Origin of the sequence: Algoriphagus aquaeductus (assembly GCF_003253485.1) — a bacterium.
Taxonomy (GTDB): Bacteria; Bacteroidota; Bacteroidia; order Cytophagales; family Cyclobacteriaceae; genus Algoriphagus; species Algoriphagus aquaeductus.
Window position 1 is genome coordinate 115,344 of the sequence record NZ_QKTX01000011.1, and the last position, 57,436, is coordinate 172,779.

54 protein-coding genes (2 of these 54 only partly in view) are annotated in these 57,436 nt (G+C 44.6%); 24 read left to right on the plus strand and 30 right to left on the minus strand.

Annotated elements, in window-relative coordinates; genetic code table 11:
• The 4 genes from CLV31_RS15055 to CLV31_RS15070 all read left to right on the plus strand — a co-directional run.
• Positions 1-605: the final stretch of a TonB-dependent receptor gene (locus tag CLV31_RS15055; RefSeq protein WP_111393730.1), read on the plus strand. 2,146 nt of this gene lie to the left of the window's left edge; 605 of the gene's 2,751 nt are visible here — the last part of the coding sequence; its start codon lies off the left edge, out of view; it ends in the stop codon at positions 603-605.
• Positions 606-638: 33 nt separating this feature from the next.
• Positions 639-1,289 (plus strand): outer membrane beta-barrel protein, encoded by a 651-nt coding sequence (locus tag CLV31_RS15060; RefSeq protein WP_111393731.1) that lies wholly within the window; start codon positions 639-641, stop codon positions 1,287-1,289.
• Between the two features lie 66 nt (positions 1,290-1,355).
• Positions 1,356-1,784, plus strand: a complete 429-nt coding sequence (gene aroQ, locus CLV31_RS15065) for a type II 3-dehydroquinate dehydratase (RefSeq protein ID WP_111393732.1) — start codon at positions 1,356-1,358, stop codon at positions 1,782-1,784.
• The gene (locus CLV31_RS15070) at positions 1,781-2,836 is read left to right on the plus strand and encodes an aminotransferase class V-fold PLP-dependent enzyme (protein WP_111393733.1); all 1,056 of its coding nucleotides are present in this window, start codon (positions 1,781-1,783) and stop codon (positions 2,834-2,836) included. The genes aroQ and CLV31_RS15070 overlap by 4 nt, the downstream gene beginning before the upstream one ends.
• 34 nt (positions 2,837-2,870) lie before the next feature.
• Here the strand turns inward: CLV31_RS15070 and CLV31_RS15075 are convergent, their stop codons facing one another.
• The 3 genes from CLV31_RS15075 to CLV31_RS15085 are packed head-to-tail and all read right to left on the minus strand — an operon-like array spanning position 2,871 to position 6,757.
• Positions 2,871-4,217 (minus strand): dicarboxylate/amino acid:cation symporter, encoded by a 1,347-nt coding sequence (locus CLV31_RS15075; RefSeq protein WP_111393734.1) that lies wholly within the window; start codon positions 4,215-4,217, stop codon positions 2,871-2,873.
• Between the two features lie 9 nt (positions 4,218-4,226).
• Positions 4,227-5,312 (minus strand): chorismate synthase, encoded by a 1,086-nt coding sequence (aroC, locus tag CLV31_RS15080; protein WP_111393735.1) that lies wholly within the window; start codon positions 5,310-5,312, stop codon positions 4,227-4,229.
• The gene (locus tag CLV31_RS15085) at positions 5,312-6,757 is read right to left on the minus strand and encodes a BatD family protein (protein ID WP_111393736.1); all 1,446 of its coding nucleotides are present in this window, start codon (positions 6,755-6,757) and stop codon (positions 5,312-5,314) included. The genes aroC and CLV31_RS15085 overlap by 1 nt, the downstream gene beginning before the upstream one ends.
• A gap of 114 nt (positions 6,758-6,871) precedes the next feature.
• On the opposite strand from CLV31_RS15085, the gene CLV31_RS22070 reads away from it, so the two are divergent.
• A complete protein-coding gene (locus CLV31_RS22070) occupies positions 6,872-7,060 on the plus strand; it encodes a hypothetical protein (RefSeq protein ID WP_111393737.1) in 189 nt (62 codons plus the stop codon).
• A 73-nt stretch (positions 7,061-7,133) separates the two neighbouring features.
• Here CLV31_RS22070 and CLV31_RS15095 read toward each other — a convergent pair whose 3' ends face one another.
• Complete coding sequence (locus CLV31_RS15095) at positions 7,134-8,375, minus strand: ammonium transporter (RefSeq protein ID WP_111393738.1); 1,242 nt, start codon at positions 8,373-8,375, stop codon at positions 7,134-7,136.
• 38 nt (positions 8,376-8,413) lie between these two features.
• Entirely contained in the window at positions 8,414-8,752 is a 339-nt protein-coding gene (locus tag CLV31_RS15100; protein WP_111393739.1) for a P-II family nitrogen regulator, read from the minus strand.
• Between the two features lie 273 nt (positions 8,753-9,025).
• Between CLV31_RS15100 and CLV31_RS15110 the strand changes: the two genes are divergently transcribed.
• The 3 genes from CLV31_RS15110 (at position 9,026) to CLV31_RS15120 (ending at position 10,661) form a co-directional block, all read left to right on the plus strand.
• A complete protein-coding gene (locus CLV31_RS15110; RefSeq protein WP_111393741.1) occupies positions 9,026-9,931 on the plus strand; it encodes a nucleotidyltransferase family protein in 906 nt (301 codons plus the stop codon).
• A gap of 75 nt (positions 9,932-10,006) precedes the next feature.
• Entirely contained in the window at positions 10,007-10,324 is a 318-nt protein-coding gene (locus tag CLV31_RS15115) for a type II toxin-antitoxin system HigB family toxin (RefSeq protein WP_111393742.1), read from the plus strand.
• Positions 10,302-10,661 carry a helix-turn-helix domain-containing protein gene (locus CLV31_RS15120; RefSeq protein ID WP_111393743.1) on the plus strand — a complete coding sequence of 120 codons (360 nt, stop codon included), beginning with the start codon at positions 10,302-10,304 and terminating at the stop codon, positions 10,659-10,661. The genes CLV31_RS15115 and CLV31_RS15120 overlap by 23 nt, the downstream gene beginning before the upstream one ends.
• Positions 10,662-10,689: 28 nt before the next feature.
• On the opposite strand, the gene recF is transcribed toward CLV31_RS15120, so the two are convergent.
• Complete coding sequence (recF, locus tag CLV31_RS15125) at positions 10,690-11,790, minus strand: DNA replication/repair protein RecF (RefSeq protein WP_111393744.1); 1,101 nt, start codon at positions 11,788-11,790, stop codon at positions 10,690-10,692.
• Positions 11,791-11,880: 90 nt separating this feature from the next.
• Here recF and pdhA point away from each other — a divergent pair, with 90 nt between their 5' ends.
• The 5 genes from pdhA to CLV31_RS15150 all read left to right on the plus strand — a co-directional run bounded on the left by pdhA (position 11,881) and on the right by CLV31_RS15150 (position 16,034).
• Positions 11,881-12,900, plus strand: a complete 1,020-nt coding sequence (gene pdhA, locus CLV31_RS15130) for a pyruvate dehydrogenase (acetyl-transferring) E1 component subunit alpha (RefSeq protein WP_111393745.1) — start codon at positions 11,881-11,883, stop codon at positions 12,898-12,900.
• A gap of 113 nt (positions 12,901-13,013) precedes the next feature.
• Positions 13,014-13,718 (plus strand): tetratricopeptide repeat protein, encoded by a 705-nt coding sequence (locus CLV31_RS15135; RefSeq protein WP_111393802.1) that lies wholly within the window; start codon positions 13,014-13,016, stop codon positions 13,716-13,718.
• A gap of 84 nt (positions 13,719-13,802) precedes the next feature.
• The gene (gene ribH, locus CLV31_RS15140) at positions 13,803-14,279 is read left to right on the plus strand and encodes a 6,7-dimethyl-8-ribityllumazine synthase (protein ID WP_111393746.1); all 477 of its coding nucleotides are present in this window, start codon (positions 13,803-13,805) and stop codon (positions 14,277-14,279) included.
• Between the two features lie 31 nt (positions 14,280-14,310).
• Positions 14,311-15,630 (plus strand): aspartate kinase, encoded by a 1,320-nt coding sequence (locus CLV31_RS15145; RefSeq protein WP_111393747.1) that lies wholly within the window; start codon positions 14,311-14,313, stop codon positions 15,628-15,630.
• 74 nt (positions 15,631-15,704) lie between these two features.
• Positions 15,705-16,034 carry a DUF6787 family protein gene (locus CLV31_RS15150; protein WP_111393748.1) on the plus strand — a complete coding sequence of 110 codons (330 nt, stop codon included), beginning with the start codon at positions 15,705-15,707 and terminating at the stop codon, positions 16,032-16,034.
• 29 nt (positions 16,035-16,063) lie between these two features.
• Here the strand turns inward: CLV31_RS15150 and recG are convergent, their stop codons facing one another.
• Together recG and CLV31_RS15160 are read right to left on the minus strand one after the other, a co-directional pair.
• Positions 16,064-18,157 carry an ATP-dependent DNA helicase RecG gene (recG, locus tag CLV31_RS15155; protein WP_111393749.1) on the minus strand — a complete coding sequence of 698 codons (2,094 nt, stop codon included), beginning with the start codon at positions 18,155-18,157 and terminating at the stop codon, positions 16,064-16,066.
• Between the two features lie 78 nt (positions 18,158-18,235).
• Positions 18,236-19,294, minus strand: a complete 1,059-nt coding sequence (locus CLV31_RS15160; RefSeq protein ID WP_111393750.1) for a phosphotransferase enzyme family protein — start codon at positions 19,292-19,294, stop codon at positions 18,236-18,238.
• A 165-nt stretch (positions 19,295-19,459) separates the two neighbouring features.
• On the opposite strand from CLV31_RS15160, the gene CLV31_RS15165 reads away from it, so the two are divergent.
• A complete protein-coding gene (locus CLV31_RS15165; protein WP_111393803.1) occupies positions 19,460-21,235 on the plus strand; it encodes a sodium:solute symporter family protein in 1,776 nt (591 codons plus the stop codon).
• Between the two features lie 72 nt (positions 21,236-21,307).
• Here CLV31_RS15165 and gldD read toward each other — a convergent pair whose 3' ends face one another.
• The 6 genes from gldD to CLV31_RS15195 form a co-directional block, all read right to left on the minus strand.
• Positions 21,308-21,880 carry a gliding motility lipoprotein GldD gene (gldD, locus tag CLV31_RS15170; protein WP_111393751.1) on the minus strand — a complete coding sequence of 191 codons (573 nt, stop codon included), beginning with the start codon at positions 21,878-21,880 and terminating at the stop codon, positions 21,308-21,310.
• A gap of 196 nt (positions 21,881-22,076) precedes the next feature.
• The gene (locus CLV31_RS15175; RefSeq protein WP_111393752.1) at positions 22,077-23,324 is read right to left on the minus strand and encodes an NAD(P)/FAD-dependent oxidoreductase; all 1,248 of its coding nucleotides are present in this window, start codon (positions 23,322-23,324) and stop codon (positions 22,077-22,079) included.
• 193 nt (positions 23,325-23,517) lie between these two features.
• Positions 23,518-24,567, minus strand: coding sequence for a hypothetical protein (locus CLV31_RS15180; protein ID WP_111393753.1), 1,050 nt, complete (start codon positions 24,565-24,567; stop codon positions 23,518-23,520).
• Between the two features lie 135 nt (positions 24,568-24,702).
• Complete coding sequence (locus tag CLV31_RS15185) at positions 24,703-25,707, minus strand: 4-hydroxyproline epimerase (protein ID WP_111393754.1); 1,005 nt, start codon at positions 25,705-25,707, stop codon at positions 24,703-24,705.
• A 159-nt stretch (positions 25,708-25,866) separates the two neighbouring features.
• On the minus strand, positions 25,867-27,339 hold the full coding sequence (locus CLV31_RS15190) for an aldehyde dehydrogenase (NADP(+)) (protein ID WP_262510283.1): 1,473 nt from the start codon (positions 27,337-27,339) through the stop codon (positions 25,867-25,869).
• 115 nt (positions 27,340-27,454) lie between these two features.
• Entirely contained in the window at positions 27,455-28,348 is an 894-nt protein-coding gene (locus tag CLV31_RS15195; protein ID WP_111393755.1) for a dihydrodipicolinate synthase family protein, read from the minus strand.
• 175 nt (positions 28,349-28,523) lie between these two features.
• On the opposite strand from CLV31_RS15195, the gene CLV31_RS15200 reads away from it, so the two are divergent.
• Positions 28,524-29,390, plus strand: a complete 867-nt coding sequence (locus CLV31_RS15200) for an AraC family transcriptional regulator (protein WP_111393756.1) — start codon at positions 28,524-28,526, stop codon at positions 29,388-29,390.
• Here CLV31_RS15200 and CLV31_RS15205 read toward each other — a convergent pair.
• The 4 genes from CLV31_RS15205 to CLV31_RS15220 form a co-directional block, all read right to left on the minus strand.
• Positions 29,382-30,008, minus strand: coding sequence for a nucleotidyl transferase AbiEii/AbiGii toxin family protein (locus CLV31_RS15205; RefSeq protein WP_111393757.1), 627 nt, complete (start codon positions 30,006-30,008; stop codon positions 29,382-29,384). The two genes, CLV31_RS15200 and CLV31_RS15205, sit on opposite strands and share 9 nt — an antisense overlap.
• Positions 29,963-30,265: a DUF6922 domain-containing protein gene (locus tag CLV31_RS15210; protein ID WP_111393758.1), complete on the minus strand. Its 303-nt coding sequence runs from the start codon at positions 30,263-30,265 to the stop codon at positions 29,963-29,965. The genes CLV31_RS15205 and CLV31_RS15210 overlap by 46 nt, the downstream gene beginning before the upstream one ends.
• Before the next feature lie 68 nt (positions 30,266-30,333).
• Positions 30,334-33,978: an ABC transporter permease/M1 family aminopeptidase gene (locus tag CLV31_RS15215; protein WP_111393759.1), complete on the minus strand. Its 3,645-nt coding sequence runs from the start codon at positions 33,976-33,978 to the stop codon at positions 30,334-30,336.
• A gap of 10 nt (positions 33,979-33,988) precedes the next feature.
• Positions 33,989-34,876, minus strand: coding sequence for an ABC transporter ATP-binding protein (locus tag CLV31_RS15220; protein ID WP_111393760.1), 888 nt, complete (start codon positions 34,874-34,876; stop codon positions 33,989-33,991).
• 229 nt (positions 34,877-35,105) lie between these two features.
• On the opposite strand from CLV31_RS15220, the gene CLV31_RS15225 reads away from it, so the two are divergent.
• The 3 genes from CLV31_RS15225 (at position 35,106) to CLV31_RS15235 (ending at position 39,004) form a co-directional block, all read left to right on the plus strand.
• Entirely contained in the window at positions 35,106-36,332 is a 1,227-nt protein-coding gene (locus tag CLV31_RS15225; RefSeq protein WP_181452642.1) for a VOC family protein, read from the plus strand.
• A gap of 380 nt (positions 36,333-36,712) precedes the next feature.
• The gene (locus tag CLV31_RS15230; RefSeq protein ID WP_111393762.1) at positions 36,713-37,123 is read left to right on the plus strand and encodes a GxxExxY protein; all 411 of its coding nucleotides are present in this window, start codon (positions 36,713-36,715) and stop codon (positions 37,121-37,123) included.
• Positions 37,124-37,321: 198 nt separating this feature from the next.
• Positions 37,322-39,004 carry a DUF885 family protein gene (locus tag CLV31_RS15235; protein WP_111393763.1) on the plus strand — a complete coding sequence of 561 codons (1,683 nt, stop codon included), beginning with the start codon at positions 37,322-37,324 and terminating at the stop codon, positions 39,002-39,004.
• Positions 39,005-39,006: 2 nt separating this feature from the next.
• On the opposite strand, the gene CLV31_RS15240 is transcribed toward CLV31_RS15235, so the two are convergent.
• From CLV31_RS15240 to CLV31_RS15260, 4 genes are all read right to left on the minus strand, one after another.
• Complete coding sequence (locus CLV31_RS15240) at positions 39,007-40,200, minus strand: 6-bladed beta-propeller (RefSeq protein WP_111393764.1); 1,194 nt, start codon at positions 40,198-40,200, stop codon at positions 39,007-39,009.
• A gap of 710 nt (positions 40,201-40,910) precedes the next feature.
• Complete coding sequence (locus CLV31_RS15250; RefSeq protein WP_111393766.1) at positions 40,911-41,684, minus strand: periplasmic heavy metal sensor; 774 nt, start codon at positions 41,682-41,684, stop codon at positions 40,911-40,913.
• 48 nt (positions 41,685-41,732) lie between these two features.
• Positions 41,733-42,053, minus strand: a complete 321-nt coding sequence (locus CLV31_RS15255) for a hypothetical protein (RefSeq protein WP_111393805.1) — start codon at positions 42,051-42,053, stop codon at positions 41,733-41,735.
• Positions 42,054-42,182: 129 nt separating this feature from the next.
• Positions 42,183-42,668, minus strand: a complete 486-nt coding sequence (locus CLV31_RS15260; protein WP_111393767.1) for an RNA polymerase sigma factor — start codon at positions 42,666-42,668, stop codon at positions 42,183-42,185.
• Between the two features lie 484 nt (positions 42,669-43,152).
• On the opposite strand from CLV31_RS15260, the gene xerD reads away from it, so the two are divergent.
• On the plus strand, positions 43,153-44,049 hold the full coding sequence (xerD, locus tag CLV31_RS15265; protein WP_111393768.1) for a site-specific tyrosine recombinase XerD: 897 nt from the start codon (positions 43,153-43,155) through the stop codon (positions 44,047-44,049).
• A 14-nt stretch (positions 44,050-44,063) separates the two neighbouring features.
• On the opposite strand, the gene CLV31_RS15270 is transcribed toward xerD, so the two are convergent.
• Positions 44,064-44,741 (minus strand): peptidoglycan DD-metalloendopeptidase family protein, encoded by a 678-nt coding sequence (locus CLV31_RS15270; protein ID WP_111393769.1) that lies wholly within the window; start codon positions 44,739-44,741, stop codon positions 44,064-44,066.
• Between the two features lie 269 nt (positions 44,742-45,010).
• Here CLV31_RS15270 and carB point away from each other — a divergent pair, with 269 nt between their 5' ends.
• Complete coding sequence (gene carB, locus CLV31_RS15275) at positions 45,011-47,830, plus strand: carbamoyl-phosphate synthase large subunit (protein ID WP_111393770.1); 2,820 nt, start codon at positions 45,011-45,013, stop codon at positions 47,828-47,830.
• A 23-nt stretch (positions 47,831-47,853) separates the two neighbouring features.
• Complete coding sequence (locus tag CLV31_RS15280; protein ID WP_111393771.1) at positions 47,854-48,111, plus strand: DUF4834 family protein; 258 nt, start codon at positions 47,854-47,856, stop codon at positions 48,109-48,111.
• Between the two features lie 127 nt (positions 48,112-48,238).
• On the opposite strand, the gene CLV31_RS15285 is transcribed toward CLV31_RS15280, so the two are convergent.
• From CLV31_RS15285 to CLV31_RS15300, 4 genes are all read right to left on the minus strand, one after another.
• On the minus strand, positions 48,239-48,430 hold the full coding sequence (locus CLV31_RS15285) for a hypothetical protein (RefSeq protein WP_111393772.1): 192 nt from the start codon (positions 48,428-48,430) through the stop codon (positions 48,239-48,241).
• A complete protein-coding gene (locus CLV31_RS15290; RefSeq protein WP_111393773.1) occupies positions 48,427-48,999 on the minus strand; it encodes a zeta toxin family protein in 573 nt (190 codons plus the stop codon). Before CLV31_RS15290 ends, CLV31_RS15285 begins: the two co-directional genes overlap by 4 nt.
• A gap of 112 nt (positions 49,000-49,111) precedes the next feature.
• Entirely contained in the window at positions 49,112-50,332 is a 1,221-nt protein-coding gene (locus CLV31_RS15295; RefSeq protein ID WP_111393774.1) for a class I SAM-dependent methyltransferase, read from the minus strand.
• Positions 50,332-51,324: an aspartate-semialdehyde dehydrogenase gene (locus tag CLV31_RS15300; RefSeq protein ID WP_111393775.1), complete on the minus strand. Its 993-nt coding sequence runs from the start codon at positions 51,322-51,324 to the stop codon at positions 50,332-50,334. The genes CLV31_RS15295 and CLV31_RS15300 overlap by 1 nt, the downstream gene beginning before the upstream one ends.
• A 95-nt stretch (positions 51,325-51,419) precedes the next feature.
• Here CLV31_RS15300 and CLV31_RS15305 point away from each other — a divergent pair, with 95 nt between their 5' ends.
• The 3 genes from CLV31_RS15305 to scpB all read left to right on the plus strand — a co-directional run bounded on the left by CLV31_RS15305 (position 51,420) and on the right by scpB (position 55,513).
• Positions 51,420-54,005, plus strand: a complete 2,586-nt coding sequence (locus CLV31_RS15305; RefSeq protein ID WP_111393776.1) for a lamin tail domain-containing protein — start codon at positions 51,420-51,422, stop codon at positions 54,003-54,005.
• Positions 54,006-54,566: 561 nt separating this feature from the next.
• The gene (locus CLV31_RS15310; protein ID WP_111393777.1) at positions 54,567-54,950 is read left to right on the plus strand and encodes a TraR/DksA family transcriptional regulator; all 384 of its coding nucleotides are present in this window, start codon (positions 54,567-54,569) and stop codon (positions 54,948-54,950) included.
• Between the two features lie 2 nt (positions 54,951-54,952).
• Positions 54,953-55,513, plus strand: a complete 561-nt coding sequence (gene scpB / locus CLV31_RS15315; RefSeq protein WP_111393778.1) for an SMC-Scp complex subunit ScpB — start codon at positions 54,953-54,955, stop codon at positions 55,511-55,513.
• Here scpB and CLV31_RS15320 read toward each other — a convergent pair.
• The 3 genes from CLV31_RS15320 to der form a co-directional block, all read right to left on the minus strand.
• Positions 55,510-56,133, minus strand: coding sequence for a SprT-like domain-containing protein (locus CLV31_RS15320; protein ID WP_111393779.1), 624 nt, complete (start codon positions 56,131-56,133; stop codon positions 55,510-55,512). The two genes, scpB and CLV31_RS15320, sit on opposite strands and share 4 nt — an antisense overlap.
• Before the next feature lie 66 nt (positions 56,134-56,199).
• The gene (locus tag CLV31_RS15325) at positions 56,200-56,382 is read right to left on the minus strand and encodes a hypothetical protein (protein WP_111393780.1); all 183 of its coding nucleotides are present in this window, start codon (positions 56,380-56,382) and stop codon (positions 56,200-56,202) included.
• A gap of 76 nt (positions 56,383-56,458) precedes the next feature.
• Positions 56,459-57,436 carry the 3' portion of a ribosome biogenesis GTPase Der gene (gene der / locus CLV31_RS15330; RefSeq protein ID WP_111393781.1) on the minus strand. The gene runs 336 nt beyond the window's last position, so 978 of the gene's 1,314 nt are visible here — the last part of the coding sequence; its start codon lies beyond the right edge, outside the window — the gene reads right to left on this strand; the stop codon is at positions 56,459-56,461.

Below are 57,436 nucleotides of genomic sequence, written 5' to 3' on the forward strand. Positions count from 1 at the left end.
AAACAGGCAGTTCGATTGATTTGGTCAATAGCTTGGTGGGAAATATTCCAGGAGCTCAGGTTACTTTGGTCCCCGGTACCGGCAGGCAAATGATCCGCCTGCGGGGAGGGGCCATGTCGGGAAGCATTTCCATGGAGCCTGTGGTGATGCTGGACGGGGTGGTCCTGGTGACGGGAGGAGGCACTTCAGTGTCAGATAATATCCGGTCCATCAATCCTTTTGACATAGATCGGGTTGAAGTAGTCTCACGGATGGTACCCATGCTGGGTGACCAGGGAAGAAATGGAGTAATTGCTATTTATTTGAAGGATAAATTGAATCCAAATAATGAGCTCTCCGGTCTGGGCATGGTAGAGTTTATGATCGAAGGGTATCAGCCACCTGGAAATTTTATACCTGTAGACTATGAAAATTCATCCCCTCAAATAGAAAAAGACGATCGACAGACGTTGTATTGGAATCCTTATTTGGTCACCGATGAAAAGGGAGAATTGATCTTTACGTTTTATTCCAATGATACCACCGGGCCTGTGGTGGTGGAAGTGCGGGGGCTTACCGTGGCGGGGGAAATCATTCAAGGAACCTTTGTCCTGAATAAGAAGTAAAACTAAAGGCAGGGAATTCCCTTAATTTTGGTCATGAATAAAATAACATTGCTGATCGCTTTTTGTCTTTTCCCGTGTTTGGCTTGGGCTCAACTCAGTGTAGGAATCCGTGGAGGATATTCAACCTCCTCTTACAGTTACCAGGCTTCCGCCGGGACACGAAGTCGGTCTGTGGAAGGAGTTTCTGCTCCTACATTTGCTTTTGTTTTTGAATATTTCGATTCAAAAAATGCAGGGATAGAGCTCAACGTGCAGCAATTGACCATTGGGTTTAGACAGCTGAATGAAGAAGGCGAGTTAAACCAAACGGAATTCACTTACTTTAAAGTCCCACTCTTGGCTAGCGTGTTTGCTGGTCGATCGGGAAGATTTCAAATCAAAGCTGGTCCCCATTTGGGCATGCTTCGCTCCGTAAAAGATATCAGTAGAACGTATTCCGGAACCACGCCAAGGGAACTGCCCACCTTTGGTCAGCCGGGGGATAATCCCAATAAATTGATGTATGGAATCACGGCTGGGGCGGGGATTTCCAAGCTTTTTGGCAAAAGTACCCTCTCTGCAGAAGCCAGATTTGCCTACGATTTTACCAATCCAGAATCACAGGATCGCGTTTTTGACATGAGTTCAACCAATCTTGAATTTACCTTGGCCTATCTTTTCAGAATCAAGGAGCGAAAGGATTAATTGCTAACCCGTTGGAAGCTTGAAAGGAGTCTTTAACTTTGAGCATACAGATCAACCTATTTTACCTTGAATATTCAAATCATCAACGGGCCCAATCTCAACCTCTTGGGAAAAAGAGAGCCCGAAATCTACGGCAGTGAATCTTTTGAGGATTACTTTGAGCAACTCAAAAAACGATTCCCGCAAGTCCATCTTCACTATTTCCAGAGCAATGTAGAAGGTGAACTGATCAATAAAATCCATGAGGTGGGATTCACCTTTGATGCGATTCTACTCAATGCCGGAGGATACACGCACACCTCCGTGGCAATCTCTGATGCCATTGCAGGCGTGACCACTCCGACCTTGGAGGTTCACATTTCCAATATTTACAAAAGGGAAGAATTTCGCCACAAAAGCATCATTTCCAAATCCTGTGTGGGCATGATCTCCGGCCTAGGCCTCAAAGGATACGAACTTGGAGTGCTCTATTTTCTCAATTCTCCTGAACTATGATCACATTTGCTCCCGGGCCTTCCAAGGTATATGATGCCTTGCCCCGATACATGCAGGACGCATACATGCAAGGCATTCTGAGTGCCAATCATCGCAGCGGTGTATTTATGAATCTCTACCAAGAGACCGAGCAGCTGATGCGCGAAAAGCTGCACATGCCTGCTGACTACAAATTGCTTTTCACGTCTTCTGCCACCGAAAACTGGGAGATCATCTCGCAGTCTGTCGTGGAAAAGGCCAGCTTCCATATTTATTCTGGATCCTTTGGAAAAAAATGGCTTGAATTTGCCAAGCATATCATTCCTGCTACTGAAGCCTTAAAAATCGAGGCCAATCAGTCCATTGATGTTCCCAATTTGGCTATAGGAGAAGCATTTGACTTGATCGCGGTTACCCAGAATGAGACAGCCAATGCTAGTCAGGTACCTATGTCTGTTCTGAAGGAATTAGAAGAAAAGTATCCCGAAAAAATGATTGCCGTGGATACCACTTCGTCGATGGGTGGAATCGAATTGGATTTTTCCTTGGCAGATATCTGGTATGCTTCTGTGCAGAAATGCTTTGGACTTCCAGCGGGCTTGGGGATTCTGATTGTTTCGCCTAAAGCAATAGAAAAAGCAAAGCGCAAAGGCGAAAAAGGTCGCTACAACAGCCTGAATTTTATACTTGAAAATGCAGCAGGCTACCAGACGCATTACACGCCAAATGTATTTGGGATTTACTTATTGAATCGTGTGCTCAAAGATCTGGAGGAAATCCAGAAAGTTGATACCCGACTCAGAAAGCGTATGTTAAAGCTGGAAACTGCAATCGCAAAATCGCCAAAGTTTCGTCTTTTGGTAGACAATGAGGCTACCCGAAGCACCACAGTTTTGGCTGTATCAGGTTCAGAAGAATTGATTTCATCTGTAAAAAAAGCTGCTGAAAAAGAAGGGATGCAGTTGGGGAGTGGTTATGGGCCATTGAAGCCCACCAGTTTCCGAATCGCCAATTTCCCGGCAATTACCGATGAGGAATTTGACCGCTTGATATCGTTTCTTATAGCCTACTGACAAAAAAGCCCGGAATCAACCGGGCTTTTGATAGTTAAGAATTTTCTTGAACCGATTCGTTCGGAGTCAAAGGGTTGCTCTTTCGGATTAATCCATCCGGCAGTTCACCTTCGGTGCTGGCGACTACGGTAGTGACCACCACGTCTCCGGTAACATTGACCACAGTCCGGAACATATCCAGAATCCGATCTGGGGCCATGATCAGGGCAATCCCTGCTGCAGGTACCCCAATGGATTCCAACACTACGATCAGCATAATCAAACCTGCTCCAGGAACTCCCGCGGAACCAATTGCTGCCAAGGTAGAGGTCAGGACGATCATCACCTGCTGGGAGAAGGTCAAGTCCATTCCCAAAGCCTGAGCGATAAATACCGCAGCGACGCTTTGGTATAAGCTGGTTCCGTTCATGTTGATAGTAGCGCCTAAAGGCAGAACAAAGCTGGAAATGTTTTCAGATACGCCCAATTCTTCTTCTGAAAGCTTCATGGTGACCGGTAAAGTAGCCGAGCTTGAACTGGTGGAAAAAGCCAAAAGCTGTGCGGGTCGAATTGCCCTGAAAAAGTCCGCATATTTTACCCGGGTGAAGGATTTTAGAAGAAGTGGATAGATCACCAGCATCATAAAGAACAATCCTCCCAATACAATAAGGCTGTATTTAAGTAAAGCCAAAAGCAAAGTGACTGCCGATTCGGGATTGTCGCCTGCAATCTCCACGATCAAAGAAGCCATCAAGGCAAATACGCCATAGGGGGCTATGATCATGATGTAATTGACAATCTGGATAATCACATCATTCAGGCCGTCAAAAAATGCCACAACGGGTTCCGCTTTTGACTTTGGGATCTGGAGGAGAGCAATCCCCGCAAGGATGGCAAAGAATACCACCTGCAACATAGCCGCATTATCAGTGGTTGCCTGAAATAGGTTTTGAGGCACCATATCGACCAACGGTTGTAAGGGACTTTGATCCTGAAGTTCTGCAGCAGCTTCGGCTCTTTTTCCGGCATCTCCTTCATACATGGCCATTAAGCTTTCGCGGGTAGAGTCAGGCAAGCCTTCACCCGGCTCGAAAAGATTGACTAAACCCAAACCGGTACAGATGGCAATAATGGTGGTAATCAAGAAGGCCATCAGTGTTTTTCCCCCGATCCTACTCAATTTGGAAATGTCACCAAGGTTGGAAACCCCGATAATCAGAGATGCCAAAACGAGTGGCATGGCGATCATTTTGAGACCGTTGATAAATACTGTACCGACGGGCTTGATGTAGTCAAGTGTAACCCATTTTGGGATTCCAAACTGGATAGCAACCAGCCCAAAGGCCAATCCCAGCACCAGTCCGATAATGATTTGAGTATGTAGAGGTAATTTTTTCAAAATGAATGGGGTTTATATTTCTGCAAGTTTATTCGTTTTGGAAATAAGCAAGAAGTCTGCAATTACCAAGGCCGCCATAGCCTCCACGATCGGTACTGCTCTGGGGACCACACAAGGGTCATGGCGTCCTTTTCCGCTTACAGTGACTGATTCTCCTGCCTCATTGATCGAAGTTTGGTCTTGCATGATCGTGGCTACCGGCTTGAATGCAACCCGGAAATAAATGTCTTCTCCGTTGCTGATTCCGCCTTGGATTCCACCGGAGTGGTTGGTGGTGGTATGGATTTTTCCGGACTCATTGACAATACTGTCATTATGTTGGGATCCTTTCATTTTGACCCCTTCAAATCCACTTCCATATTCAAATCCTTTGACCGCATTGATGCTCAGCATTGCTTTGCCGAGTTCGGCATGAAGCCGGTCAAAAACAGGTTCTCCCAATCCGGGAGGACAGTTTTTGATCACACAAGACACAACTCCTCCGATGGTGTCTCTTTCCAGTCGGACCGTATCAATCAATGCGATCATCTGATCGGCCAATTCCGGATCCGGGCATCGGACGATATTCTCCTCGGCGAGGTCGAGGTTGAGTTCTTGATAGGTTTTTTCAAGTGCCAATTCGCCTACCTGAGATACATACGCTTGAATCTGAATGCCCTTGGAGGCTAAAAATTGCTTGGCAATCGCTCCTCCGGCGACCCGAGCTGCTGTTTCTCTGGCGCTGGATCGGCCGCCGCCACGATAGTCCCGAATACCGTATTTTTCAAAATAGGTGTAATCCGCATGGCTTGGTCGAAATTTGTCTGAGATATGGGAGTAGTCTTTGCTTTTTTGATCCGAATTCTGAATGACAATCCCGATGGGTGTGCCTGTGGTTTTTCCCTCAAATACACCGGAAAGTAACTCGAATTCGTCTTCCTCTTTTCGCTGGGTGGTGATTTTGGATTGGCCGGGTTTGCGGCGTTGCATTTCGAGCCGGATTTTTTCCTCATCCAATTCCAATCCTGCCGGACATCCCTCAATGATTGCCCCCAAAGCTTTTCCGTGTGATTCACCAAACGTGGTGATTCTGAAAAGCCTTCCAAATGAATTACCCATTATTTTTTTCTGATTATCAGGACCGCTAGTAAGACTACTGCTCCAAGTAAGAGCAGGTTAATTGCGGCCGTAAAATAGTATTTATATTGCTCGTTTGAAAACTGGTTACTTTCTGTGCCGATACGATCGTAGATTCCTCCCAGTCTTTGTCCGGATAGGGCCTGATTGATTTTTGACTCTCCGGATACTATGATTTTTGCCTCCGGACGGAGGGTGTCATATACGGCACGGATGGGGTCAAAGTAGATCCAATAGAAATAGTCCCTGAGCTGATAGTCTCCAGCCTCATTGAGTGTAATGAAATAATTGAATTCTTTGATCCCGGACACCCGCCCATATCCCCGGTTGATTTGCTGACGGACATTGGGGTCAAAGGTGTTGAGATTCGCACCGGGAAGGCGCTTTGGAGCGGCAATTGAGTTAATATTTCCCACTCCGGAAATCCCGAAGTTATAGTTGACTCCCTCCCCGGTTTCGGCTTCCAGCGTACTGATATTTTCCCGTAGTTGATAGATTCCCACCGCTACTTCATTTTTGAGTGGATGCGGGGGGAGTGGTTTTACTTTGATCGTTTTTGAGGTAGAGAAAAAGGTTTTAAAATCCTCCTGCCTGTTTGCGCCGAAAAAGGACGGGTTTTTGGCCACCCGGTATTTGATCATTTCCCAGGGAACTCTCGGAATTTCTATATTTCCTTCCGAAAAAGGGAAAAAGGTGGCCTCGTAAACCTTGTACTTATTCCATTTTTTGCCGTTGATATCGACTACACTGGGTTCAATATTGGTGATATTGAAATTTTCCTCCCAAGCATTCGTGGGTTTAATTTTTTTCAAAATAGTGTCCAGTTGTTTGCCGGGCTCATGCCAGGTGAAAGGAGCCTGATTTTGTTCAGACATATAAAAAGCAATATTTACGGTAAAGCCCTCACCTGCAAAAACCTCCTCTTTATCCACCGACACGGAGAAAAAAGCATCATCATCCAATTCTATAAATTCCGGCTCTTCGGCAGGTCTTCCAAAAAATTCCGCGAATGGGTCAAACACATTTCCTCCGGGATTTTGGGAGGAGGTGGCATCGGTGACGGTGATCCTTTTTCCGGGAGACGAGTAGGATTCTCCATTGATCTGAATCGAAAAATTCCCCAAAGTAAACTGTCCTTTTCTGGAGGGTTTATAGTATTGGATGATACTGTTGGAGCTGCTCATCTGCCCATTGATGATATTCATCGAGGAGGATTGGGAGATGCCTTGCTTTTGGAATCCCTGGATCTCCGGAAACTGATCGTAGGACTTGATCTTGTCATTGGACAGGGTGACTTTGATCGTGAACGTTTCGTTTAGCCCGATTTCATCAGGGCCAAGCTCGATTTGTACTTCCTGTCCAAAAGAAAAACTTACAAGAAGCATGGCCATGCATACGAAAGCCAGTCGAAGTGTCGTTTTGATCATGATTGCGAAATTAGGGTAATTCCGGATTAAGAGCCTCCAAAATAACGTAACATCTTCGGAATTGACCCCGTTGGAACACTTAAAATCAGTTAATAAACCCAAATCAGTACTGCTATGCTAGAATATGTGAAGACCATTTTGCAAAAAGTAAGCTTCAACAGATACTTGTTTGAGCGCGAATTGAAGAAAGGCCTTCGGTATTTAATGCCGACTGAAATTGATGAATTCCGGGATTGGTGTTACGATAGGTTTGGACTTACCTATCAACCGATTCTAAATCGATATTTTAAACCAACTTATTAACGATTCCACTTTGCAGTAAACCAAAAAGCCCTGGAAAATCAATTCTCAGGGCTTTTTTATAAAAGTTGGTTGTTTAATCTTTGGGAGCAAAATCGGGATAGGCCCTCATACTGTGCTCGTTGATATCGAGACCTTCGATTTCCTCTTTTTCATCTACTCGGATTCCCACCGTGCGTTTCAGAGAGAAGAATATTAACCAGGAAGTGGCAAAGCAAAACAAACCCACGGAAGCAATCCCCAAAAGCTGGGCGTAGAGCTGTCCCCATCCTGCAAGATCTCCAAAAATCCCTACTGCCAGCGTGCCCCAGATGCCTCCCACCAAGTGCACAGAGATGGCGCCTACCGGATCATCGATTTTGATTTTGTCAAATAGGACTACGGCAAATACCACCAGTGCGCCTCCGATAAATCCAATGATGATCGAATCTGTAACGCCCATTTGATCCGCTCCGGCGGTGATACCTACCAAGCCTGCCAATATCCCGTTGAGTACCATCGTAATATCATAGGTTTTGAACTTGAAATAGGAGGCGATCAGTGCCCCGATTGCACCGGCAGCAGCTGCCAGAGAGGTAGTTACAAATACTTTGGAAACTGCTCCGGGATCGGCACTTAGTACTGAGCCCCCATTGAATCCAAACCAGCCAAACCAGAGAAGAAAGACGCCCATCGTGGCCATTGGCAGATTATGCCCGGGAATAGCCTTCATGCCTGTTGGGGTGTATTTCCCGATTCTGGGTCCGAGTAAAAATGCTCCGACCAATGCACCCCAACCCCCGACTGAATGGACGATAGTCGATCCCGCAAAGTCATAAAAAGGTGTAGAAAGTTCATGGAGAAATCCTCCTCCCCATTTCCACATGCCCACGATCGGGTAGCAAATTCCCACATAAAGAAGAGAGAAAGTGATGAAGGGCCCTAATTTGACCCGCTCTGCGACAGCACCGGATACAATAGTGGCAGCAGTGGCCGCAAACATAGCCTGGAAGATGAAATCAGTAAAGAAGGTATACCCTTCATTGTATGCGCTGGTATCCCATCCTTCAGGAAGAGAAAGTCCAAATCCCGCGAAACCGAAAATGGATCCGGCAAAATCTGCGCCGGGATACATCAGGTTGAATCCAACCAAGGCATAGGTCAATAATCCTATGGCCGGGATGATGGTGTTTTTAAATAAGATGTTGACCGTGTTTTTGGCACGGGTAAGCCCGGCCTCGAGGGTAGCAAAGCCAAGGTGCATGATGAAGACCAAAATGGTCGAGATCATCATCCAAAGATTATTGACCGTGAATAGGTCTTGAACAGGTTCTTGCATAGGTCTAAATAGGTTCGGTAATTTTTAAAGAACAGGAATTAAAGGGCCGCCTCGCCGGTGTCAGTGTTTCGGATTCGATAGGCCTCCAATACATCATACACAAAGATTTTTCCGTCTCCGACTTCTCCGGTCTTGCCTTCTTTAAGAATGCAGTTGATCACCCCTTCAGCCAAATCATCCGGAACGACAATCTCCAGTTTGGTGCGGGGAATGTAGGCAGGTTCATAAGCTACTCCTCGATACATTTCTTGCCTGGCATGCTCAAATCCCATCCCTTTGACTTCGTAAAAGGATAGGAATTTGACCCCCATTTTGGACACACAGGTGTGGATCTGATCAAAGCGCGATGTGCGGATAATCGCCTCGATTTTTTTCATTTTATCAACAGGTTTAATGGTTTTTTGTGAATCTGGCAGGAAAGTAAGAGAAAAATTATGTGAAAATCAAAATACAGGTTTAAAAATTAACCAGTTTATCAGAATAAACAGTACTTATTCTTGTTTTAGGGTAGATAATTATCCGGTAATTCTATTCAGATGTCAATATTTGTATTTAAGAGGGTTAAATTTTAAGCTGCATACAGAGAATATTGAATTTGTTGGGCTGGGAATAAGGACTAATTTTGCCAGCGTTTTTTTAAAGGACTGAAAATGACTAACAAACCAACACTCCTCGTATTGGCTGCCGGAATGGGCAGTCGCTATGGAGGGAATAAGCAGATTGACGGTTTCGGACCCAACGGCGAAACCATCCTCGAATACTCCATTTTTGACGCCATTCGTGCCGGATTTGGCAAGGTGGTCTTTATTGTCCGTCAGGAAATTCTGGAAGTGGCTAAGGAAAAATTCCTTCCCAAGCTGGAAGGCAAAATCGAAGTGGATTGGGTGATACAGTCGCTGGATAGCTTTGTACCCGCCGAACTGAAGCAAGCCGATCGAGTGAAGCCTTTTGGCACTGCCCATGCGGTACTCTGCGCCAAAGATGCAGTGAAGGAGCCCTTCGCCGTGATCAATGCGGATGATTTTTATGGAAAAGAGGCCTTTGAGGTATTGGGCAAGTTTCTCTCCACGGAAGTTCGCCCAGACCTGCATGCCATGGTGGGCTATGCGATTCAGAATGTACTTTCTGAAAACGGAACCGTCAGCCGAGGTGTCTGCGAAACCAATGAAAAAGGACAGCTGATCGGGATGACCGAGCGCACTTCTATCGCAAGGGAAGGGGACAAAATCCTTAGCCGAGGAGAAGGTGAAGTTTTGGAGATTGCTGAGAATACACCCGTGAGTATGAATTTTTGGGGATTTCATCCGGATGTATTCGGAGATATCGAGGCGATGTGGAATGAATTTCTTCCTGCCAATCGGGAAAACCTGAAGTCAGAGTTCTACATCCCAACCGTAGCCAATAACCTTATCAAAGCAGGAAAGGCAGCATTTGAGATTCTGCCGGGAGGGAAAACCTGGTTTGGAGTTACCTACACAGAGGACAGACCCGTGGTCATCGAGGCACTTCAGAAGCTGCATCAAGAAGGAGAATATCCGGCAGATTTGTGGAAATAAGGAAAGAGGCTTCGGCCTCTTTTTTTATTTTTAACCCACTGTAACCAAAACGGTAACAATTTTGTATATTTGAACATGCGGGTTATAGCTGTCAAGACACTAAAGGAATGGTGTGTTAACTATCCAAAGGCAAAACAAAGTCTTTTGGCATGGCATGAAGAGGTTGTTGCCGCAGAGTGGAATAATCCGAATCAATTGAAATCTCAATTTCAAAATGCTTCAATTATCTCCTCCAAAAGAGTGATTTTCAATATTCACGGTAATTCCTTTCGTTTGATAGTAGATATTGAATACCGCCTAAAAATAGTTTTCATTATATGGTTTGGAACTCATCAGCAATACGACCAAACAGACTCAAAAATCATCAGCTATGATAAAGCCAATAAAAAATAACAACGAGTATGAAATTGCTTTGGAGCGTGCTTACGAATTGATGCAACTGGATTTGGCCCCAGAGTCAGAAGATTCCGATGAGTTGGAGGTCCTTTCTATTCTGATCAAAGAATATGAAAACGAGCATTTCCCAATACCAAAACCTCACCCTATTGAAGCGATAAAATTCCGATTGGATCAGATGGGCATTTCGGAGTCGGGGCTCTCTGAAATTTTAGGTGCAAGATCCAGAAAATCGGAAATTCTATCCGGGAAGCGTAAACTGAGTCTTGCTATGATCCGAAAACTCAACGAGAAGCTGAAAATTCCTGCGGAGGTGTTGATCAGGGAGTATTAATTCCGAAAGAGGTCAAAGGCTCTTTCCTTTATTTTTTCACCTCACCTTTTTCCACTTCAAAAAAGAACACCTCCACATCCAAAGCTCCCAAAATCCCTCTAGAGCGCTCCGGTCGGGCATCGGTGAGGAAGATCTGTCCGAATGTTCCTTTGGATACCAATTCCATCAACTTGGCAATCCGGTCGTCGTCGAGCTTGTCAAAGATATCGTCCAACAGAAGTAAAGGCTTTTCTCCTTTGGCTTGTTCGAAGATCTGAAACTGCGCCAGCTTTAAGGCGATGATAAAGGACTTTTGCTGACCCTGACTCCCGATCTTGCGAAGCGGATGGGTTCCGATGCGGAACTCAAAGTCGTCCTTGTGAATGCCGGCATTACTGTTTTTGGTAGCAAGGTCTTTTTGACGTAGGCTTAGATAGTAGGCCTCAAAATCCGCTCTAAGGGCTTCCGTTTCATAGATTACCTCTACTTTTTCCCTGCCAAGCGAAATCTCCTCGTAATATTCCTGAAGGACCGGTCCCATTACCTGCATCAAGTCTGCCCGTCGCCGGGCTAGTAGCAAGCTGAGTCGGATAAGCTCCTGATCATAGCTTCCGAGCAGGGTGAGATCTCGCCTGCCTGTCTCAGCAAATTGCTTAAGCAGGGCATTACGCTGTTTAAGGTAATGGTGGTAGCGGATCAATTGATCGAGGTAGCTTCGGTCTAGTTGGGAGATCAGTCCATCAAAAAATTTCCTTCGACCCTCGCTGCCTCCTTTGATGAGTTCGGTATCGTCAGGAGCAATCAGGACGAGTGGAATGAGCCCCACATGCTCGCTGGTTTTGTCCAGCGCTTTGCCGTTTTGGAAGATCTGTTTCTTTTTCCCTGCTTCAAAAGAGCAGCGAACTTCCAGTGGTTTTCCTTCGATTTGAAGCTTCCCTTTGATGGTAAAAAAGTCCAGCCCATGCGAAATATTCAAGCTATCACTGCTTTGTACCGCGCTTTTGGTCAAGGAGAGGTAGTGAATGCCATCGAGAATATTGGTTTTCCCGCTGCCATTCAATCCCAAAAGACAGTTGATCTGCGGGCTAAAGACCAAGCTGGTTTTAAGGTGATTTTTAAACTGGATGAGGTCAAGGGACTCCAAAAGCATGGAAGCGGGAATTATTTGAATGGCAGCCTGATTTTTAGGTCGGGATTGCTATATTTGGGGCCTAAAATAGCATATTTTGATTAGTACGATATGGCGAAGAAAACTGCAGCGGCTAAGTCCAAAGTGAAATATTCCAAAGAAACCTATGCTTACTGGTATGAAAGCATGCTCTTAATGAGAAGGTTTGAGGAGAAAGCGGGCCAGCTTTATGGCCAGCAAAAAATCAGAGGTTTCTGTCACTTGTATATCGGACAGGAGGCTTGTGCTTCAGGTGCGATTACCGCCTTGACCAAAGATGACAAGTGGATCACTGCTTACCGTTGCCATGCGCATCCGCTAGGGTTGGGGACAGATCCGGGAGCTGTGATGGCTGAGCTGTTTGGCAAGGCTACCGGTACTACCAAAGGCAAAGGTGGTTCCATGCACATTTTTGACAAAGAAAGAAATTTCTTGGGAGGTCATGGGATTGTAGGTGCTCAGGTACCGATGGGCTTGGGTATCGGCTTTGCCGAAAAATATGCCGGGACCAAAAATCTTTGCATCACCAAAATGGGAGATGGGGCAGTTCGTCAGGGAGCAGTGCATGAAGCATTCAACCTTGCTATGCTCTACAAATCTCCGGTGATTTTTGTGATCGAAAACAACGGATATGCGATGGGTACTTCTGTAGCCCGTACCTCCAATGTGACCGAACTGTACAAAATTGGAGAGGCATACGACATGCCTTCCTTCCCTGTGGACGGAATGGACGTGGAAGCAGTGCATGAGGCAGTAGCTGAAGCTGCGGATCGTGCCAGACGAGGAGATGGACCTACATTGCTGGAATTTAGGACCTATAGATACAAGGGGCATTCCATGTCAGATCCTCAAAAATACAGAACCAAGGAAGAAGTCGAGGAATACAAACAACGCGATCCGATCGAGCAAGTGCTCAAGACGATCCGGGACAATAAGATCATGACCGAGGAAGAAATCGAGGCTGTGGTGAAAAAAGTAAAAAAGCAAGTGGACGAGGCTGTGAAATTTGCCGAAGAGTCCCCTTGGCCTGATGGAATGGATGCTTTCAAGGACGTATACGTTCAGGAAGATTATCCATTTGTGATGGAATAATGACCTCACCTAAGTCACAGAAAGCCATGAAGTCTTTCGCACTTCATGGCTTTTTTGTTGGCCTTTGTGAATTTGATAAAAACCGTATATTTGCGACCGAAATTTTGAGTAACATGGCAACTAAGCAATCTAAAAAAGCAGACCAAAACGAACTTCTTGAAAACCCAGAAGTGATCGCAGAGCGAATCGGTAGAGGCGAGGCTTTTTTGAAACAGAATAGCAAAGTATTGGCAGGGGTAATCGCCGCTGCGGTGATTTTGATCGGGGGAATTCTTTTCTTTCAAATCAATAATCAGAACCAAAATGAAAAAGCACAGGCTGAAATGTTTCAGGCGGTGTATTTCTTTGAGCAAGACAGTGTGGAATTTGCCCTAAATGGTGACGGAATCAACAAAGGACTTCTTTCCATTGTGGAGGATTATCCCCGTACTGATGCAGCCAACCTGGCAAACTTCTACATCGGTTCTATTTATCTTTCTCAGAAAAAATTCCAAGAAGCGTTGACGCATTTGGAAGAATTCTCTGCAGACGACTATTTGGTACAGGCCAAAGCCTACTCCTTAATCGGTGATGCCAACCTCGAGTTGGGTAATGTTGATATTGCTATCTCCAACTATACAAAAGCTGCTCGCACCAACGAGAACAAATACATGACTCCGAAGTATTTGGCGAAGCTTGCGGTGGCTCAGGAAGAAGCAGGAAAGGTACAGGACGCAATCAAAACCTACGCCGAGATTGAAGAGAAATACTATGAATCATTTGAGTACGCTGCTGCTCGAAAACATAAAGCTCGCTTAGAAGGCCTTGCCGCTAAGTAATGCTTCTCATGTATGCATACTAGAAGAGTAAGGCCTTGGGGTCTTACTCTTTTTTGTTTTACCCACTTTCAAAATCAACTATTTATGGCAACCTCACTTAAAAGCCTTAGCGAGTACAGTTCAAAAAATATCCTGGACATCAGTGCAAAGAAGTTTGCCATCGTGGTGTCCGAGTGGAATGAAGAAGTAACTGAGGCGCTCTACTCCGGAGCCTATCAAACATTGCTTCAGCATGGGGCAAAGAAAGAAAATATCATCCGTAAAAATGTTCCCGGCTCATTTGAGTTATCCCTAGGCGCACAGTGGTGTGCTCAGGATGAAGACATTGACGCGGTGATTTGCTTGGGTTGTGTGATACAGGGTGAAACCCGTCACTTTGACTTTATCTGTGATGCTGTTGCCCACGGCATTACCAATGTCAGCTTGAAATACAACAAGCCGGTGATTTTTGGGGTTTTGACTCCAAATACGCAGCAGCAGGCTCTCGATCGCGCCGGAGGAAAGCATGGAAACAAAGGGGATGAAGCGGCTATCACCGCCATCAAAATGCTCGGATTTTAATCTCAAACCTATATTGACGCTAGTTTAAATTATGAAAATCATGAAGTTTGGCGGCACCTCTGTGGGCCGTCCGGAGCGCATGCACCAAGTCAAAGACTTGATTACCCGTGGGGATGAACCCACCATCGTGGTGCTTTCTGCCTTGTCTGGTACAACCAATGCCTTGGTAGGAATAGGAGAGGCATTAGCTGCAGCGGATAAATCCCTGGCTAAAGACCGGATTGATGCCTTGCATGCTCACTATCTGACCTTTTATCCGGCTCTACTTGAGACAGCCGAGGCAAGAGCCAAAGCAGAAGAAATCATTAAGGAGCACTTTGAGTTTTTGAATATCCTCTTGAAGATCTCTTTCAATGAGGCGATCAACCGGGATATCTTGGCTCAGGGCGAGATGCTTTCTACTAAATTGTTTTACACCCTTTTGGGAGAATTGCAGATTCCGGCAGTTTTTCTTCCTGCCTTGGATTTCATGAGTATTGATGAGAATTCTGAACCGGAACTTCCTAAAATCTCCGAAAAGCTGAAGGCGATTTTATCCCAGTATCCTAATGAAAGACTTTTTATCACCCAAGGCTATATCTGCAAAAATCACCGAAACGAAGTCGATAACCTCAAGCGTGGAGGAAGTGACTACACCGCATCATTGGTAGCTGCTGCGATCAACGCTTCAGTCTGTGAAATTTGGACCGACATCGATGGCATGCACAATAATGATCCAAGAATCGTGGACCGTACCCGTCCGATTGCTGAAATGTCTTTCGACGAGGCCGCTGAGTTAGCCTACTTTGGTGCCAAAATTCTTCATCCGGCATCCATTTGGCCAGCTCAATTGCACAATATTCCTGTCAGATTGCTAAATACCATGCAACCGGATGCGGGTGGAACGCTGATCAAAGCTGCAGTAGAAACTACGGGAGTAAAAGCTATCGCAGCTAAGGATGGCATCACCGCCATCAAGATCAAATCCAGCCGCATGCTTTTGGCCTATGGTTTCTTGAGAAGGATTTTCGAAGTGTTTGAAAAGTACAAAACACCGATCGATATGATCACCACGTCTGAAGTAGCGGTTTCGGTGACCATTGATGATCTGAGTCATTTGGAGCAGATTCAAGCGGAATTGGAGAGCTTTGGCACCGTAGAGATCGACCGTAATCAGGCGATTATCTGTGTGGTAGGCAACAAAGTAGCAGAGACCAAAGGAGCTGTCCAGTCCGTACTGGATTCCTTGATTGATATTCCTGTTCGCATGGTTTCTTTTGGTGGAAGTAAGCACAATGTGTCCATCCTAGTAGATGCTCAGTATAAGACACAAGCCTTGAAAAGCTTGAATGAGGGCGTGTTTACCTGGTAAAATATACAAAGCCACAGATGCTCAGATTTTACCTGTGGTATCTGTGGCTAACCTTTTATTCCTAATTTCATCTCATGCAAAAAGAAAAACCCGGATTTCTCCACCGCCTTCAAACTAAATGGAAACTTGAAAGTCTATTCCAAGTAGTGATGGTATTGGTGGTATTTGCCTGCACGGGCTTCACTATTTTGTTTATTAAAAATCCGATTCTGGATTTTTTTGGCATCGAGCGGGGTGGAGGTCAAGGGTTTCTCAATACAGTATTGTATCTGCTATTAGTCCTACCTCTTTACCAAATCATCCTGCTGATCTATGGGTTTATCTTTGGGCAGTTTAAGTTCTTCTGGGAAAAGGAAAAGCAGATTTTCCGACGAATAGGAAGCCTTTTCACCAGGAAAAAGTAAATCCGAAGTCCGAAATTTGAACTCCGAAATCAACTGATTCGGCTCCAATTCATTGCCGTTTTTTTCTGCTGCCTGACCTGTCTTAAAATGGCAGCATTCTCCGGTTGACCAAGTTCTGGATCATTGGCCAACAACTGCTGGGCGGCATCTCTGGCCAAAGTCAACAAGGCGGCATCTTTGCTCAAGTCTGCGATCATTAAATCGGTAATCCCGCTCTGCTGCGTCCCCATCAGGTCTCCCGGTCCTCTCAGCCTTAGATCTACATCGGCGATCTCAAATCCGTCGTTCGTTCTGACCATCGTTTCCAGTCGGATTCTGGAGTCCTTGCTCAATTCGTACTTGCTCATCAGGATACAATAGCTTTGGTCAGCACCTCGACCGACCCGGCCGCGTAGCTGATGCAGTTGTGAAAGTCCAAATCGCTCCGCGTTCTCGATGATCATTACTGAAGCATTGGGCACATTGACACCCACCTCGATCACGGTGGTCGCTACCATGATTTGGGTTTCGCCTTTGACAAAACGCTGCATTTCGTAGTCTTTGTCCTCGGCTTTCATATTGCCGTTGACGATGCTGAGGTGGTATTGGGGAAAAGCCCGAGCGATACTTTCATACCCATCCATCAGATTTTTCAGATCCATCTTTTCGGATTCCTCAATCAGGGGATAGACGATGTACACTTGTCGACCTTTTTTGACTTCTTCATTGATAAAACCGAAGACTTTCAAACGATCCTTATCATATCGGTGCACAGTCTGAATAGGCTTTCTCCCCGCAGGCAATTCATCAATCACCGAGACATCCAAGTCCCCATAAAGCGTCATTGCCAAGGTTCTTGGAATCGGCGTAGCCGTCATGACTAGCACATGCGGGATAAATTCCTCATTTTTTGCCCAAAGCTTGGCACGTTGAGCTACACCAAAGCGATGCTGCTCATCCACGATCGCCAAGCCCAGATTTTGGAATTGGACCACATCTTCCAGCAAGGCATGGGTACCGATGAGGATTTTCAAGTCTCCACTAAGCAGCTCTTCATGGATGACTTTACGGGCGGACTTTTTGGTCGAGCCGGTAAGAAGGGCGATTTTCAAACCCATCATTTCGGCATAGCCTTTTAGCCCCTCATAATGCTGATTGGCCAAAATCTCTGTAGGGGCCATCAAACAAGCCTGTGCACCCGAACTGATTGCAATCAACATAGAAATAAAAGCCACCATCGTTTTTCCGCTTCCCACATCGCCTTGAATCAGTCGGTTCATCTGTTTTCCCGATTTCATATCCCCGTAAATCTCCCGAATCACCCGCTTTTGGGCATTGGTGAGCTCAAAAGGAATGTGGTTTTTATAAAAATCGGTCAGCAAATCGGTGCTTCCGAGAGATTGTCCCCGAAACTTCTCGGTTCGGGTCAGTTTGAGCATCAGCAGTCTAAGCTGCAGGTAGAAAAACTCTTCAAATTTCAAACGCTTCCTCGCTCGATGCAATAGCTCCGGCGAAGTCGGAAAATGGATCTGTCGAATGGCTTCTTGCTTTCCGATCAATTGATACTGATGGAGAATTTCGGGAGAAAGCGTCTCGGGAATTTGGGGAAAAACCAAAGGCACTAACACTTCGAGAATTCTCGAGATACCTTTTGAATCCAGGAATTTTGCCCTCAACTTTTCCGTCGTGGAATATACCGGCTGAAAGGTGTTTCGTTTTTCATTGGCTGCCGTGATCGGTTCCATTTCCGGATGAGCCATGGACCATTTGCGTCCATATAGTGCAGGTTTTCCAAAAAAGATGAACACCGCACCGATAGGCAGCTTTTTCACTACCCATTGGATTCCTTTAAACCAAGTCATCTCCATCTCCCCGGTTTCGTCAAAAACCAGAGCAACCAGTCTCTTTTTCCCACCCGTTCCGATCAGTTCCACACTTTTGATCCGAGCCATGACCTGCACGTTTTCGAGCTCTTCATTCAGGTCTCGGATTTTGAAAAACTTGGTGCGGTCCTCGTACCGAAAGGGATAATGTTGCAGCAAATCCCCGTAAGTAAAAATATTCAGCTCCTTATTGAGGAGTTCGGCCTTTTGCGGGCCGACGCCTTTGAGGTACTCGATGCGGGTATCAAAAATGCCAGTCAAGGAAGCTGATTTTAGGGAAAAGCAAAATAAACCTCAAGTGAGTCTTTTCCCAAAAGAATTGGAGGGAATAGTCAGGAATTAACCGAGTCCGGTAATCTTCTCCCAGATTTGATTTAGCCTTTCCCTTTGTTCCTGTTGACTTTGGAGAAAAATCATCTGGTTTTTGGCCCGGTGGAAGTTTTGCTCAGGATAACTCACACGATAATAGATATTGCCCTGCAAATGGTCCGTAAAAAATCGCAAACCCATCATCAAAGTCATCACTTCACCACCGAGAAGGATGGATCGGCTTTCTGCCAAAGTTGAAAATCCTTTAATCCCGTCCCAATATCCTTTCAGAAGTTCACTAAATACTTCCGGAATAAGCTGAATCGAATCCCACTGTGTAGCCGTTTCCGGAAGACTACAGGCCACTGTCCTCACCAAATCCCCGAAATCATACATCAAATACCCTCCCATCAAGGTATCCAAGTCGATTAAAGCTTCGACTTTTTCCAGATTTTTTGAGAAAATCAGGTTGTTGATTTTGGTATCGTTGTGCATCACCCGGAGCGGAAGATTTTCCAATTGAGTCAAATACCAATCGGTCAGTGGCTTTTGGCTCAAATAAAAATCAAGAATTCCCGATTCTTCCTCATTCAAATTTTTCGAAGAATCTGTCACCTCGACCAATTTTTCATACCTCAGATCGAGGCGATGAAAATTCGGAATCGTCTCCTGCATCTGATGCGCGTCGATTACTTTTGCCCAATCGGCAAATTCCCCATAGGCCTGAGCTGCTAAAAAAGCCTGATGCAAACTATCAATTTGCTGCAAGGTTTTCCCTTGAACGAATTCAAACAACCGATACTTTTTGCCCTCACAGTCCGAAAGCCCACTTCCCCATCGATTCAAAATTGGAAGGGGAAGCTGAAATGGAAGGGGATTTTGCTCCACCTGGGTGTAAAGAAGGCTTAGGTTGTGGTCAATTCGATCAGGAAACTGAAATACAGCATCGTTGAAGCCCTGAAGAATATACTTGTGATCAGTGCATTCGACCATAAAAGTCTCATGAATCAGCCCCTCACCAAAAGAGGAAAGGCTAATATGCTGATTTTCAAGAACAGGATAAAGTTTAGATAGCTGATCGGAGGTCATTTCATAAGGATTTTGAAAAGAAATTCGTCGGACCTCATTTTCACTTAAAGGAACTGGTGGCCATTGAGCAAAAAGAGCGTCAATTTTTCAAAAATATTAAAAAAGACTTTCAAAGTTAAGAAAATTTTTTTGTTAATTGATCGCCAAAATAAAACCCAGGACCTTATGAATGTGACCGCCTTGGATTGGGGCATTATCGCAGCCTTCTTTATTATTTCGCTTCTCATCGGATTGTTCACCGCCAAGTCGGCAGGGAGTTCGGCCAAAGAATTCTTTCTCTCCGGCAGAAATATGCCGTGGTGGCTACTTGGCGTATCCATGGTCGCTACGACCTTCTCTGCCGATACCCCAAATCTGGTCACCGATATCGTCCGAAAAAACGGTGTGGCAGGCAACTGGGCTTGGTGGGCGTTTTTGCTCACTGGTATGCTGACCGTCTTTGTGTATGCCAAGCTGTGGAGAAGATCGGAGGTGACGACCGATCTGGAATTTTATGAACTTCGCTACTCCGGCAAAGGAGCTGCCTTTTTGAGGGCTTTCCGTGCGATCTACTTAGGTGTATTTTTTAATGTGGTCATTATGGCTACGGTATCACTCGCTGCGATCAAAATCGGCGGGGTGATGCTCGGCCTGAGTCCGGTTCAAACGCTTCTTATCGCTTCTGTTGTTACCGTGGTTTACTCTTCCTTGGGGGGGTTAAAAGGGGTTTTGCTTACCGATTTTTTCCAGTTTTTCATCGCGATGGCGGGATCATTTGGAGCGGCTTACTACGTCCTTGACCTTCCGGAAATCGGTTCTCTAAGCAATCTTTTGGCACATGATGTAGTGGCAACCAAGCTGGACTTCATTCCTGACTTTACCGATCCCAATGTGTATATCCCTATTTTTATCCTGCCAATTGCCATTCAGTGGTGGGCAACCTGGTATCCCGGTGCAGAGCCAGGAGGTGGAGGATACATCGCTCAGCGGATGCTATCTGCGAAGGATGAGAAAAATGCCATTGGAGCGACTTTGTTTTTCAACATAGCACACTATGCCCTGAGACCATGGCCGTGGATTATCATTGCCCTTTCTTCCTTGGTGATTTTCCCGAATATCTCCGATTTGCAAGAAGCTTTTCCTAACATCCCTGTGGATAAATTGGGCGATGATTTGGCCTATTCTGCCATGCTGACCTATCTGCCCACGGGCTTGATCGGGATTGTTTTGGCTTCTTTGATCGCAGCGGTGATGTCCACACTATCCACACATCTCAATTGGGGCTCGAGCTACGTGGTGAATGATTTCTACCTCAGATTTATCAAACCAGAAGCGTCAGACAAGGAGTTGGTTGCCGTGGGCCGTATTTCTACCGTTTTGCTGATGGTACTTTCCGCATTGTTGGCTTTGGCGCTTTCTTCGGCATTGGATGCTTTTCAGATTCTGCTACAAATCGGAGCGGGTACAGGTTTGATCTTTATCCTTCGCTGGTTTTGGTGGAGAATCAATGCCTACACCGAGATCTCTGCGATGGCGATTTCCTTTGTGGTAGCCATTTTCTTTGAAGTAATTAATCCCAAAATCGGCCTAATCGACATTCCTGCGGATCAATCGTACTTGAAGTTGATTTACTCTGTATCGATCACCACGATTGGCTGGCTGATCGTCACCTTTCTGACTCAACCGGAAAAAGACGAGGTGCTTTTAGCATTCTACCGAAAAGTCACTCCGGCCTCAATGGGATGGAAAAAGGTCCTTGACCGTTATCCTTCTGAAAAAGAAGAAAAAGGAACTCTTGGCAAGGAAATCGGCCTCATGATCACCGGGACTTTTATGGTGTATTCGGCTTTATTTTCTACCGGATTTTTCATCTATGGAAAAATGATGCCGGGATTCATGGCCGCAGCGATTGCTTTGGTGGGAGGAATCATCATCATCAGTTCTTGGAAAAAGCTTAAATAATTCAGGGACCCCCAAAACCAAAAAATCCTGCCTGATATACTCCAGGCAGGATTTTTTGGTTTTCTCACTTTTTCAATCCAAAAACTTTACAGAATTGATCAGGTGAGTCATATCTATTTTGATGTATTCGATCACCGGTGCGAGCGAATCATTTTTCATGGCTGTATTAAAATACAGTGCTCCTCTCAGAAAATGCGTGGTAGAATCGGTCACGAAAAACTGGAATTGAGTAGGTACTTCACCGCTTAATTCCGCCACCACGGCTGAATAGCCATTTGGTGTGATCAGAACTGCCTCTTCGATACCATATGCTTTGATTTGGTGTTTGGCCGTGAGTTTGAATGCATCGTTTGAAAGGGTTTTAAACTCGGTATTGCCGCCTATTTTTTTGTAGGTCAAATGGACTTTTGCCCCGAAATCCCTGTAATTGAGATTGATCCAGTTTTTTTCTGTTAGATTAAAAGAGTCAGGTTCTACCAGGCTATACTTTGAAAAATCAAGCTGATAGGGAAAGCCTTGCTCCAACTTTTGATAATCATGTCTTGGTAGATCAATCCGATTGTAGCCGGGAGGTTTGGGCAGCCAGATTTTGTCGCAGGAAAATAAACCAAAGGAAAGCAATCCCAGCATCAAGAGTCTCTTCATGGTCTAAAATTAGCTTTTCTGAATGGATTGATGCTAGAATGAGGAAACTTTAACCTTGGCCCATTATCGATTTGATCATAGGTGGCGTTCATCGATTGGTTTTTCACCGGGTTGGTTCACTACCTCCCTTGGTTAAACTTTGGGATTAGAATCACCAAATTCCAATTGGGAGGAATAGAAAAATTATCTCATCTGTTTAGCTGAACCTCCCCACTTCAAATCCTCCGATTTCCATTGTTGGATTTTTTTGCTGATGCAGTTCCGCCAGAAGTTTTCCGGTGGCAGGAGCAAGCGAAATCCCCATCATGGAATGACCGCTACCAACCAACACATTGGAATAGCCCGGAGCGAAACCAATGTATGGCAAACCATCCGGGGAGCAAGGTCGAAGTCCTTTCCAGATTTGATTTTCCTCCGGGAATTTGGCTTCAAAACCCGGATAGTAGCGATTGATCGATTCAAAAATTCCCTGAACGCGGCGCATGTCCACTTTTTGATTGGTGCCGGCGATTTCTAAGGTCCCTCCAAAACGTACCGTATCTCCGTAGGGACTGACTGCTACTTTCTGCTCGGTGAGAATGGTGGCTTGATTGATCTCAGGCTGATTTTTTTGGATAAATGAGTAGCCCTTTCCACCCATCATCGGAAGCCCAAATCCCAGCATTTGGGCCAATTCACCTGACCAAGATCCTCCGCAAAGCAGAACTTTTTCAGTCTCGATTTTTCCCTGATTGGTGATGACAGCCCCGACTTTTGATCGGGATTTTTCAAATCCTAATACCTGGGTGTTCGGTAGGAATTTTACGCCTTTTTCTTCAAGATATTTTTTCAAAAATCCATAGAGCGCTCCAGGGTCCAAATGTGCATCTCCTGGAAAAAGTACCGCCCCGCGGGCTTTCAATTCCAAATTGGGTTCTACGTTTCGGATATCCTGAGGAGTCAGAATTTCCGCTTCCAATCCATATTTTCGAGCGAGATGAGCAAATTCCACTTCCTCCTTTTCCATGGATTCTGTCTGATAGGCCATCATCAAGCCTTTCTCCTGAAGTGCTAAAGCTGCCCCAGGATGATCTGTTTTAAAGGTCAAGTAGAGCGCCTTGGACAACAGACTTAGATTTTTCAGGAAAGGAATGGCCTTTTGAACCTGATTTTCATTGGCCGACCGAAAGAAAAGCATGCACCATTGCAACAGCTTGAAATCCAGGCGAGGATGGATGTAAAACGGGCTTTTGGAAGAAAACATCCAGGTAATTCCCTTAGTCACCATGCCGGGAGCTGCCAAAGGAATAATGTGACTCGGCACGATCATCCCGGCATTTCCCGTGGAGCAATTGTCGAGTAGGTCTGTTCGGTCAACGACGGTGACTTCAATTCCTTCTTTTTGAAGAAAATAGGCCGAAAACATTCCGACGATTCCGCCGCCGATGATAAGGGTTGGTTTCATAATTTCAACTGCGAAGTCAATAAGCAGATTCTTTACTTTTCTTTCAGAAATCAGGAAAGAATGCTGGATTCAACCTGTATTTATAAAGTCAAACAGTGACGAAGGTAAAATGGAAATTTCGAATTGTGTTGGCCTGAATTGACAAGAAATGATGCTGGATTGACAATATTTTTTGATTTTCTCAATCAAAGCATCAATTTTCTACTAGATTGTATTTTTGGCAGGCACTGGCAAGTTGAGTTTGAAAGGCAGTTTCATTTTTGAGTATGGAGAAAAAGTCCATCAAATAGTTTCGTGATGATTCAAATTCGGAACTTGGGAGCAGGGACTTGTATTTTTCCAGAGTGGCTAAAATCTGTGACTCGCTTTGCAAAAAGTCAGATTTAACCAGTTGGGTAAGGACCTCATTCCTGCAGATTCCTCTGTACAATCGCTCGGTCACCTTTGTGATTGGCAAATAGTCATAAGGCACGGCATACGGGGCATTCACAAACCCTGAGTAATCAAAATCATAGGGAACAGGAATAAATTTCCCCTTCCCGGTATCCAACATTTTCACATTGTGTTGGGAGGTATTGGACCAGTCGGTGTTTCCGATCATAAAGGCAAAAAAGTCCTGCTTTAAGGCTAAGGTATCATTAACAAACTGGGGTAAAATCAAACCCGAGTCTTTTGTTTTTGCCTTATAATTATCGGCAACATTGTCTACATCTTCCAGAACAAAAGCCGTCAAGGCATAGGTTTTCCCTTTTTTGTTTTGCCGGTCGGTGAGAGTCAAATTGATCAGTCTGGTTTGGAAAAAGTAGGGACTTACCTGTTCATAGAGTTTGTAGGCGATGTACTCTTTGACAATAAGTTGATTGAAAGAATCTCCTTCCTGACAGGGTAGCACCAGTTTTAGGCTTCTGTTTCCCTCGAAAGGGGTGTTTTTAGTGGATCCTTTGGGGATTTTTATCCAAAGCGGTGGGAAAAAGCATTGCGCTCTTCTGGAGTTCCCTCTTCCCCGGAGATTTACAGGAACAGAGTCAGGCTTTCCCTCTTGGTTTTTGAATTTGATAAAGGTTGGGAAAAATACCGTATCTGATTTCGATCCCTTGAGCAGCTTGAAATTAGTCACTATTTCCAAGTCCAAAGGTGCTTCAGATGCAAAAAGAACGTCTTTCTGAAAAGCCGAGGTCCGAAGGGATATACCAATCAGCAACGCAAAAGTCAGAGCCTTTGCGATAAAAGAAATTCGCAGCATAAAAGTCAGAGATAAGTCCTCCTTTAAGTTAGGTATAATTCAACCTTTCAAACCAAAATTTTCCGAAATCCTGCTAAACAAAAATGACTTCCATTTTTGGGAAGTCATTTTCTGGGTTCACTTGTAATTCCTGAGTTAAATCACCTGAAATCCATGTACATACGGATCATCATCGTCCAGGATGATGGTGTTGTAGCCATAGACTTTGGCCCAGCCTTCAATGCTCGGAACAATCCCCGGCTGACCGGCGATCTCAGTGACTTCCTCGATCCTTCCGATGAATTTGGAACCAATGAAGCTTTCGTGTACAAATTCATCTCCGGGCTTTAGCCAGCCTTTGGCAAACCACTGCGCCATTCGGGCAGAGGTGCCTGTTCCGCAAGGGGAACGGTCGATGGCTTTGTCTCCGTAGAACACCGCATTGCGTGCGGTACTGCTTTGATCCAGGGTTTTGCCCGTCCACATTACATGGGAAAGTCCGCGGATTCTGTCGTGTTCCGGATGGATGAAGTCGTATCGCTTGTTCATCTTTGAACGGAGATTTCGTGCCATAGAAATCAATTGCTCAGCTTTGAAATGCTCCAGACCGGGGAAATTTTCCTGAGGATCAACGATGCAGTAAAAGTTGCCGCCATAAGCCACATCTACAGTTAATTTTCCGAGTTCCTCGATTTCGATTTCCAGGTTTTCTGCCGCTAGGTAGCTTTTGACATTGGTCAGCTTCACAGACTTCACCTTTTTTCCTTCCTGCTTGTACTCGACTAAGACCAACCCGGCAGGCGATTCCATTCTCAGAAATCCTGGAGTCCTGGGATGGATCAAGCCTTCTTCAATGGCAATGGTGATCGTCCCGATGGTGCCATGACCGCACATGGGCAGGCAGCCAGAAGTTTCAATAAATAGAATGGCGAAGTCATTTTCCGGATCGTGCGGAGGAAAAAGCATCGATCCTGACATCATGTCGTGTCCTCGTGGCTCAAACATCAAACCTGTGCGGATCCAGTCGAGGTTTTCCATAAAGTATTGGCGCTTTTCCAGCATGGTATTTCCTTTCAGGAAAGGAACACCTCCGGAAACCACCCGAACGGGATTACCACAGGTGTGAGCATCGATGCAAGAAAAGGTATGGCGAGAAGGCATTGAATTTTGAAATTCGAAGTTTGAAACTATAGTGAGAAATACTGTTGAAATACTACAGAAATAAGTCCCGCAAGCGGGATGAAATACTTTAGAACCACCATTCTGGGCAGAGAATATTTCACTGAGCGAAGCGAAGTGTATTTCTCTGGTATTTCAATTTTATTTAGTGTAAGAACCATTCACCATTCTCCAAATTCCCAGCGGATTGTCATCTCTCAAGGCATCCGGAAGCAGTTCTTGAGGCATATCCTGGAAGGCGATCGGTCTGGCAAATCGCTTGATGGCATAAGCACCGACCGAGGTACTGTTTGGTGCGGTGGTCGAAGGGAATGGTCCGCCGTGCTGCATGGCATAGCCCACTTCCACTCCGGTAGGCACTCCTTTGAAGAGTAGTCGGCCACACTTTTCTTCCAGGAGATTGAGGAGGAAAAGCTGGTTTTGGAGTTCTTCGGCATCCGCCCAAACGGTGATTGTCAACTGACCGTGGAGGTGCTTGGCGATTTCAAGGAGTTCGTCTTCGCTTTGGTATACGACCATCATGGCAAAGGCTCCAAAGACTTCTTTTTGGAACAATTTGTCTTTCAGCCAGTCTACTGCTTTGATTTCAGCAAGGGCTGTACTTCCATTGATCAAGTGCTTGGGATCAGCCACTTTTACCCAACGCAATTCTTCTCTGGACTCCAAAAACTGAATGGAATCGTAATAGGCCTGAGCAATTCCTGGATGGAGCATGGGTGCGGCAGCAATGTCCTTCAATTCGGCAGCAATGGCGCTTTCAAAGGCTTTGGCCAGCTTTTCCGGCACAAAGATCAACCCAGGATTGGTGCAAAACTGACCTACTCCCAAGGTGAGAGAGGCGACGAATGCTTTTGCCAAATCCTCATTTTCTTTTTCCAGCTTACGCGGAAAGCAAAAAATCGGATTGACCGAGCCCATCTCGGCAAAAACAGGAATGGGTTCTTCCCGCTGATTGGCCAAATCAAACAAAGCCATTCCTCCCAAGTGTGAGCCAGTAAAGGCCACTGCTTTGGCAATTGGATGTTTGACCAAAGCTTGTCCTTCGGAAATTCCTCCTTCCACATGAGTGAAAAGTGCGGAAGGAAGCCCGCATTTCAGAATGGCCTGATGGATGCAATCGGCGACTTTTCTGGAAGTCTCCGGGTGAGCAGGGTGCGCTTTGTAAATCACCGGACAACCTGCTGCCAAAGCCGAAATTGTATCACCTCCGGCAGTCGAAAAGGCCAATGGAAAATTGCTTGCCCCAAAGACCACCACCGGTCCTAACGGTGTCAAGAATCTGCGTATATCGGCTCTCGGCAGGGGCGTGCGGTCGGGCATGGCCGGATCGATTGTGGCTTCTACCCAAGAGCCTTCTTTGACGAGATTGGCGAAAAGACGGATTTGACCGGTTGTTCGGCCCAATTCGCCATTGATTCTGCCTTCGGGCAAGTTAGACTCTTTGACCGCCAAGGGGACAATTTCAGATCGCTTGGCTTCTAGGGTGTCTGCAAGAGTATCTAAAAAGGCTCCTTTCTCTTTTCCAGGGAGATTCTTGTAGAAAAGAAAGGCTTCTTGGGCGGCACGGAAAAGGTTGTCGAGGTTCATGATTTTTAATTTTTGGTAATTGAGGATATACCGTGGAAATACAATTGAAATATACCTCGCTTTGCTCGGTGAAATAAATTTCTGGAAGTATTTCACCCCGCTTGCGGGGTCTATTTCAAGATGTTTCTACTGTATTTCAAAATCACGATAATAACGGACGACTTTTTATTCCATCCAAAATAATCTTCTCAATTCTCGCTCTTTCTTCCCCGATCAAAGTCAATCTAGGAGCGCGCACGTGCTCAGAACCGATGCCACAATGCTGCTCGGCAAGCTTGATGTATTGCACGAGTTTTGGGTGAATGTCGAGCTCCAGCAAAGGCAGGAACCAACGGTAAATTTCACGTGCTTCTTCGATTTTACCTTCTTGAATAAGGTTATAAACAGCCACTGTCTCCTTTGGAAAAGCACACACCAAGCCAGCAACCCAACCAACTGCACCCATCAGCAACTCCTCCATAGCCAGGGTATCTACTCCACAAAGCAATTGATATCGATTGCCGAATCGGTTGATCATTCGGGTCACATTGGAGATGTCGCGGGTAGATTCTTTGATGGCTTGGATGTTTTCGCACTCTGCCAACTCGGCAAACATGTCGATGGTCACCAGGGTCTTGTAGTCCACCGGATTGTTGTAGATCATCATTGGTAGTTTGGTGGAGTTGGCGACCGTTTTGAAGTAAGTCACTACTTCACGAGCATCTGCTGCATAGCGCATCGGAGGCAAGATCATCAGTCCGGAAGCCCCGAGTTCTTCTGCCTTTTTAGCCCAGAACAGTGAATCTTTTGTGGCGCCTTCGGCAATGTTCAGGATCACTGGAACTCTTCCGTTGATGTATTTTACCGTTTCACCGGTCAGGGTGATTTTTTCTTCTTGAGATAGTACAGAGCTTTCGCCCAAGGTACCGCCGAGGATGATTCCATGAACTCCGCATTCGAGCTGGAAGTCCAGGTTTTTGAAAAACAGGTCCATATCCAGACTTCCGTCTGCGTGAAATTTGGTCGTGACCGCGGGGAATACGCCTTTCCAGTTCATAGTTTATTTGATTTTACCACAGAGGACACTGAGGTTGATGAATACTTGATTATGATTTCAAAGATAAATTTCAAAGACAGGCTTTTCTTTCACAGGATTAGTTCATTTTGATACGATATTGATCATTTAATCAATTATTGCGTCTATTTTTACTCAATTTCATATTATTTGAACGATGGCAAAAGTCATTTCATTCCAAGTCCCCAAGTCCCAACGGGAGTTTGTCCGCTATCAGGAGGATCGTGGACCGCACTTTTATGACAAGCTGCATCAGCATCCACAGTTGCAGCTTACGGTGATTTTGGAAGGGAAAGGGCAATTGCTGAGCGGGGATTATGTCGGGAGATTTCAGCCAGGAGATGTATACTTTTTGGGTGAAAATGCACCACACGTTTTTCGAAGTGATCCTGAGTTTTTTGAAAAAGATACGCAACTCAAATCAGCAGGAAATACCATTTTCTTCGATTTTCAAGCTTTAGAAAAGGCTGTGGGAGAATTGGATGAACTTCAGTCGTTGAGGAAATTTGGAGGATTTCAAGGTCTTTGTTTCCAGATACAGGGAAGCACGGCTAGCCAAATCAAGGGGCTCTTTGATACTTTAGGCTTAAGTGAAGGGCTTCATCGTTTTCAGCTGGCCTTTAAATTACTGGTTTTGGTAGATCAGGCGGGTGAGGATTTGGTTCGGTTAAACGAGTCGGGACTGATGCGTGCATTTTCGGAAAAAGATGGAAGCCGGATGGATCGGGTGATGCAATATGTGCTGGAAAACCGATTTCAGCCCATTTCTCTGGAAGATGTCGCAGAGAAAGCGAATCTCTCCAAAGAAGCATTTTGCAGGTTTTTCAAGCTTCGCACGCGAAAAACTTTTACCCAATATCTTCAGCAGCTTCGGATCAACGAGGCGCAAAAACTACTTCAGGAGACGGAGTTGGGGATTTCGGAGATTGCCTATCGGGTGGGATTTGAGAATTTGTCTTATTTCAACCGGAGTTTCAAAAGCATCACGGGTAAGACTCCAAGGGAATTTAAAAAGTCATCGTAGATGAGCTGCCACTTTTTTGGTGATGGCTTTCTTGACACTGGACCAAGTTTGGCCTTTTAAGCTGACTGGATCTTCGTCTTCTTCGGCATCTTCAAAATATACCATCACCTGGGGAATGGATATCAGGAGATTTTGGGTGCTGTATTTTTCTTTGTGATTTTGGATAAAATCCGCCACGGAATACTGCTTCAATAGTTCGGCAATATCCCAAAAGTCCTTCTTTTTTCCCCTTCCCAAAATGGCCTGGATTTTCATGGCCATGATATCCCGATCTGAAAAAAAGCGAATGTCCTCGAGTGTTTCCACTTGGCCCAAAAGTGGATGGGGGTGTCTCACGAGGTCTACTTTTACATTTTCTATATAACAGAATATACCAAATCTGGCCGGCTTGTCTTCAACTAGAAAGTCATTACCAAATTCATTTTGTAGGCATTGTATAACTTCTTCATATTCGAATTTGGAAGTTGAAAAAAGATCCAAATCGACCGATAAACGGTGTCCGTGCTTTAAAGAAAGTGCTGTTCCTCCGACCAATGCAAATCCCTGAAGACAAGGGAGCTGACAAAGTTTTTTCAGTAAGGAAAGAGTTCCGGGTTCGACTGTCTGAGTTTGTAGCATCTGAAATCTTCTACTGGACGATCAATTACTGCTGCTGCGAGGTACATTCGCATGTGCGGGAGAAATTTAGCATTGAGCAACACGTCTGCGACTAGTTCATCTCCGTAATACCTTCGACAATTGCGGATGTCGGGGGTGTCACCCCGCTCAAATACGCGCTCGATGACAAACTTGTATTTTTTGTCATAATCCAAATTCTCAAAATTGACATCCCAAAAGATACGCTTGTCGAAAACAGGTTTTTCCTTTTGCTCCATCTCGATTGCTTTTGATCAAAGTTAAAGGTTAAAATAAGAAACCCCGAATTTCTCCGGGGCTTCGGGGATTAGAGTTTTTCGATGCCGGCTGTGTTGTCATCCGGCAGTCGATCGATCAGCTTATTGTAAGGATCGATGCCGGCTTTGACAGGGTCGCCTTTGACTTTGACCGTGATTGTGGATTGACCGGGCTTGATCTTATGCTTTTGGATATAAAGCGGATTGACTCGGGTTCGGCCATTTTCGTCTTTGTCTTCGGCTGCAAAAATACCCACATCAATGTAGTCGGCTTCATATTCCGCATTGGATTCTTTTCCCGTTTCATCCGCATAGAGCTTTTGGGATCGGACATTCAGTGTGACTTCATATTCACCATCGGCCAGTTTTTTTGCTGTGACTTTTTCCGCCTTGTTGTCATAGAGGGTGATTTTGTTCCAGGTATCGTCCAGGTAGTATTTTACACTGTCAGGAGTTACTGCATAGAGGTGGTCATAGAGATCATAGCTTCCCGGAAAAGGAGGGGTCTCTCTCAAACCAAATTCCTGATTGAAGCTGCGAAGTGCCGAATTCATGGCCTCTTGTCCGATCAAATCCTGAAGCCCGTAGAGGATCAGACTTCCCTTATAATACCACTGATAGGCCCGATTGCAATTGATAAAGGTGTTTTCTTTTTTCCCTTCATTTGATCTACCGGATAGGTAATTGTCCAGTTCCTCTTTTAGGAATCGCTTCATGTTGTCTTTTCCATACCTTCTTTCGGTGAGAATCAGGGCAGAAAATTCTGCCAAGGCCTCCGATATAAGATTCGAACCCCTGGTGTAGTTTGGCGTGATCTGATGTCCCCACCACTGATGGGCAAGTTCGTGTGCAGTCACGTAATAGACATAATCAAAATCATCCGGCTTTTTGAAATCAGCCACCCAGCCAAAGCTCTCCGAAAAGGGTACGGTATTGGGAAAGGACTGCGCAAAGCCGGCATATCTTGGAAATTCCAAAAGTCTCATTTGGCGGAATTGGAAATTGCCATAGGTCTCTGAGAAGTAGGTCAGTCCATCCACATAGGCGGCAAGAAACCGATCCAGATTATAGGTGTGGGTAGGATGATGGAAGATCTCAATATTTACTTTTTGCCCGTCGGGAAGAAAGGCCTCCTCTTTTAGCAACTCATACTCCGCAGACACGAAGGTGAAGAAAGCCTGAATCGGGGTATCCTGAATGTAGTGGAAATACCGCCGACCGTTTTCCTCCCATTCCCGTTGCAAATATCCAGGCGCCACCGCTACTTGCGAAGGAATGGTACTTACAGTAGCCTCAAAGGAAATCAAGTCTGCTTCGCCCACGAAAAGGAGCGTAGATTCTCCATACGGATCCCGATGCTCTGGCAAATCTTCCGGCTTGGGTGGCAGACCGTACTTTTTCCGGTCTTCATCGCTGGAGAGTTCATTATTCGCAACATAGCCTATCCTAGGAATGCCTCCTGAGAAAAACGTACCGTTGTAAACGATTTCTCTTCCATATCCTGAATTGGGAATACCTTGGAATTTCTTGTTGGAAACGATGACGAGGTCCAAGGTGTCTCCAGGTAGCATGGGTTGGGGAAGTGCGGTGATTTGATACCAGTGTTGGGGTTCCTTTTTGCCAAAAATCTGAAATTTAGCAGATGGATATACCAAGGGGAACCGATAAGGAAGGGTATCTCCACGAAGGATTACCTTAAATTCTGACAGTTCTGAACTGTTGAAGTGGATGGAGTCAATCACTGCATCAGTCTTATTGACCAATTGGACTTTTGCCTCAAAATAGGCTTCGCGTTCCAGAGGGAAAAGATCTGCTTTGATATTGACTTTGGTATATTTTGGCTGGGGAAGCCGTTCGTATTTCTTAAGCTGTTGCTCATAGGCCACGCTCCTCAATTTACCCTCTTCTACGGTCAGATAGTTGTTTTCATAGACTACTGACATGAAAATGTAAGCTCCCGCAGCCAAGGCCATTATAAGAAATGCGACTGAAAGCAGGGTCGCGGGTCTTTTCAATCGGGATTTTGCTGTTTGCCAACGGCTTTTCCAAGAATCCTCTGATCCTCTGCTGAAAAAGATGCTGAAGAAAAGCACCAAAAACACCCCCCAAGCTGTCCAATACATATTGAACCAAATCAGGAATTCGGCAAAATGCCCCAACCCATTCATATCGCTCCAGGTGTAACTGGGCTTATAGCTGAAGAAAAACAGGTTAAAGTTGTAGTCAGCAAAATTTCTCAGAATAATCATTACCACCCAAATACCAATCGCTGCTGCATGACCAGCAAATTTGTTATTGACCACCAAATGCACAGCAAATACCAGCATCACCATCTGTAAGTAATCAGGCAGCGTGATCAGGTAACTGTCGATCAGGTAAACGTGGAGATCAAATAGATAATAACCTTTGAGAATCTGAACGATCAAGCCCACCACGATTGGCAGGGAGGTCAATAGCAAACAAATGAAAGCCATTCCCAAAAATTTGGAGGCAATGATGATTCCATCCTTTACCGGGAAGGTGTCGCTGATAATCGAATATCCGGTCGCCTTGTCCCGGTGAAGGGCCTCTCCTGTGAAAAACACAAGAATGATAAACACAAACAGCGTGTAGTCATAACCTTTGTATTCCATCAGGAAGGAGGTGGATGGAAGATTGGGTACGCTGTAAAGGGTATTTCCAATCCAGAAATCCAGCACCAGAAAAATCATCCCTCCCAGTAAAATAGATCGGAAATATATGTCCTTGAGTACATTTTGAACTTCTATTTTGGTCAGGGTGGAGAGACTCTTCCACTGGTATTGTGTAGAAAAATCAGAAATGACTTGCTTCAGGACTCCTACTGGAGCTTCAAGTGTTTCGGCTTTTGCCTTACTTTTCTTCTGAGGAGTTTGAAAAAAGTAAGTGAAGTTGAATCTGAAGTATGCTCCGATGAAAAATAGAAGACCCAACAGTGTCCAAAGGATCCGATTGAGGAGCAAGTTGTCCGTGATGGAAACCAAAAACGAATTTTTCTCATAAGGGGTCAAATAGCGGGTCTGCAAGTCAAAAGAATTGAGCCCAAAGGGATCGATCAGCTGAACCAAATCTTTGTTCTCGATATCTCTGGCCAAAAAATTAGCCAGCAAATAGCCGATGAAAATGATAATACTTCCCGAATAAATCGATCGGATATTTCGGGTAAAGATGATCAGCGCAAAAAACAAAGTACCTGCAAGCCATAGATTGGGAATCACTAAGGTCAACCAGGGTTGCAGGTAATTGATCAGCTCATTTGGGCCAAATCGCTCGGCATCGGTCCCAAAAAGCGGGCCCATGAGACTCCCCAGAAATATCCCCAGCAAAGCTCCGGAAGAAATAAATAACAAGGTGGCAAATGAACCCCAGAACCTTCCCATGAAGTATCCAAACTTGGAAATGGGATAGCTAAAAAGAAAAGTTCCTGTCTTGTGTTCGATGTCCCGGTAGAGCGGAACGCCCATGACGGCCGATGCAATCAAAATCCCGAAAATGGAAGACAAAAGCAAAAATTCCGCAACCACCACAGGGGAATTGTGAAATACTTTTTCAGAGGCAGGCGTATTTCCTGTTCCAAAAAGAATGAGAGGCACAATCACCAGCAACGCAAAGTAGATATAGGTGGCCGGACGGCTGAAGCGATACTTCAGTTCGAAGAGAAAGATATCCTTAAACATGCCCAGGGGATTAGATGGTGATCGGATCTACTTTTCTGGAAATAAAGCTGAAATACACATCTTCCAAATCGGCTGGAACCGACCCAAAACCACTTCCCGGATCTTCTTCACTTTCGATCCTCAGGCTCAATTTGCCTTCTTTGAGCTTGGTAGAAATCACATGAAAATCTTTTCTATACTGGTCCAATTCTGATTTTAGGATCGTTTTCTCGAAGATTTTTCCCTGAACCATCGCCAGACCTTCTTTGGGTGTACCCTGCATCAGCACTTCTCCAAAGCAGATAATGGCCATGTTGGAGCAGAGCGTATTCACGTCCTCGACAATGTGTGTGGAAAGGATCACGATGGTGTTTTCACCGATTTCGGAGAGAAGGTTATAAAAGCGGTTGCGCTCCGAAGGGTCCAGTCCGGCAGTAGGCTCGTCTACAATGATCAGGGATGGATTCCCGATCAATGCCTGGGCGATTCCGAATCGCTGCCGCATTCCCCCTGAGTAGGTGCCGAGGCCTTTTTTACGGTCTTTAAAAAGATTCACTTTTTGCAAAAGGGAAGCAACGAGTTCTTTTCGTTCGCTTTTGTTGCCGATGCCTTTCATCTGTGCAATGTGATCGAGCATAGTTTCTGCATTGATGCGGGGATAGAGGCCAAAGTCTTGGGGCAAGTAGCCCAGTCGCTCCCGTACGGCCTGTTTGTCTTTCAAGACATCAATTCCATCCAGGTGAATGCTGCCAAAATCCGCCTCCTGAAGCGTAGCGATGGTTCGCATCAGGGTGGATTTTCCGGCTCCGTTTGGGCCTAAAAGTCCAAACATCCCCTGTGGAATGGTCAGGGAAATGTCATTGAGTGCTTTCACTCCGTTGGAGTAGGTTTTTGAGAGGTTTTTTATTACTAATTCCATAAAAGATTGGGGTTAGAGGTTTCTACTTGGGAAGGGGGATTTTGAAAAAAAAGAGAAAATCAATGATTACTTAGGATTCAATATAGGGAAATGTTTGTAAACCTCTTTTTATCAATAGGTTAATCGAAGAAATTAGGGATTTAGAGCAGAATTTCCGGTATTGGTCAGTGCGGAAAGGGAAATTTTTTACTACTTCACGCAATATCTTACAATGAGAAGTTTTCAATTCATGAAAAAGTCATCCCTCTATTTTCTTTTCCTTCTTACCCTCTTGTTTTCTTGTGAAAAGCGGGATTTCAAAAAGGAATCCGGACAGATCGAATCCTTTGCAGAAATGGTTAAAGCCGGAGTCAAACCCCTGGCCTTGGGCCCGCCGATGACCTCTGCTGAGTTGGATCTTTTTATGCCGGAGGTGAAGCGCATCAGTCAGAAATACGGGTTGAGTTTCTATCGGGAAGCTACCTTGGTACAGGCCGATTTGTTTCCTGTATCAAGTGTCGAGGGAAAGGAAGTGGTGCTTTTCTATAAAGGGAACACGCTCAAAGCTTATGAAGATCTGAAGCAGGAGTTGGCCGAGGAAAATATCAGTGCGATGAGAAAAAGAGAGCTAAGTCGGAGATTCGGTCGATTATTGGGCTATCCGACGGAGCGAATCAATGACTTGCTGGCTGAAAATTCTGCCTTTCGGGACTTGGAGGATTTTGGTATTCAAGGACTGGAGGTGAAGTGGTTTTACAAAGATTTGGTCAAAGCCAAAGCTTTTTACCAAACGACGCTTGGTCTGGAACTGGTGGAGGAAAGTGAAAGCACAGCCAAATTTCTGATCTCAGGAGATTCCTTTTTGACGCTTCAGTCCATTGCCGATTCAGGATACACCGGCGCCGAACCCAAATCCGTGGCTTTGGCTTTTCTCACCGATCAATTGGAAGGGTGGTATGCTCACCTGCAGGAGCAAAAAGTCATGATCAAATATCCGCTCAAGCAAAATCCGGGAGGTCCGCACGACGGCTTTGTGGCGGTGGACCCGGAAGGGTATCTCCTGGAGTTTGAGACCTTTTTTCAGCATCCGGAAAATGAAGTCCTGATGCCCGAATTGGCCGAGTTGCAGCCCAAATCAACAAGAATTGAAGGGGATTTACAGTTTAAGGGCTCGGTGGTTTGGTTGTATTATAAGGACATGTTGCCTGCCGAACTCTTTGTGGAGGAAAGCCTGGGACTTACCAAAAGTGCCGATCAAGGATGGGCTAAAGTGTACCGATTTTCCCAACATGGTTACCTCGGCTTGGTCGATGGACTGAGAGGCATGAATACCTTTTCCCCTGAAAAACTGGTAGAATTAAGCATCGATCTCGAAAACCCAGGCCCTTGGGAAAACTACCTAAAGACAAATTCTCCCGACTCCACCCGAAAAGCCAATTCCTTCAAAGATGCCGGTGGATATCAGTTTAGGTTTTGACCTTCTTTCAAGACACTAGATTTTTTATTGACCACATAGACACATAGAAAGCATAGAAAAATGAGTACAATATTTTAGAACTGTGTAGACTTAAATGAATAAGTGGAACTAATAAAACCGATGTACAGAAAGTATGATTTTCATAATAACCACATAGGCACATAGAAAACATAGAAAATAAATCATCCTTCTGGAAAACTATGTGAACCTATGTGTCTATGTGGTAATCCTTTTTTTAATTATTTAATTGTTCAAGAGAAATGCCATCTAGCCCCTCTAGGACCGAAAAAATATACTTTCAACTCATTGTAAATCAATAGAAAAACAGTTTTTTACACTTTATAATAGAACAAGGTCAAGGATTTTTACCATAAATTTTTATGAGAAATACGAGAAAACAAATTGATGAGCTTTCCTATCAAATCATCGGGGCAGCTATTGAGGTTCACAAGCATATCGGGCCGGGAATGCTGGAAAGTGTGTATCAAACCTGTTTGGAGATAGAATTAACAACGCGGGGATTGTCATTTCAACAAGAACTCGAAATACCGATTGAGTACAAAGGGCACCATGTTCAAGGTTTGTTCAGATGTGATTTCCTGGTTGAAAGCCAAATTGTGATAGAACTGAAGACGGTGGCTGAACTTTTGCCAATCCATGAAGCCCAAGTGATCAATTATATGAACCTGCTAAAAATCCCAAAGGGAATCCTGTTGAATTTCAATGTGACCAATTTATTCCAACACGGACAAAAAACCTTTGTGAGTAAATACTATAGCTCACTTTGGTGATATTATTTAACCACATAGACATATAGAAAACATAGAAATAGGCTAATCCTCCTAAAACTTATGTGTCTCTATGTGCCTATGTGGTGTTATTCTTCTTTTTGAAATCCAATTTAGCCATTGAGGATTTTGTGGTTTTTTAAAGAGCCAGAATATTCTATGTTTATATTCCTTCTACTGCTTTCTTGAAAAATAAAACTTATGAAAAAAATAGCGCTTTTCGTATTTCTCGTTTTTGGCTCCCTGTGGGCTGAAGCCACCGAGCTGGTCAATCTGATCACTACCTATCAGGCCGATCGGGGGGCGCTTTCTCGTCTGTACACCAATCGGTTATCAGCGGAGTATTTTGCCCGAATGGAGTCCTTCAATCAAGACTACCTCAAGACACTCCAATCCCAAAACTATGACGCACTCTCCGAAGACGGGAAAATCGACTATGTCCTCTTTCGCAATTTCCTCGAAAAGCAACTCGCCGAGCTTGACCTCGAAAAGCGGGATTTTATGGCAATTCAGTCGGTAGTTGCTTTCGGTAAGCCATTGGAAGACTTTGTCGTGGCCCGTCGCCGAGCAAAACAACCGGACGCTCAGGCCTTGGCTGCGTCTTGGGATGCCGTGGCCAAAGCCGTAGCAGCCCAACACAAATCCTTGGCCTCTGCCTCAAAATACACTTCATGGCAACAAGCTGACTTGGCCGCTCAAGCCGTGGAAAGCCTCAGCCGGGTGGTTAAAGAGGCCTATGATTTCTACTACGATTATGATCCAGCTTTCACTTGGTGGATGCCTGAACCTTGGAAAAAACTCGACGCAAATATGAAAGCCTATGCTAAAGCCCTTCGCGAGCACTATACCAACTCGGTCAAAGATGATGGAAGCGCAATCATCGGTAAGCCGATTGGAAGGGAAGCGTTGGAGAAGCAACTGGCCTTCGAAATGATCGCCTATTCTCCCGAAGAGCTGATCGCCGAGGCAGAGAAGCAGTTTGCCTGGTGTGAAAAGGAAATGCTGAAAGCCTCCAATGAACTCGGATTTGGCAATGACTGGAAAGCAGCCTTGGAAATGGTGAAGGAAACCTATCTGCCTGCCGGAGCGTGGCCGGAAGAAGTAGCTAAACTTGGAGAAGAGGCAATCGACATCATGGTCAAAAATGACTGGCTGACTGTGCCACCCCTGGCAATCGAAACCTGGCGAACCAGCATGATCTCCGCGGAAAGACAGCGAGTGAGTCCCTTTTTCCTAGGAGGTGAAGTAATTCAAATTTCCTACCCCACCTCTGAGATGAGTCACGAGGAAAAGATGATGTCTATGCGGGGGAATAATCCCCATTTTTCCAGAGCGACAGTGCAGCATGAACTCATCCCGGGCCACCATCTGCAGCAGTTTATGAATCAACGCTACATGACGCATCGACGGCCTTTCGGCACGCCATTCTGGACCGAGGGCTGGGCTTTGTATTGGGAGTTTGTGCTTTGGGACCGCAATTTCCCGAGGGACGCCAAAGACAAAGTCGGCATGCTTTTCTGGAGAATGCACCGCTGTGCACGGATTATTTTCTCCTTGAATTATCACTTGGGGAAAATGACACCTCAGCAATGCATCGACCTGCTTGTGGACAAAGTCGGTCACGAGCGTGCCAATGCAGAGGCGGAGGTGAGACGCTCCTTCGAAGGAAGCTATGGACCGCTCTACCAAATCGCCTATATGATCGGAGCTTTGGAAATCTATTCGATGAGAAAAGAACTAGTCGACTCCGGCAAGATGCCTGAGAAGCAATTCCACGACTTGATCCTAACCCAAAACGCCATGCCGATTGAAATCCTGAGAGCAAAAGTAACTGGTAAGCCACTGGATAAGAATCACAAGGCGAGTTGGAGGTTTTTAGATTAAGATTAAAACTCCCGGATACTGAGTTTGAGAATGTAAGGATTTTCGTACTCGTTAAACCGATCATAGATCTGCTTTATTCGTGGATTTGCCTGAAGGAATGCAGAAAGGTTGGGATGATCTTTTAATTTTTCGATGGCTGATTTGACCTCATATGGGTCAATAGAGAAGTAAATATGGTCTTCCTCACTTCCTATAGGAGCTAAAGTAAAATAGGAAGACAAATCTTCAAACTCAGTTCCAAAACCAGAATCCCAAGCTTTGATCAATTTGAGTTTTCCTGAGGATTTTTCGAGGATTGCGGGGTAAAAATCGGACTGATGTCTGAATCGGAGGTAATAGTGTTTGTTAGTTGGCTGAATGGTAAACAGAGTGATATAATTCTGTTTCTTTAGCTCTTCACGATATTCCATGATATTCGTAAAGCTCCTTTGGTACACTTCACGAGGAACCTTATTAGATCCAGCATTGAATGTGACAAAAGGAGAAACTTGTTTTGCAGCAATTGAATAGATAGTGTCTCTGTCTGAAAAAAATAGTTCTACGCCTGACTGACTCCCAAAAAAGACATCGTGATTTAGCACGTTAAGGAAGTTCCTTTCATTGTCTATAGGCAAAAACCCGTTGGTTTTTTCTCCTGATTCTGGAGAAACCAAGATTAGCCGATCTCCTTCTCCATCAAAAAATGCTCCTCCATAAATAAGGTATTCTTTTCCTAGCGGGAAAAAGGATAAAGAGGTGTAAAGAAATCTGTTTTTCCACTCCTTTTGAAAGTCACCCGCCAAATTGTAGCTGATTAGTTTTCCACTGGTGCGATCGAGGACTTCCATCAATTGGCTAAATTCGTTCCAACGGATATCATCGAGAGATTGAAATTCTCCCGGACCTTCTCCTTTGTCACTGATGGTTCGGATTACTCTTCCCTCCAGGTCAGTAAGTAGAATAAGGTCTGGAGCCAAAAGCCAATAGCTTTTTTCCTGCTTGATCAATCGTTTGACCCGTTTAATTGGGAGGTCTTCACTACCGAAGAGAGGAAAAACCTCCTTTATTTGAAATACAGAATCAAATTGGTCACTTTCTGCGTTCTTTAAGTCAAAGGAAACTTCTACTGATTGTTTTTTATCCCCATCATGGGAAGAGTTACAACTACTAAAAAAGAGGAAACCAAGGATTATCAAAAGGTTTGAAATCGTTTTCATTTGGGTTTGGATTGCAAAATATCTAATAGATTAGGTAACGATTTTTGTTTAAAGAGGTGAACCTGTCCCATACTATATGGAACAGGTTCATGGAATTTTTAAGAGCAAGCCTGACCTGTGCAAGAATTAAGTGGGTTGTCAGTTAAAGAACAGCACATCTCACCCGAACTGGACTCAGACATGGCATAATACTTTGCCTTTTCACAGGAAGGAGTGCAGGGAGGCGGATCAACTGATGCCTGAGCCCTTACGTGGGATAGGCCCATTGTCCCCAACAGACCTACTAGAAGAAATAGTTTTTTTATGGTGTAGTGAAATTAGTTTTCAAGAATTATCCACGGGTATACGTGAGGCCTCGTTACCAAACTTATATATTCGGGCATTTTTTTTTTTTGAATGGAAAAATTCATTTTCCGATGGACTGTCCCTAGCTCGCTCGACATACAATTAAGTTCAAGGCCAAAGGAACTTCCTTTTGGATTAAAGAATTAATTCTATCTTGTCCAAAAAGCTTTGGGACTATGGACTATCTAAAAACTTTTGGCTATTTACTTTTCGTTGGGGTGCAGTTGGCGTTTGTTTTAGGGGTTTTCTGGCTGGTTTTTTACTACAGTTGGAAAACGTTGAAAGAGTTTCGAAAAAGCAGGAATTAAAAAAAGGAAGGCCATTTGACCTTCCTTTTTGCTTATAATAAGTAACCAATTAAGTACTTAATTTTCCAGGGGAGCTTCCTCTTTCTTCTCTTTCAAGGTGATGATGATAGCTCCGTTTTTGCCATTTTGTCCAAATTTTTCAATGGCTTTATCATCTTTCAATACTTCGATCGCTTCGATATCGTCGGGGTCTATTTCGCTGGCATTTGGGATTTTTAGGAAATGATTGTCCTTTTTTATGTAAAAAGCCGGGCTGGCTTCCGATGAAGTCAAACTTTGGACATATACCCTTGAATTGGCTGTTCCGGATACTCTGCGGGTTTCATTTAATGAAGAAGATTTCGGCGATGCTACGCCTATCCTGTATTGGGGAGTGGACTGGGGAAGGCTTGTGACTGTGCCTTTTGGTGCATATCCCCAAGAGTTTACCCTTCCCAGTACCTTGGTTTTGTTTAAATCATTGATTTGATTTTCGGTCAATTCATTTTTGATCGCTACTAAAGTAGAAAGCTGTTTTTTCTTGAGCTGGTTTTCAAGCTGAAGTACTTGATCCATCTGTCGGGAAACAGCAGCAGCATCAGGTTTGGGTTGCTCCAGGAGTTTTTTGAGCTTTTCCGTAGCGGCATCCAAGTCCCATTTCAGCGTGCTAAAGTCAGCTGCATTGGTACTGTGGATTTTCTTGATTTTTTCGGCCTGGGCATCTGTCAGGGAGATTCTGTCCCGATTTTTCATCACCAAGTCGGCGGAGTATAGGTGTTCCTGAAACATGTCCTGAGCCTGAGTCAGGCTGGAAGTCAGGAAAAAGAGCAGGAAAAGGCTTCGTTTGATCATGTTATTTTTTGTTGTATTGTGTCTAATATCTTGAGTCTAAAGTCTAATCTAGTATTCCGCCAAAAGAGACTCCGTAGGCGATTTCCAAGTGTCGAGATAGGATTTTTCCTCGATCACGATTTGCTGCTCCTGATTTTCATTTTCCTGAAGGGTAATAATGATTACCTCACTGGGAGCTTTGATGGCTTTTTCTTCACTTGTCCAAAGGAAAAACCCCAAAGCCAAGGAAGCGGCAATCCCTACCGGTATCCACCAGGAAAGACTTCGTTGACGCACCGCCTCTGGAAATTCCGGCGTGGAGATTTCTAGATCTTTTTCCTTTAGGGCTTGGAAAAAGGCGTGTAGTTCGGGGTCTTTATCGATGTTCATTTTTCTCTTTAGTTTCCCGCAGATTTTCACAGAAAAATCCACAGATTTATACAGATTTTTTTCGGATTGGGAGGTTTTGGACCTTTTCTCCCATTCTGCTGATTTCAAATTTCAAACCTTCGAGGATTTTCAAACCTCAAAGGTTTTTCGGAGTTCAATCCATTCTTTCAGTTTCTTTTTTCCCCGATCATAGTGGGTCCGAACGGTGCCGATATGCAGTTGGAGGACTTTAGCGGCTTCTTCCAGCGTCATGTCGTGGTAAAAGACCATCAGCAAAACCTCCTGTTGCATTTTGGGCAGTCGGCGAATCAGGTCTTCATGGCTTTCGGTTTCAGAGGGCTCAGCATCCCAAACCAAATCTTCCTCGATTTCCACAGTGATCCATTTGCCGATCCGTCGGAGTTCGTCCATCGCGGTAAAGCGAATGACCGAAAACAGCCAAGTCTTGGGATGGGCCTCAGTTTTCATTTTAGCTTGGCCTTCAAGGACTTTCAAGTACACTTGCTGGATCACATCCTTGGACAGTTCTCCATCAAATCCGCAGCACTGTCTGGCCCAAAGAAAGGCCTCGCGGTGATGTTGACGGAGAAAAGTTTCGAGCTGTGATCGGTTCATGTACACTACTTAATCAGAAATCGTCGGGATTTATATGACAACTGAAATGAAAATTTTTGAAAATGAAGAAAACCCACGTGACAAGGATTTTGATCGATAGGTCAATTACGCTTTCAAAAACCACATAGGCACATAGAAGGCATAGAAAAAGACCCAAATAACTATGTGAACCTATGTGCCTATGTGGTGAATCCTTTTTAAAAAATTATGAGGTGGTGAAATTGCCTCAACTTTTCCAATCACATGAATGAAGACGGCTATACCAAACAGTTGAATAAAAACCACATAGGCACATAGAAAACATAGGGTGAAACATCAAGGAAGAATCTATGTGACTATGAGGTGAATTTTCATTTACGTTAAACCCTTAAGCTTTTTAATATTGTTGAAAAGATGGGGTAATCTTACAACCTTGGCACTTTAAATCCGAGTCATAGAACCCTCCAAGGGTTTCGAACCCTTGGAGGGTTGTTTACAAAAAACCATGTGGTCTACGCTAATTCGACAATTCCGTCATTACCTTAAGCTGGAGCGCTCGCTGAGTGAAAATTCCATCGAAGCCTACTCGCTCGATGTGCAGAAGTTGGCGGATTTTGCAGAAAAGGAGTTTCCCCAAAAAAGCCTCCTCGAACTCGAACTGGAGCATCTCCGACGCTTTGTGAATACCTTGGCTTCCTTGGAAATTTCGGTTTACACCCAAGCACGGATTATCTCCGGGATCAAAGCGTTCTACCGCTTTCTGATGTATGAGGACCGAATCAAGGAAGATCCTGCGCAGCTCTTAGAAGCACCCAAACTGGGTCGAAAACTCCCCGATACATTGAGCTATCCCGAGATTGAGCAGTTGCTGGAAGCCATTCCGCTGGGCGAACCCGAAGGTCACCGCAACCGAGCCATCCTGGAAATGCTGTACAGTTCCGGTTTACGTGTGAGTGAGCTGGTTGAGCTGAAGAAAAGCCAGGTTTTTACGGAAATAGGCTTCCTGAAAGTGGTAGGAAAGGGAAATAAAGAACGTCTCGTGCCAATCGGCAAGGATGCTTTGCGCTACCTGAAAATCTACCAAGAGCTGGTTCGAGTCCATCAGACTCCGGCAAAAGGACATGAAGAATATGTCTTTCTCAACCGTCGGGGTCAAAAACTCACCCGGGTGATGATTTTTCTAATCATCAAAAAGACCGCTGAGCAGGCGGGGATCAAAAAGAACATCAGCCCGCATACTTTCCGCCATTCCTTTGCCACGCACCTGATCGAAGGTGGGGCAGACTTGCGTGCCGTGCAGGAAATGCTCGGTCACGAGAGCATCACGACCACGGAGATTTATACTCATCTGGATCGGGATTACCTCAGGCAGGTGTTGTCGGAATTTCATCCGAGGAAGTGATGTTTTTTCGGGTTTTAGATGTGTTTTATAATATCACAACCCAAAATCAAATTCGGATCCGGGCAATTCTCTTTAAAAAACTCCAAATCCTTTTCTGCCGCCACGCCGGGATAATCGCCCCAATTTCCGCCCAAATCCCACATCAGCTGAAAGTGGAGGTGCGGTGGCCAGTCGCCGTTTTCAGGGAAAGGACCTACATGGCAAAGTAAATCTCCTGCCTGAATTTCCTGTCCGACTTGTAGCTTTTCCAAGTCCTTGCGGAAAAGATGTCCGTATAGAGAAAAGAGGGTTTTCTCTTCTAGTTCATGCTCCAAAATGATCGTCGGACCGTAGTTGCCAAAGCCGGCATTGTCCTGAAAGCTGTGGACTTTTCCAGCCAAAGGTGCAAAAATTGGTGCTCCCGCATTTGTCCAGATGTCGATTCCCAAATGGATATTTCGAAAATCTGCTGACGCCGTGGCAAAAACTTCACTTCGGCGGTAAATGGCTCTTCTTTCCAAATAGCCACCGATACCATATTTTTTGCCAGCGTTTTTCAGCTGAGCAAAAACAAATCGTTCGAACTCCTCGGTATCGCTTAAATTGACCGCATCCAAGGCTTTATTGGCAGCTGTAAAGTCAAGAGAAAGCGCATTTTCAAGGGTTAATTTCTCGCCCATTACCGGTGCGAAATTCAAGGTATTCCAATTCATTGGGTGAAAATAGGGATTTCGATTTCCTTGAGTTAAATTATTTCCCGCAGATTTTCACAGATCTTCCATTCCCGCTCATCAGTCATCGGACACCCGACATCGGACAACCATTCTTCGGTCACCCGACATCGGACTAAACTTCCTGATTTCCAGGCCTCCTTTCTCCCCATCCTCCAAACTTCCCGCCTTTTCCCTTCCCCCTTCGGATAATTTTTCTAATTTTGCCCCAATTTGGACTTAAGTGAAATTTTCCTCAACCCTCCTCTCTAATGCCTAAAGACAGTAGCATCAAGCACGTCCTCCTCATCGGTTCAGGTCCCATCGTCATCGGTCAAGCTTGCGAATTTGACTATTCCGGCTCCCAGGCTTCCAGATCGCTCCGCGAAGAAGGGATCAAAGTCACCCTGATCAATTCCAATCCGGCCACGATCATGACTGACCCGGTAACCGCTGACCACGTGTATCTGCTTCCACTGGAAAAGAAATCCATCCGTAAAATTCTGACAGAGCATCCCGATATCGATGCTGTACTCCCTACCATGGGAGGGCAGACTGCCCTCAACCTTGCCATTGACTGCGAAAAAGCAGGTATTTGGAAAAATTACGGAGTTCGCATGATCGGAGTCGATATCGACGCCATCGATACTGCCGAAAACCGTGAGAAATTCAAGGCTTTGATGGAAGAAATCGGGGTGGACGTCTGCAAAGGAGCCACGGCTACTTCCATGTTGCAGGGAAAAGAAATCGCACAGGAAATCGGATTCCCTTTGATTATCAGAGCATCCTACACTCTTGGTGGTGCAGGAGGTGCCTTTGTCGAAAAGGCCGAAGATTTCGAAAAATACCTCTCTGCTGGACTTCAAGCCTCTCCGGTCCACGAAGTGCTGATCGAGCAAAGCATCCTCGGATGGAAAGAATACGAGCTCGAGGTGATGCGAGATAACATCGGCAATATGATCGTGATCTGCTCCATCGAAAATTTTGACCCCATGGGCGTGCATACCGGCGACTCGATCACCGTTGCACCTGCCATGACCCTACCGGATACGGTCTATCAGCGCATGAGAAACTATGCGATCACGATGATGAACAGCATCGGGAATTTCGCAGGGGGCTGTAACGTACAGTTTGCCGTCAGCCCGGACAATCAGACCATCATCGGCATCGAGATCAACCCACGCGTTTCCCGATCTTCGGCATTGGCTTCCAAAGCAACCGGCTATCCGATCGCCAAAGTGGCTGCCAAGCTGGCGGTAGGGTATAACTTGGACGAACTGTCCAACTCGATTACCGGAACTACTTCGGCTTACTTTGAGCCATCTATTGATTACGTAATCGTAAAAATACCTCGCTGGAACTTTGACAAGTTCAAAGGTTCGGACCGTCGATTGGGACTATCCATGAAAGCGGTAGGGGAAGTAATGGGCATCGGTCGCAATTTCCAGGAAGCCCTTCAAAAGGCCTGTCAATCGCTCGAAATCAAGCGAAATGGCTTGGGCGCTGATGGAAAAGAACTCAAAGATCAAGCGCAGATTCTTTACTCCTTGGCTAATCCTAGCTGGAACCGATTGTTCCACGTCTATGATGCCTTCAAACTCGGCATTTCCTTCCGTACGATCCAAGATCTCACTAAAATCGACAAATGGTTCCTCAAGCAAATCGAGGAATTGATCCACTTGGAAGCTGAGATTGAGAAATATAAAATTGACACCATTCCATTCGAATTGATGGATTTGGCGAAGAAAAAAGGCTACGCTGACCGTCAGATCGCGCATTTGTTGGATTGCTTGGAAAGCGATGTATTCAACAAGCGCTACCACGAAATGGGCATCAAGCGGGTGTACAAACTTGTCGATACCTGTGCAGCGGAATTTGAAGCGAGAACACCCTATTACTACTCGTCTTTTGGTGAGGAAAACGAGTCCATCAGATCAGAGAAAAAGAAAGTGGTAGTCTTGGGCTCAGGACCAAACCGTGTAGGGCAGGGGATCGAGTTTGACTACTCCTGTGTACATGGCGTTTTGGCTGCGAAAGAGTGTGGCTACGAGACCATCATGATCAACTGTAACCCGGAGACGGTTTCCACAGACCCGGATGTGGCAGATAAGCTCTACTTCGAGCCGGTGTTCTGGGAGCACATTTACGAGATCATTTTGCACGAAAATCCGGTTGGCGTCATCGTGCAGCTGGGAGGTCAGACGGCTTTGAAATTGGCTGAAAAACTTTCCAAATACGGCATCAAAATCATCGGAACGAGCTTTGAAGCGCTTGATTTGGCCGAAGACAGAGGTTTGTTCTCCACACTTTTGAAAGAAAACAACGTGCCTTATCCAGAATTTGGCACCATTCACAATACCGACGAAGCCCTTGAGCTTTGCAAAACCATTGGGTTCCCACTGCTTGTTCGTCCAAGCTACGTTTTGGGTGGTCAGGGCATGAAAATCGTGATCAACGAAAAGGAACTCGAAGAGCACGTGGTGAATGTGCTTCGTGACATTCCTAATAATGAGATTCTTCTCGATCACTTCTTGGAAGGCGCAATCGAAGCAGAAGCAGATGCGATTTGTGACGGGGAAAATGTCTACATCATCGGTATCATGCAGCACATCGAGCCGGCAGGTATCCACTCCGGAGACTCCTATGCGGTACTTCCTCCTTACAACTTGGGAGATTTGGTGATTCGTCAGATTGAAACCTATACGCACAGAATTGCTTTGGCACTCAAAACGGTCGGGCTGATCAATATCCAGTTTGCGATCAAAAATGACAAAGTCTATGTGATCGAAGCGAATCCAAGAGCTTCCCGTACGGTGCCGTTTATCTGCAAGGCCTATCAGGAACCTTATGTGAATTATGCCGTAAAGGTGATGTTGGGAGAGAAGAAAGTCACCGACTTTGAATTCAAACCGGTGAAGAAGGGGTATGCCATCAAGGAACCTGTGTTCTCCTTCCACAAATTCCCGAATGTCAACAAAGAACTGGGGCCTGAAATGAAATCCACCGGTGAAGCGATTTACTTTATCGATGACCTGATGGATGACTATTTCTTGAAAATCTACTCAGAAAGAAACATCTATCTGAGCAGATAATCCAGTCTAAAAAATAATCTGTTTTGGTAAAATTTCTCATCATATTACTCGGAGTGGGTTGGCTATTGGGCCAACTCATCCGCTATTTTCTTCGATCCAAGCTTGCTCAATTGGCCAAGCAAGTCAATGAAGCCGCTAGAGAACAACAGCGAGCTCAGCAACATGCCTCTAGGCCAAAGGATTCGGTCGTTGTAGATTATATTCCTAAGGAAGAGCTCGAAAAGCGAAAAAAAGATATTGAGGGCGGCGAGTACGTGGACTATGAAGAAGTAAAGGAGTAATTGTTAAAAACCATAAAATTGGAAAGGTCTGTGTCCGCACAGACTTTTTTTTATGAATCAAGGTTTTCAGCTTTTTAATTTTATCCTTCTGAATATCTACTTCTGCAAACTAGAACGGGTAAACTGCTCACTGTCCATTGGCTTTTTTCTCCTTCATTTTTCTTAAAAAATAGTCGGGTGTTCGGGTTACGATTTTCCCATTGATTTGGGTTACAATCTTCTGGCCGAGTCGCTTTTTCATTTTCAGAAAGTCTTCTTCCGAGTTCAAAACAGCAGTTTTGATTTTCTCTGCAAGTGTATCAATTTCTTCTTCCCTCATTTTCCAAATGACTTTAGAAAGTTAAACTTTTCTGAATTGGCGACTTTTACTCTAAATTTCTTCTCGGCGATAAGTTCTGGGGCTGTCTTTGAATTATCGAATATGGCTAAATAATCAACTTCGTTGAAAAAAAGTTTGAAAAGGTTTTCAATCCCTCTTTGGTATCTTCTTCGTACCACACTTTCAGGAATGTGATGACCACCCTCTGCAACTCTCTTTTTGACCCGCTCGATGGCCAACTCAGGAGATTCCAGCCAGAAAAATACCAAGGAGACAAAATAGCCTGCCTGTTTTGCTTTTCGGATAAAACTCAAGTAAGACTTGGTAGCCAACGTAGTTTCAAAGGCAAAATCTTCTTCTTTCTCTATCAGCTCATGGATCCGTGAAAGCATAATTCGACCAGCCTCTAACGCAACAGTCTCAGGCTGAAAAGGAGAAAGTCCTCTTGCTATTTCATCAGCATTGACAAATTCCTTGCAGTCCAAAAGCTCAGGAAGCATCCGAAAGGAAGCAGTGGTTTTGCCAGCGCCATTACAGCCTGCGATAATAAAAAGTCTCCTTTGCCCCATCCTCAAATTTGGTGAAAAATCACAGGTAAGCCAAGCTTTGCAGGATACCGAAAGGTCTTGTGTCTAAGGTCTTTTCTCTTGCTTCTGATTTATTCGACGCACTTTTAAATTCCTATTTCACTCGCTTGCACCAAAAAACCTTATATCCACTTCCCGTTTTGGTTCCGATCAGGAAGTCTTCACCTCCATCTTTCAGCCCCAGTTTCTTTTTAAGTTCCTCGGCTTTGATGCTGTAGTTTCGGCAAATCACATTGACTTTTCCCGAAGGAAAGAGGTTTTTGATTTCTTGCTTTTTAGGAGCAATCTCCTGGATCACTTCAAAAATTCGCCCTGGAATTTCTGATGGAAATTGGTTTCCGGTGTAGATATGGCTGTTTTTCTCCAATTTTTTCATTCCAAATCGCGCTGCAAAAAGGGTAAATGCACCTGCTTTCAAGATTCCGCTTAGGGGTTCGATTAAGTACTTTTCTGCTTCTCCGAGCTGTGCAGCAGCGTTCTCCTCTTCTTTTGGATCAAAAGAGAATTTCAGATTTTCACTGCCCAAATCAACGGCTGAGATCTCTCTGGATTCTTGGGTTTTTCCTTTTTCCCAAGAAAGCAAAAGCTCCTTTACTTCGTTTTTGACGGAAATCACCGTGATTTTTTGAATCTCCGGAAGCTCTGACCAAGCTTGTGAAATATCCAGCATGGGTGAGGCTTTGATCAAGATTTTATCTGATTTGCTACGCAAAAGAGACCATGCGCTGACCACATCCGGTTCGCAATCCTGGAGCTTGTAAAGCTTCTGATTTCCGTTACCCCTTCTTGCCGGGTCAGCAAAAATCAGGTCAAAGTGTAACTCGGTTTTTTTCAAAAAACCCAATCCATCTCCTTCAAAAAACTCAAACTTTCTATCTAAACCCTCCAAGGGTTCTGAACCCTTGGAGGGTCCCAACTGCTCGAGATTATGCTTCGTGATCTGAAAAAGCTCAGGCTGCCTTTCGCAGTATATCCCTTTTTCAAACTCCTGGCTCAAGTAAAAAAAATCGACTCCAAAGCCCCCGGTAAGGTCGATCATGGATTTTCCGGTCATGCCTTCCCCTTTGAATCGGGCTGTTTCCTCGGAGGAACTTTGCTCCAAAGAAATGCTTGCAGGGAAAAGTAAATTTGGATTTTCAGACCAGGCCGGGAGCTTCTTAGCTGCTCTTTGTCTGGCAGAAATCTGCTGCACAGCCATTTTCAGGTCAAAAGTGACTTTTCCCTGGTATTTAAAAAGCAAAAGTGCAGGATCTTCAGTAAGATGATCCTGCACAAATTGTCTGAATTCAGCGCTATTGAGCTCGCTGAGGTTCATCAGACGAGTTTATTTTCCAAAAGGTATTCTGCAATCTGCACGGCATTGGTCGCAGCACCTTTTCTTAGGTTGTCCGCTACGATCCACATGTTGAGTGTATTTGGTTGAGACTCATCTCTTCTTAATCGGCCCACAAACACCTCGTCTTTCTTGTGTGAAGTGATTGGCATAGGATAGACGAAGTTGGTAGGGTCGTCTTGTACGATCACCCCGGGGGCATTTTCCAACAGGCTTCTCACTTCCGCCAAATCAAAATCCTGCTTGAACTCCACGTTGACTGCCTCAGAGTGTCCACCCATGGTCGGGATACGAACAGTAGTAGAAGTCACCTGGATGGAATTGTCACTGAAGATTTTTTTAGTCTCGTTGATCATTTTCATCTCTTCCTTGGTGTAGCCGTTTGGCTGGAACACGTCGATATGAGGAAGGACGTTCATGTCGATCTTGTGCGGATAGACCATCGGAGGATTGGCATCACCGGATCGCTCAGCCATCATTTGATCCACTGCTGCTTTACCTGTACCGGTTACGGATTGATAGGTGGACACCACAATGCGCTTAATTCCATATCGCTGACGCAAAGGCTCCAAAGCCAAGACCATCTGTATGGTCGAGCAATTAGGGTTGGCGATGATTTTATCTTCTTTAGAAATTTCTTTTGCATTGATCTCAGGCACCACCAATTTCTTGGTAGGATCCATTCTCCAAGCGGAAGAGTTGTCGATGACGAAGGTGCCGACTTCTGCAAATTTGGGAGCCCACTCGAGCGAGGTGCTTCCACCTGCAGAGAAGATCGCGATTTCAGGTTTGGCTGCCACAGCATCAGCAAGGCCGATCACCGTGTGTTTTTTACCCTTGTACTCGATCTGTTTACCCACAGATCGCTCAGAAGCAACCAATAGCAGTTCGTCATAAGGGAAGTTGTGCTCATCGAGCACTTCGAGGATTTCGGAGCCCACCAAGCCGGTGGCGCCTACTACAGCCAGTTTCATGTGTTTAAATAGGTTTTTTATTGGTTTTGGGTCTGCAAAAGTAAGGACTATGAGTTCATTTTCAGGATAATGGCGAGAAAAATCCTTGGTTTTTTATGATAGATCAAAAAACCAAAACTAATTTTTGTATTTTCAATTACTCCTTTTTCCTCATTTCCCTTATGAAAGGTGTTTTTCCATCTATTGTTTTTTGGGTATGCTTTAGTGCCTCGGTCCTCTTTCCATTTGAAGGGTTGGGACAAAAGCAGGATTTTGAACTTCCTTTTTCCATATCTTCTTTTCCTCAAGAATTTCTTCCGGGTTGGTATGGAAATGATGTGAGAAATACTGTTTCGAGGATTTTTCAGACCTCCACTCTGGGAAGATCAGATTCTAGAGCCTTGGCAGTTCAGCCTATCAGTTCCTTCAATGGAGAAATTTGGGTCAGACTCAGGCCTTCCGAATTCGAAAATCCAAAAGTATATTTTTGGGCAAGAAGCCTTCAAAACGGCACCGGTAGCCGTGCTGCGGTGGTGTATTTTTCTTGGGGAGAAAGTTTGACAGGGGTGTTTTCAGGCAGGACTTTACTGGGATCTGAGACCGAATTTGGGAATGAAAATCAGGAATATCGGAGGTTTATCTTAGATGTGCCTGCGGAGTTGGTGACTCTTGATGAGGTCTATTTTAAGTTTGAGATTTTATATGGTCAGGGTAGCGGAAGTGCGGCGAGGTGGTTTTTGGATGATTTTGAGTTAGGGGAATTGATTCAGGATGTAACTCCACCTCAGGTATCGGTTGTAAAAGGATATACTAAAAACGAATTGTTTTTAGCGTTCAATGAACCGATTGATCCAGTATTTTCATTATTTCCGTTGGCCTACAGATTGGATGACGCAGAGCCAGTAAGAATAAGTGCTCTTAATGACTCCACCGTGATTCTCGGATTTGGGAATAACTTGTTGGAAGATAGAGATTATAGTTTGTCGATCAGGCAGGTTCCGGATTTGGAGGGAAATTTTTTGAATGACACTACAGTGTTTTTTCGGTTTACAGATCCTACGGATTTTCAATTCAAAACTTTGGTTATCAACGAGCTGATGCCTGCACCAAGACCGGATCAGGATCTTCCAAATGTTGAATATGTAGAGCTTTTTAATCCTAAAGACAAGGAGTTTCGACTTCAGGGTTTAGTATTTTCCAATTCAAGAAGTAGCAGTATTCTTCCTGAATATTGGATTCAGCCGGGAGAATTTGTACTACTTGCACCTTCTAATCAAGCTAATCAGCTTCTGGAATTTGGGTCGGTTGTGTCAGTAAATCCTTGGCCCACCATGTTAAATTCCGGTGATGTTATGACCTTGGCATTCTCAAGTGAGGGAGTGGTCGATCGGCTAAGTTACGCCACTGCCTCTTGGAGAGGAAATGAATTTGCAAATGGTGGATTCAGTTTAGAAGTCATTAATCCATTTTTGCTATGTGATAATTCAGAATTACTAAGACCATCGACGGATCAGCTACGGGGGACTCCGGGAAGGCAAAATTCACTTTTTTCAGCTGAGGTCATCGGTGAGGAGCTAAAAATAGAATCTGCCTATTTTGTTCATCCTGATCAGATTGAGGTCGTTTTTAATCAGCCTTTTTTTCCAATCCTGAATTCCGATCAAGTGACACTCTCCCCCGATCTTGAGGTGGATTCTATATGGGTTTCCTCAGCGGGGAAAGGATTGCAGGTCAGATTAGTTCAGCCTGCAATCCCCAGTCTGAAGTATATGTTGAGAATCTCTCTTTTGGTTACTTGTTTTGGAATACCTATAGATGGAGAGCTTTCTGCCAATTTGGTGCTTGCTGAAAATGCCAATAAAGGGGATTTGATCATCAATGAAGTATTGTTTGACGCTCGGGTAGGGGATCCAAAATTTGTTGAGATTTACAATACAACAGATAAATATCTTTCTTTGGAATCTTGGGCTTTAGCCAATTTGAATGACTCAGGCTTGCCCAATCAGATTAGGGTGTTTGGTACAAAAGGGAGTATGTTGGGGCCCGGAGAATTTTTGGCAATAAGTACAGATTCCAATCGCCTGAGGCTAGCCTACCCTAAATCTGCAGAGGGGGCTTTGCTTCAGATTCCCAGCCTTCCAAGCTATCCTATTTCTGGAGGTACCGTTGTATTGATTTCCAATAAGGGTGAGGCAGTCGAAAAATTTTCCTATGACCCTAAAATGCATCATCCGCTGATCCGAAACACCAAGGGGGTCTCTTTGGAGAGAATTTCTTCAAAAACAGCGGCAGAAGTTGCCTCCAATTGGCAGTCGGCTTCTGGCAGCGAAGACTATGCTACACCTGGGAGAAAAAATTCTGTGGCCTTGAGCGATGAGTTTGAGTCAACTCTCATTCAGATTGAACCCCAAGTCTTTGATCCGGAAGGAAATTTTGGACAGACATTTACCACCATAAGGTATGAGTTGGATCAGCCTGGATGGGTTGGTAGTTTTTCAATTTTTTCGGCCTCAGGACATTTGGTCCAGACACTTTCCCAAAATCAGGTTTTGGGGACTTCCGGAATTTATACCTGGACTGGAACAGATTTGAGTGGTGCCAGAGTCCGGCCGGGATATTATGTTCTTTTAGTAGAGTTGTTTGATCTTGCCGGAAAAACCACCGTGATCAAAAAACTGGTAGTCGTAGGATCAAGGCTTTGATGGTTAATTTTAATTAAGACATACTTTTTACAAATTTCCAGGCTGCTGAAATAAAGATCGACGATCTTCCTAAAGAATAAGGGTTTTCAAAGGTGGGAAGCTGTAATTGAATTGATGGTGAGGTGTAAATAGGTAAATGGCGGAGTTGATCTTAATCGAAGTCTGATGACTTTTGATAAGAGAATCAACCATTTTTCACTGCGGATTCTGATATAATTTTATATGATTATCCGCAATTGCACCACCAGCCAAATTCTCTTTGTTTAATGGGTCGGAAGACCGATGACCGAAGGATCCTCGATTTCTGCCTTTTTGAGAAATTTCGTAAGCTAGCTAAGCCTACAGGGAATAAATCGGATATAGAGAAATTTTAATTTGGATATCTTAGAAAATTATTTTCAGTAAATCACTGAATTCCAAGGAGTAAAGCTCCTTGATGAATTGGAGGATTGGCTCTCCTGATTTTCTAAAACTTTTAATTTTTGCATTTATCAAAGACCACAGTATTTTAGGGTACCAAACCCGAAAAGTCCCCGTACGATCATTTAAAGAAAGACCAACATGAGTCAGGAAGAAAAGACCGCATACTCTCAGGAGGAGCTCAAAGAATTTGAAGAAATCATTCTTCAAAAACTGGCGGTAGCCAAAGAAGAGCTCCACTCTCTAAAGGAAACCTTGAGCAAAAAAAATGACAGTGGGACAGATTATACTGCTTCGACCTCAAAACTGTTGGAGGATGGAGCGGATACCTTGGAACGCGAAAATCTAAGTCAGTTGGCCGCCAGACAGCAGAAATTTGTCATCAACTTAGAAAATGCCCTGATTCGGATTAAGAATGGAACTTATGGCATTTGTGTGGATACGGGCAAGCTAATTTCAAAAGAGAGACTGAAGGCTGTTCCTCATACGATGCATTCGATCGAAGCAAAATTGGCAAAGAAGTAATTTTGGATTTTCTTCATCGTCATATAGAAGCGTTGATATTCTGCGCACCAGAGCCTCTTACAACCACTGAAATAGTCAAGTGCCTCAGTGAAATGTTTGAGGCTGAGGTTTCGCTAGACCATGTCGAGGAGGCTATTTATGAGTTGAGAAAGAAGTATAATCAAGATGATTTTTCATTTGCTTTGGAGCATCTGGGTGGAGGGTATCAGTTTTTGACAAAGCCGGCTTATCAGGCCAGCATTAGTATTTTGTTGAGACAACAGTCCCAAAAGAGACTTTCCGCTGCTCAATTGGAAACACTTTCTATCATTGCATACAAGCAACCAATAACCAAAGGTGAAGTAGAGCAAATCCGAGGTGTCAACAGTGATTATTCCGTCCAAAAGCTTTTGGAGAAAGAACTGATCGAAATCAAAGGAAAGTCCGATGGTGTGGGGAAACCATTGATCTACGGTACTTCTACAAGATTTATGGAGTACTTTGGGATCAATTCTATCCAAGATCTGCCCCAGCCAAAGGATTTTTCTCAACCAGAGAATCAAATCGGGGAAGAAAAGGATTAATCCATAGGCTGTACTTTAGCTAACCGGGACACCAAAAATTTTTTACCCGATCCGATTTCTTCACAAATAATCCGGGTTCTTCTTGTTTCTCCCTTTACAAATTTCCTTCCAGAGAGCATAAATGAGTTACCTGGTTTGAGGTCAGCTAAGAAAATTTCCGTCGAATGCGCACTTTTTTTATCGTATTTGCTCATTTCTTTCATCAAAAAAAGATCCCTTGCAGAGCTGGCAGAAGGGTTTCTCATATGCAATTTGAGGGGAACCAATAGATCCCGAGGGAATATTATTTCCGACAACAATGGCTCCATCAATTCCTGAAACAATTTTTTCCATTCATATCCGTGTGGGGCATGATGGATACCGAACTTTTCAAAAGCTCTTAAATGAGCCACTTCATGGATGTAAGTGAGGAGAAACTGGTAAGTGTTTAGGTCAGCATTAAGGGTGATGGTCTGGAATTTTCGGTCCTTTCTATACCTGAAATCTCCAAGCTTAGTTGATCTGGGTGTTTTTACATGCAAAGAAAAAGGGGTTTCTTGCCAGAGCCTCAGGCAATAGGGTACCGCCTTTTCAGGGAGGTGAGTATTTGCTATATGGAGAAGCCCGGGGGGAAAACTCATCAGGTCAAAAATAAAAAAAGAGTCCCGATTTAGGGACTCTTAATTTTTTTCCAAGGCTGGATTGGATTACTGAGCAGTTGCAGTAGTGTCAGCAGCTACAGCAGCAGTGTCAACAGCAGGAGCTTCTTCAACAACTGGAGTTTCTTCAACTACAGTTGTTTCTTCTACTGTTTCTTCAGTGGTTTTGTTACCGCAAGAAGTAGTAGCGATCAAACCAGCGATTGCGAAAATTGCAAATACCTTTTTCATTTGTTATGGTTTTCTTAATTACATCACAAAGGTACTAGTAATATTTTCAATTGTGCAAGCGCCGTCCAAATATTTTTTATTTGTTTTTATAAACAATTTTTACAGGAACTCCTTCGAAATCAAAGTTTTCTCTCAGTCGGTTTTCAAGATACCTTGTGTAAGGGTCCTTAATATATTGAGGCAGGTTGCAGAAAAATGCAAAAACCGGATTTTTGGTAGGAAGTTGAGTGACGTATTTGATTTTGATATATTTTCCTTTCCAGGCAGGAGGAGGATATTTTTCTATTTCCTGGAGGAGGACATCATTCAGTTTGGAGGTTGGGATTCTTCTTGTCTTGTTTTCAAATACTTTTACAGCCAACTCAATTGCCTGAAAAATTCGCTGTTTTTCAACCACTGAGGTGAAGATGATCGGGATCCACTTGTGCTCTCCAAGTCTGTCTAGCATCTCCTCTTTAATTTTATTCATGGTTTTGTGGTCTTTTTCGATCAAATCCCACTTATTGACCATGATCATCACGCCTTTGTTGTTTTTGATGGCCAGGCCAATCAGGTTGATGTCTTGTGCTTCCAGTCCTCTGGTGGCATCGACCATGACTATGACGACATCGGATTCTTCCAGCGTTCTCAAAGAACGCATGACAGAATAAAACTCAATATCCTCTTTTACTTTACCCTTTTTGCGGATTCCGGCTGTATCCGTGATAATAAAGTCTTTTCCAAAAAACTTATATCGAGTGTGGATAGCATCTCTTGTAGTTCCGGCTTCATCCGTCACAATGGATCGCTCTTGTCCGAGAAGCGCGTTGAGAAAAGAAGATTTTCCTACATTGGGTCTTCCTAAAATGGAAATTTTCGGTACCCCTGCATCTGGATCTTCCTCTCCTTCATCCTTGAAATGAGTAATGACAGCATCCAAAAGCTCGCCGGTTCCGCTTCCACTTACAGCTGCAATCGGAAATATTTCAAAGGCACTCAAGCCCATCTGATAAAATTCATTGGCCATAAATGCCTTTTCCCGATTATCTGCTTTATTAGCGACGATGTACAAAGG

Excerpts from the sequence above, each read along its gene's own strand:
- CLV31_RS15060 (WP_111393731.1), top strand. The coding sequence starts at position 639 with ATGAATAAAATAACATTGCTGATCGCTTTTTGTCTTTTCCCGTGTTTG.
- CLV31_RS15070 (WP_111393733.1), top strand. The coding sequence starts at position 1,781 with ATGATCACATTTGCTCCCGGGCCTTCCAAGGTATATGATGCCTTGCCC.
- aroC (WP_111393735.1), bottom strand. The coding sequence starts at position 5,312 with ATGGGTAATTCATTTGGAAGGCTTTTCAGAATCACCACGTTTGGTGAA.
- CLV31_RS15085 (WP_111393736.1), bottom strand. The coding sequence starts at position 6,757 with ATGATCAAAACGACACTTCGACTGGCTTTCGTATGCATGGCCATGCTT.
- CLV31_RS22070 (WP_111393737.1), top strand. The coding sequence starts at position 6,872 with ATGCTAGAATATGTGAAGACCATTTTGCAAAAAGTAAGCTTCAACAGA.
- CLV31_RS15095 (WP_111393738.1), bottom strand. The coding sequence starts at position 8,375 with ATGCAAGAACCTGTTCAAGACCTATTCACGGTCAATAATCTTTGGATG.
- CLV31_RS15100 (WP_111393739.1), bottom strand. The coding sequence starts at position 8,752 with ATGAAAAAAATCGAGGCGATTATCCGCACATCGCGCTTTGATCAGATC.
- CLV31_RS15110 (WP_111393741.1), top strand. The coding sequence starts at position 9,026 with ATGACTAACAAACCAACACTCCTCGTATTGGCTGCCGGAATGGGCAGT.
- CLV31_RS15115 (WP_111393742.1), top strand. The coding sequence starts at position 10,007 with ATGCGGGTTATAGCTGTCAAGACACTAAAGGAATGGTGTGTTAACTAT.
- CLV31_RS15120 (WP_111393743.1), top strand. The coding sequence starts at position 10,302 with ATGATAAAGCCAATAAAAAATAACAACGAGTATGAAATTGCTTTGGAG.
- recF (WP_111393744.1), bottom strand. The coding sequence starts at position 11,790 with ATGCTTTTGGAGTCCCTTGACCTCATCCAGTTTAAAAATCACCTTAAA.
- pdhA (WP_111393745.1), top strand. The coding sequence starts at position 11,881 with ATGGCGAAGAAAACTGCAGCGGCTAAGTCCAAAGTGAAATATTCCAAA.
- CLV31_RS15135 (WP_111393802.1), top strand. The coding sequence starts at position 13,014 with ATGGCAACTAAGCAATCTAAAAAAGCAGACCAAAACGAACTTCTTGAA.
- ribH (WP_111393746.1), top strand. The coding sequence starts at position 13,803 with ATGGCAACCTCACTTAAAAGCCTTAGCGAGTACAGTTCAAAAAATATC.
- CLV31_RS15145 (WP_111393747.1), top strand. The coding sequence starts at position 14,311 with ATGAAAATCATGAAGTTTGGCGGCACCTCTGTGGGCCGTCCGGAGCGC.
- CLV31_RS15150 (WP_111393748.1), top strand. The coding sequence starts at position 15,705 with ATGCAAAAAGAAAAACCCGGATTTCTCCACCGCCTTCAAACTAAATGG.
- CLV31_RS15160 (WP_111393750.1), bottom strand. The coding sequence starts at position 19,294 with ATGACCTCCGATCAGCTATCTAAACTTTATCCTGTTCTTGAAAATCAG.
- CLV31_RS15165 (WP_111393803.1), top strand. The coding sequence starts at position 19,460 with ATGAATGTGACCGCCTTGGATTGGGGCATTATCGCAGCCTTCTTTATT.
- gldD (WP_111393751.1), bottom strand. The coding sequence starts at position 21,880 with ATGAAGAGACTCTTGATGCTGGGATTGCTTTCCTTTGGTTTATTTTCC.
- CLV31_RS15175 (WP_111393752.1), bottom strand. The coding sequence starts at position 23,324 with ATGAAACCAACCCTTATCATCGGCGGCGGAATCGTCGGAATGTTTTCG.
- CLV31_RS15180 (WP_111393753.1), bottom strand. The coding sequence starts at position 24,567 with ATGCTGCGAATTTCTTTTATCGCAAAGGCTCTGACTTTTGCGTTGCTG.
- CLV31_RS15185 (WP_111393754.1), bottom strand. The coding sequence starts at position 25,707 with ATGCCTTCTCGCCATACCTTTTCTTGCATCGATGCTCACACCTGTGGT.
- CLV31_RS15195 (WP_111393755.1), bottom strand. The coding sequence starts at position 28,348 with ATGAACTGGAAAGGCGTATTCCCCGCGGTCACGACCAAATTTCACGCA.
- CLV31_RS15200 (WP_111393756.1), top strand. The coding sequence starts at position 28,524 with ATGGCAAAAGTCATTTCATTCCAAGTCCCCAAGTCCCAACGGGAGTTT.
- CLV31_RS15205 (WP_111393757.1), bottom strand. The coding sequence starts at position 30,008 with ATGCTACAAACTCAGACAGTCGAACCCGGAACTCTTTCCTTACTGAAA.
- CLV31_RS15210 (WP_111393758.1), bottom strand. The coding sequence starts at position 30,265 with ATGGAGCAAAAGGAAAAACCTGTTTTCGACAAGCGTATCTTTTGGGAT.
- CLV31_RS15215 (WP_111393759.1), bottom strand. The coding sequence starts at position 33,978 with ATGTTTAAGGATATCTTTCTCTTCGAACTGAAGTATCGCTTCAGCCGT.
- CLV31_RS15220 (WP_111393760.1), bottom strand. The coding sequence starts at position 34,876 with ATGGAATTAGTAATAAAAAACCTCTCAAAAACCTACTCCAACGGAGTG.
- CLV31_RS15225 (WP_181452642.1), top strand. The coding sequence starts at position 35,106 with ATGAAAAAGTCATCCCTCTATTTTCTTTTCCTTCTTACCCTCTTGTTT.
- CLV31_RS15230 (WP_111393762.1), top strand. The coding sequence starts at position 36,713 with ATGAGAAATACGAGAAAACAAATTGATGAGCTTTCCTATCAAATCATC.
- CLV31_RS15235 (WP_111393763.1), top strand. The coding sequence starts at position 37,322 with ATGAAAAAAATAGCGCTTTTCGTATTTCTCGTTTTTGGCTCCCTGTGG.
- CLV31_RS15240 (WP_111393764.1), bottom strand. The coding sequence starts at position 40,200 with ATGAAAACGATTTCAAACCTTTTGATAATCCTTGGTTTCCTCTTTTTT.
- CLV31_RS15250 (WP_111393766.1), bottom strand. The coding sequence starts at position 41,684 with ATGATCAAACGAAGCCTTTTCCTGCTCTTTTTCCTGACTTCCAGCCTG.
- CLV31_RS15255 (WP_111393805.1), bottom strand. The coding sequence starts at position 42,053 with ATGAACATCGATAAAGACCCCGAACTACACGCCTTTTTCCAAGCCCTA.
- CLV31_RS15260 (WP_111393767.1), bottom strand. The coding sequence starts at position 42,668 with ATGAACCGATCACAGCTCGAAACTTTTCTCCGTCAACATCACCGCGAG.
- xerD (WP_111393768.1), top strand. The coding sequence starts at position 43,153 with ATGTGGTCTACGCTAATTCGACAATTCCGTCATTACCTTAAGCTGGAG.
- CLV31_RS15270 (WP_111393769.1), bottom strand. The coding sequence starts at position 44,741 with ATGAATTGGAATACCTTGAATTTCGCACCGGTAATGGGCGAGAAATTA.
- carB (WP_111393770.1), top strand. The coding sequence starts at position 45,011 with ATGCCTAAAGACAGTAGCATCAAGCACGTCCTCCTCATCGGTTCAGGT.
- CLV31_RS15285 (WP_111393772.1), bottom strand. The coding sequence starts at position 48,430 with ATGAGGGAAGAAGAAATTGATACACTTGCAGAGAAAATCAAAACTGCT.
- CLV31_RS15290 (WP_111393773.1), bottom strand. The coding sequence starts at position 48,999 with ATGGGGCAAAGGAGACTTTTTATTATCGCAGGCTGTAATGGCGCTGGC.
- CLV31_RS15295 (WP_111393774.1), bottom strand. The coding sequence starts at position 50,332 with ATGAACCTCAGCGAGCTCAATAGCGCTGAATTCAGACAATTTGTGCAG.
- CLV31_RS15300 (WP_111393775.1), bottom strand. The coding sequence starts at position 51,324 with ATGAAACTGGCTGTAGTAGGCGCCACCGGCTTGGTGGGCTCCGAAATC.
- CLV31_RS15305 (WP_111393776.1), top strand. The coding sequence starts at position 51,420 with ATGATAGATCAAAAAACCAAAACTAATTTTTGTATTTTCAATTACTCC.
- CLV31_RS15310 (WP_111393777.1), top strand. The coding sequence starts at position 54,567 with ATGAGTCAGGAAGAAAAGACCGCATACTCTCAGGAGGAGCTCAAAGAA.
- CLV31_RS15320 (WP_111393779.1), bottom strand. The coding sequence starts at position 56,133 with ATGAGTTTTCCCCCCGGGCTTCTCCATATAGCAAATACTCACCTCCCT.
- CLV31_RS15325 (WP_111393780.1), bottom strand. The coding sequence starts at position 56,382 with ATGAAAAAGGTATTTGCAATTTTCGCAATCGCTGGTTTGATCGCTACT.